Below are 57,671 nucleotides of genomic sequence, written 5' to 3'. Positions count from 1 at the left end.
ACCGCTCTCGCCTCAGCCCTTTATTGGCAGCTCCGTCGTCACGGTATTACTCTGCGGTTGTTGCCCTCCAGCGTAGACATGTTGCACCGTCGGGGTCTGCCCGAAATTTTTGCTGGCTTGCCAACGCTGCGAGTAGAACCACGTTTCTTAAGTAGCCTGGACTATGGCTTAAAGCGATCGATGGATGTTTTCGGAGCTATGGTGGGAGTGATCGTGCTATCACCTCTATTCCTAACTGTGGCGATCGCGATCAAGCTGTCTTCTCGAGGTCCCATCTTTTTCCAGCAAGAGCGCATGGGGTTGCATGGCAAAGTCTTTCATATGTGGAAGTTCCGCACGATGGTGACTGATGCTGAAGCATTACAAGCTCAATTGGAAGCGTGCAATGAAATCAATGACGGAGTCATGTTCAAAATTAGGCATGACCCTCGGATTACTCGCATTGGTTGCTTCTTGAGATCCACGAGTATCGATGAATTGCCCCAACTCTTTAACGTTTTGCTGGGCCAGATGAGCTTGGTTGGTCCTCGTCCCTTACCCCTCCGAGACGTGCAGCGCTTTGACACCTGGCATCACATCCGACATCAAGTTTTGCCTGGGATTACGGGATTGTGGCAAGTTTCGGGACGCTCTGACATTGCTGATTTTGGCGATGCGGTGCGTCTAGATCTTTACTACATTGATAACTGGTCGCTCAACCTCGACCTCGACATTTTGGTTGAAACTTGCCGCATTGTTTTGTTTGGTAAAGGTGCCTACTAAACTCTCTATACAAGCCCATGACTGGCGATCGCCCTCTGACTAAAAAAGCCCCGTCTGCAACCCCCAATTCTAAAGGTTCACTTTTAGGATTGCTAGTCGCCTGTTTCTACGTACTCTTCACATTGCTTCCTGACAGCAATACCTTGGTGGTTTCGTGGCCTTGGGTGTTTCTTTGGCAAGTGGGTCTAGCTTGTCTGCCACTATGGCTCTTGTGGATGGTCTGGCATCGGCAGGAGTGTCTCGGGTTGGGTAACGGCCTAGATGCGATCGCGGGTCTCACTGTGGTTGGACTAGTCGCCTCAGCTACGGTCGCTGAATTTCCTGTCCAAGCTCGTTGGTACGCTTGGGCTGCTTTGTGCTTTTTGGCTGGCTTGTATGCGCTCAACTATAAAGTTCAGACTCCTCGCGATCGCTACCATCTATTAGTGGGGCAGGGATACTTAAATCTAACCTTCATCATTGTGAGTTTAGGCTTATGGCTGACTCAAACCATCCTGCCAGAGCTAAATCGGCTACAAACACTCCGTCAGTCAGGGGCTGATCTTTCGCTGAACCTCTCAACATTAGAGTTGCGAAATTGGGCTCCTATCGGTCATCCCAACTATGTAGCAGGCTATCTCCTTCTTGAATTACCCCTTTTAGTAGCCCTGAGCATTCTGCAAACTGGAAGACAACGCTGGCTTTGGTTAGTAGGAGTAGGGCTGGGATTGGTTATGCTTTACACCACAGGTTCGCGCGGTGGTTGGTTAGGACTCACAGCGCTTTGCGTAGTCGGCTTTGTTTTACTACTATTCCGTAGTTCTTTACCCCGTCTTTGGCTAGGCTTGGGAAGTCTTTTGATGCTGACTTTTTTGAGCCTCTCAGCACTCACCAATGAACGTCTCAAAACTGCAATGATTGCAATCCTCAGCGGTCAACTCAGTGGCGATTTTGCCTACCGGATGATTACTGCTGTGACAGGTTGGCGGATGGGAATCGCTCACCCGGTCTTGGGCTCTGGTCCTGGCAGCGTCCCAATTGTTTATCAGCAATATCGCCCGGGCTGGGCAGGCAGAGAAGCAGAGCTAACCTATCAACTCCACAGTACTCCAGTTCAAATTTGGGCTGAGTTAGGTCTATGGGGTATGGGCACAAGTTTAATAGCGCTCGTCCTCCTTGCTTACTTAAGCATTCGTTGGGTGGGTAAAATCTCATCTCACTCCACTGTTAGTCAACACACAGATCAAGTTTTTGTTTGGAGTATTCTCGCAAGTCTTTTTGGCTATGGGATCAGTAGCTTGACTGACTACCAGCTAGATAATGTTTGTATCAGTGGCACTCTAATTCTTTTTATCGCTATCCTTGCCGCTGTTTTTTGCGAGACTTTTGCTGAAAAACCAGTTATCAACCTGCCTAGATTTCGAGTTACGAGACGAATGCCTCAAGGAGCTAGTTATATGGGGTTAGGGCTACTTCTCGTGATCAGTATTTGGCTAATTCCAATTCATCGAGCTTGGCAGTTGTCAAGCCAAGGCTTTATCGCTCTTAGCCGAGAAAACATACCTGGTTTTGTTCAACGCCTCAGTCAAGCAGCTGCTTTGGCACCTTGGGAATCGTATTATTCTTATCAGTTGGGGTGGAACTTAGGGAATTTGAGTCTGCAAACCAATGATCTCCAGCAGCAAAGCCAACTTCAAAGAGATGGGATTGCTTGGTTTCAGAAAGGAATTCAGGCTTCTCCATACCAAGAATTTGGGCATACCAATCTGGCTTGGCTTTTGTTGAATCAAGACCCTCAAGCAGCAACCCAGGAGTTTGTTCGCTCTGCTCAGCTTGTGCCTGCTAAACGAGGAGTGTTTTATGGATTGGGGCTGAGTTTATTAGCACAAGGCAAAGTTGATTTGGCGACAGAAGCAGTAGCCTTGGAAGCACTGCGCGATCCGTTACTCATTACTAGCCCGCTTTGGCGCTCGCCTACCCTCCAACCTCTCTACGTGCCTATGCTGGATCGGGTCACAGCAAAATGTACAGAGCTATTACAAACTCCTACTCAGCTAGAAACAATTCGCGCCTACTGCCATCAACTGCGCGGCGGTCTGAATTGGTGGCGAGGTAACCTGAGAGCAGCGCATACAGATTGGGATACCCACGGCACTCTTCTCAGTCAAGTTATCCTGCAAATAGCGGAAGGCAAAACCGTAGACGCACAATTACAAGTCTTGCCTAATTCACCAGGTAAATTGGCGATCGCTGCTTGGCTTGCTCCTGATAAACGTCAATCTCTCCTAAACCAAGCTTGGCTCAATGTAGAACAATCTGCTCCTCCCTCAACCTTAATACAAACTTTATCCTCAGACATGAATCAACTAAATACGTTTGATCAGTGGCTGAAGCAAAATACTGCAACTCGTCAATACCGTCGTACTCGCACAGGATTTGGCATTCTGATCCGACATGTTGATGGTCCTGCGCCTACAGATTTCCTCACTGTTGCTGAAAACGCTGTGATGACGAATTTCTTCCCTGATGTACTATCTGTACCACCTTACATACCTGCATGGGATTTGGTTCTGCAAGCATCACGTTATGCTCTCCTTCAAACTCTCTAATATTTCGTTTCTAAGCCGAGGGTGTAGTGGTGCTTCTACAGACCTAACTTCTTTGGGCAAACACTGACAACTGGTAGAAACCTGATCCCAGATCTCTTTAAATGGGTAATCTAAAAGGTGAGGCTCTAATATTGCTCAATCTCTTTGCTAACAGTTAATCATGACTAGTTTTAACGATTACATAGAATCCCGCCAATCTCAAATTAAGCGCAGACAACGGATGGTTGCGCTTGTATCAGCAGCATGCTTCATGGGTTCCACTGTTTTTGCAATTGCCAACTTTATCACTAAAGATCTGCAACAACTCAGCCAACAACCTTCAACCTCTCAAGAATCTATAAATTCTCAGTTAGAACTTCAAGAGAATGGATATGAGCTTGTTCTACAACGAGAACCCCAAAATCAAGTTGCTCTAGATGGTTTAGTACAAGTTCGCTTACAAATGAAGGACTTTCAAGGAACGAAAAAACCCTTAGAACGACTCATAGAACTGAATCCTGCAAGACTAGAGTACCAAGCCTTATTGAAGCAAGTTGAGCACAAAATAGGCGATCGCAACTAATGATCAAAATTGTTGAGTTCATAAAGTATTTTTAAGGTGAAAAGCTAAGGATAGAAATTCTATTTTTGCTAGCAAAAAGCATGAGTTTTAACAAAACTTAGCTTTGTGTTTCACAAATAAAATTTTTGTTTCCAGTTACTTGAAGAATCAAAACCTCACCTTTGTATTTGTAGCCTACTGAAAAAACTATGAATAACATGAACAATAATGAAATGATGCTTAATTCTGAATTAGATCGTCTAATTCCTCCAGAAGTAAAAGATGATGATTTTTATGAAGCTATTCAAAATTTAGCAAAAGAAGCAAGTATCAAAACTGTTTTGGAAATTGGCTCATCATCAGGGGGAGGAAGTACCGAGGCATTTGTAAAAGGGTTACGCCATAACCCTAGTCACCCAATTCTATTTTGCATAGAAATATCAAAACCACGATTTCTAGAGCTTCAAAGCGCATACAGTAGCGAAGGATTTGTCAAATGCTATAATGCTTCCTCCGTTCCGGCAGAAAGCTTTCCAAGTGCCAGCGAAGTTGTTGACTTCTATACAACTATTAAAACTAATTTAAATCTTTATCCTAATGTTATAGATCAAGTTTTACTATGGCTGAATCAAGATTTAGAATATGTTAAAAAATTTGGTATTGAGCAAAGAGGAATCAAGAAAATAAAGAAAGAAAATAATATAGATTTTTTCGATCTCGTTCTTATTGATGGCTCTGACTTTACAGGTGAGGCAGAACTCCAAGAAGTCTATGGAGCAAAGTTTATTTTATTGGATGATGTTAAGGCATTTAAGAATTTCAATAATTATAAGAAATTGATATTGGACGAGAAATATACGCTAATTTCTCAGAACCTTAAACTTCGTAATGGGTATGCAATCTTTAAAAGAATTAGTGATGTGGATCAAACCGGGCTCAAGGAGGAACAGGCAGAACAGTATCTTGCTAAACGTTTGGTAAATCTTGGCATGACTGTCTTTGATATTGGTGCTAATGTAGGTGACTATTCATTACTACTCAGTGAGTTAGTAGGCCATAGCGGAAAAGTTTATGCTTTTGAACCAACATCTAATACTTTTCAAAAATTACAGCAGAGAGTTAGCCAGCATTCTCTTGAAAATATAACTATCCTCAAAACAGCTGTCTTCTGTAGAAATACGTCCATCGAACTCAATGAGTTTCCAGAAGAGTATTCAGCATGGAATAGTATTGGCAAGCCTTCCATGCTGAATCCAAAGAATGGAATTGATTATGTACCTATTGTTGCAACTGAAATGGTTGAGGCTATTACTCTTGATTCCTTTTGTCAAAAGCAAAGTATTGAGAAGATTGATTATTTGAAAGTTGATGTGGAAGGTGCTGAGAGTAATGTGTTTCAAGGAGCCCAAGACCTTCTTCGAAAGCAAGCAATTCATTTCATTCAGTTTGAAATTTCTCAAAAAATGCTGGAGGGTTTGAATAGAACAGCAGAAGGTACTTTTCAAATACTAATTCAAAATGGTTATGAATGTCATCGTATTACACCTTTGGGAGAAATTGGAGAACAGGTTAATAATTCAACTTCATTTTATGAAAACTATCTTGCATTCCCCAGTCTTCCAATTCACTTTTTCACTATTGTTTTAAATGGTGACCCTTTTATTAAATATCATATCGATATCTTTAATCAACTACCCTTTGAATGGCACTGGCATATTGTTGAAGGAGTTGCTGATCTTAAGAATGACACAGCTTGGAGTGTGAGACTAGGGGGTCATATTACTGAGGAAATTCATCAGAACGGTCTAAGTAAGGATGGTACAACAAAATACTTAGATGAGTTAGCAGAGCTATATCCAGATCGGGTGACCATTTACCGCAAGCCCGAAAGAACCTTCTGGGATGGCAAACTAGAAATGGTAAATGCACCTCTAGCAAACATTGATGAAGAGTGTCTACTTTGGCAAATAGATGTTGATGAGCTATGGACTGTGGAGCAGATTCACGCAGCTCGTCGCTTATTTATTCAAACTCCTAATAAGACGGCGGCTTTTTATTGGTGCTACTACTTTGTAGGAGAGCAGTTATTAATTAGTTCACGTTACTGTTATGCTCAAAATCCACAGCAAGAGTGGCTAAGAACTTGGCGCTATCAGCCAGGGTGCTACTGGGCAGCTCATGAGCCACCTATTTTGGTACAACCTAATGGCGATGGATGGAAAGATGTTGCTTCAATTAATCCTTTTTTACATCAGGAAACTGAAGCTAAAGGATTGGTTTTTCAACACTTCGCATATGTAACGCTAGAGCAATTGGAATTTAAAGAAAAATATTACGGTTATGTCGATGCTTGTACGCAATGGCAGTCTCTACAAGCTGAAACCCGTTTTCCATTGCTTCTACGCGATTACTTTGCTTGGGTGCATGATGAGACAGTGATTACTACTGCCGAATCTCTCGGAATTGTACCAATCGCTCAAAAGGAAAAAACTACAAATGCTTGGAAGTTTTTAAGCCTGGAAGACTTACAACAGCAGGTGGCTTCATTGAGTCGGCCCCAACCCACTATCGTGATTGATGGTGTATTTTTTCAGCTATACAAAACTGGCATTGCTCGGGTTTGGCGATCCCTTTTAGAAGAATGGGTGAACACCGGCTTTGCCAAACATCTGCTGGTATTGGACCGAGCTAGAACGGCTCCAGATATTCCTGGAGTGCGATATCGATTGATTCCTCCTTACGACTACAACCATACAGAGAACGATCGCCAACTATTACAACAAATTTGTGATGAGGAAGGTGCTGATCTATTGATCTCTACATACTACACTACTCCTGTTTCGACTCCCTCTGTCTTAATGGTTTATGACATGATTCCTGAGGTTGTTGGGGCAGATCTTACTCAACCTATGTGGCGTGAAAAGCACAACAGCATTAATTATGCTTCTGCATACATTGCGATTTCACAAAATACAGCTCACGACTTAGTTAAATTTTTTCCTAAGGTTAATTCAGCTGCAATTACAGTGGCGCACAGTGGTGTTGCTCCTTCCTTCGCTCCTGCAAACTCTGAGGCTATTAACGCTTTCAAGTACAGATATGGCATCTTTAAACCTTACTTTTTGCTCTCCGGAGCTAGAGGAAGTTACAAAAATGCTGCCGTTTTCTTTCAAGCATTTTCTCAGCTTGTTAGCAAGTTAGGGTTTGACATTGTTTGCACAGGTGTTGCTACATCTTTGGAGGCTGAATTTAGACTGTATGCTGCGGGCAGCACAGTTCATATGCTGCATTTGGAAGACGATGAGTTGTCACTTGCCTACGCTGGAGCGATCGCTTTAGTTTATCCCTCCATATATGAAGGATTTGGATTACCTATTGTTGAGGCTATGGCTTGTGGCTGCCCAGTCATTGCTTGTCCTAATGCTTCAATTCCAGAGGTTGCTGGTCCAGCAGCTGTGTATGTGCAACCTGGTGATGTTAGCGGTTTAACAAGTGCACTGTGTGAAATTCAAAAGCCAGAGGTTCGCCAGTCCTTAATTCAGGCTGGTCTAGAGCAGGCCAAGCAGTTTTCTTGGCAAAAAATGGCTCAACAGGTAAGTGAGGCTCTAATTAATGCTACGCTAGCATCTCTTAACCTAAGCATTATTAATCTCATAGTCTTTCCGGATTGGAATCAATCAGAAGAAGTTTTTTGTACAGAGTTAGCGGATTTAATTCGAGCGATCGCAACTCATCCTGATAGAAATCGCATGACCTTGTTGATCTACAGCAATAACATTTCAACTGAGGATGCTAACCTAGCACTTTCGAGCATTACGATGAATTTGCTGCTCGAAGAAGAACTTGAGGTTGATGATGGACCTGAAATTTCATTGATTTCTGACTTAAGTAGTAGCCAGTGGCAAGTACTCCTTAGTCGCACTCAAAGCCGTGTCACTCTACCACATGAAGATCACGAATCGATCGATACAGTCAGTGCTAGACAACTACCTATTTTAGAAGTTCAACAGTTACTAACTCTTTCGACCAGCTAACTGACTACAAAGACAGAAATTAGGATCGGTTTAGAGTGTGAGAGGTATTCAATCTTCAGGCTTCTCTCGTACTCTGATAGTTTTTTTATTTTGTGTCTAAGTAGTTCGCCCACATTTGCAGATACGCATTCTCCATATTGCGTGTAAATTGTTTAGCATTCCATAAGGGAGATGTTTGTCGGGAGGCACGCATTTTCCAAGCAACTTGTTGTCTTAAAGCTGGATCTTGACCGAAACGAACTCCCCACTCCACGTACTCCTCAGCAGTGGAAGCGATACCCTCTGTGACACCGATATTCATCAGCATCGCGTAACTGTTACGGCTGACGAATTGTTCTCCCACTCGTGTCACTAACGGAATTCCCATCCATAGTGTTTCTAATGTAGTTGTAGCTCCGTTGTAGGGAAAGGTGTCTAACACAACATCAGCGATGCCTAAATTAGCTCGGTGAACTGCCTCTGATGGAACTCCCGGCAAAAACTTCAACCGATCGCTGCTGATTCCTTCCGCTTCCGCAAGCTGAATAAACGCTTCTTTCATCATCTCTTCATTCGTCAAACCCTTCAGCAAAAAATAACTATTAGGCACTTCCTTCAAAATTTTCATTTGAAGCTGTGCCAAATCTGGGTGTCGTTTATGCCCCTTCTGAGCGCTCAAATAAACCACTGCATCACTTGGAATGTCTAGGTGATCACGTCTTAGGGTTGGCACCCCAATCTCAAAGCCATCTACAGCGATATAAGTTTCAGGTAAGCGCCAGATTTTCTCTGTATAGTAGTTCTGTGCAGATACTGGCAAAACATGGGGATCGGCGATATAGTAATCGACAGCTGGAATTCCGGAAGCATCCCAACCAAGCCATGTTGCCTGAATTGGTGCTGGCTTTAAAGCCATAACTTCACAAGTAGTATCTAGCGTAATACTATCGAGATCTATCAAAATATCAATTTGATCTCGATAAATCTCGTCGGCAATTTTCAATCCGTCCATATCCAAAAATTTAGCCTGCTCAGTATTATTCACAAACCAGTAGTTTGTAAATGTTTCTTCCTGGGGTTGATTTACAAAGTAGGTATGGATCTGAAAGCGCTTATGATCGTGATGTTGAAATAACCAACGGGCTAGCCACCCAACGGAGTGCTGTCTTAAAAAGCCAGAAACGTAACCAATTTTCAATGGTTTAGTAGATGCAGTCGCAATCTGCAGAACTGTTGAATGATGCTGCTGATAGTGCTCTGCCTGTCCCTTTGAGTAGTTGTGAATGCTAGCTTGGCAAACCGCAGTAATGTGATTGAAAAAGTAACGATTAATTTCTGGCTCATCTTCCATGTAAGGCAGGAAGAAGGTCGATGTAAACATTGACAATGCTGCACCACGATCTAGATCAGTAGGATTTTGTGCAATCAGCGCTCGCAATAAATTCTTATGATGCTGCATCGCCTCATCGGCTTCCTCCCAGGCACCACCAGAGATCGTCAGTGATTTTAGTAACAGGAAGTTGCCATAGACTTTCCCAGGCAGTGTTTGAGCAATGCCGTAATATCGTTTGGCAACTTCAATACCTTTTTCATAGTCACCAGCTTTATAGTAAAACGCAGATAAATGTCCTAAAGCTCCCAAATGATTTGAGTTAAGATTCAGACACAGCTCTGCCAAATAGATGGCTACTCCAACTTTTCCTAAAGAATAAGCAATTTTGATTGCTGGAATGATTAATGTTCGAATCCCCGCTTCTATATCCTCCATATATGGTAGGCAAGCTTTCGCAAACTCCAAAGCTGCTGGGTGTAAGGGATCATTTTCTAGAACATTTTGCAAAACACTCATCAATAAGGGGGAACTAACGCCTTGAGTGTTACCCCTTTGCAGTAATGTATTTAAGTTTAAGGGGTCGAGATCATCTCCAGAAAGTATTTCGAGTTGAGCAGATACTTGTAGAATCCTTAGAAGATTGTTGATATCTGTGGGCAAGATTTCTCGGAGGTGGTGCCGAATTGCTAAAGCGATCGAATAGCTTTCTTGAGAAGATAAACTCTCCTGCCGTTCTGCTTCTGACTGCAACACTTCAACCAATTCAGCACTACATATTTGTAATTGCTCTTCATCTACATCTGCCAGTGCTAAAAACCAAGTAGTTTGCGCTTCAGCTTCTTGCCCTTGCAAAAGTAGTACTAAACCTAAATACCAGTAGTTCCGTTTAATGCTGGGGGTAACTTCAATCGCTTGCTCGTAGAGGTTGGCAGCCTTGCTATGTTGTCCTTGTGCTAAACACTGGTCAGCTTGCTGCTGTAGCTTATGTAAGTTGTCGGCACTAAACTCAGAAGTCATAGCCTAGCTCAATATATTGTTAGTTGTTGCATCTTAGATGGCAGCAAATCTTAAAAAGATAGGGTGGACAATGCTTGCCCACCCCAATATTAGAAATATTTCAAACTGGACAGCTAGCTTAATATTCTAGACTGCCAATGCTATAAGCTTACTTAGCGTCTACCACTTTACCGGTATCGGTGCATCCCTTATCGACGCTAACACTAACGGGGGTAAGGTTGGCAGCGATTGGGTTTCCAGCAACAGCCTTGGTTTCACATAGGATCGCTAGGGTGGTTGCTTCGCTAGTCGCGATCACAGTGCCCAACTCTACCCGACCTGCATACTGTCTTAGAGGTGCCTTTAGAGAGCTGCCTCGGTTGATCACAGCAGTGGAGATGCCGACTGTTTCTTTCGCATCAGTTGTATAGGTGTAGTTAGTAGTTTGGGTTTGAATACCAAGACCTAGGTTCTCAACAGTGCTGCCGAAGGTAGAGTTTTCGAGGTAGTAAGCTTGTTGGGCACGGTTCATGGAACCCACGTTTTGCTTCGCTTCGGATTGCTTCGCTTTGTTAGCCTGGTTCAGGAAGGAAGGCAATGCGATCGCAGACAAAATACCGATAATGATGATAACAACGAGAAGCTCAATTAGGGTGAAGCCCTGTTCTTGCTTTTTCTGAGTCAAGTGCTGAAGGAATTTGGCTTGAAATTCGGTCTTCATTAAAGTTTCTCCTTGAGGTGCGGGGTGCTTGGTTTCTAACTCCTGAATGTAATTTACCCACTTCAATAGGCTTTCATATCACCTGCCGAGGAAAACTTTTGCATGCAGTTTTCCTCGGTAACATCACTGTGCCACTTCTGCCAAAATGTATAGATAGATCTCTAAGTCACTTAGAAGTTGCTTGACTTCCTCAAGAGCTGTTTGCTCACTAACGGGTTCTAAGGTGACGGGGTTGACTAGCTTTACCATCTGCCACCGCCTCACCAGAGACATAAAAGACTGACTCTCCTCCCAAAGAGGTAGTAGGCAAGCAGCGATTTGGCTGTCTACTACGACAGGGGTTTTGGCTGGTTCCGGAATAAACTGACTAATTTCGAAAGGCTGACGGGCAGCGATGCAGTTAATCAGCTTTTCTTTGACTGTTGGCGATTTTAATTGAGGATGTAACTGAACTTGGGCACGCTGCCACTCTGCCAGCTCCCAGTCAGAAGCAGAGCTAAAGCTTGTTGTCTCATTAGGGTGAGTACACCAAAAGTCTAATAATCGATTAACCGGTTGTAAAAGCTCAAATAGATGGAGACGCTCTTCTACAGAGATCTCTGGTAAGCTCATCGCTAGGAAAGAAGGTAAATCATTAGGGTCTTGAAAGAGATCCATGATTTCCCATTGTCGCCACTTCACCATACTGACAAATTCCAGATTGGCAGCCTTGAGGGCGGCAAAGAGTTCTTTAACTGTATAGCCCTTGTCACCCTGGAGTAGCAAATTTGCCCGTACTCGCTCTACATCAGTCTCGAAGTCGGGCTTCCAAGCCACTAACTTTAAATAAACATCCGATTTGAGCGATCGCATAATCTCTCGGACTATTTCGATCTCTAATTCTTCAGGTGGGCCATCCATTAAACCCATCATTCTAAAGATCTTTTGAGCTCTGAAATAGAATTCTCGCTGTAGAGAGCTATGCAGGTTCGCTCGAATAATACCATCAGGTTTGAGTACTGCCTTCATAGCTTGAAGACCAGTCACGGGGTCAGGAAGCAAGTACAAAACTTCATCGCAGTTGATGTAATCAAACTGGAGGTTTAGACTAGGAAGTTCTTCCGCAGTCAAAGTATAAAATTCAGAGTTATCAAACCCGTGATAGCGCAATCGCTGACGGGCTAATTCCACAGACTTCTCGGAAATGTCCATACCCACAATTTTGGCTCCTGGATTAGCTTCTGCCAAAATTAATGAGGTATAGCCACTACCACAACCTACATCTAGAATTACTTTATCTTTAGTGTCAATAATCTTGTGGTCTTTTAAGTAAAATGCAGTTGTCAAGTTATGAAAATAAAGAAGATTAGTGCTCTCCTTAGGAGAATTCTCTAATGGGATTGTTGGGTAGGGAGCCATTTCAAATTGCTGACGAATCTTCTCAATTTCAGATGCTTGATTATTCATGTGAAGTCTTCCTTGAAACTCTAAATGATGTACTTCAGGTGAGGCATATTAGTTATTCATTTCCATTGTTCCCAGTTTACTTGCGTTACTCTTGCAATCACTAGGGAATTCTAATGTTTGGTTTGTATGGATCACTAGTATGAGCCGCCCTGTTTCCGTTTCTATGCCTCAGCCTTGGATATCCTTCTGCATAATTGTTAAGAACGAACAGCAGAACCTGCCCCGTTGTTTAAGCAGTGTGCGATCGCATGTAGACGAGATGATTGTGGTCGATACGGGTTCGGACGACAATACAATCGAGATTGCTCAGCAGTATGGAGCTCAGGTTAAGTCGTTTGAATGGTGTGATGATTTTGCTGCTGCCCGAAATTTTGCGATCGCTCAAGCTTCTGGAAACTGGATTTTAACGCTGGATGCTGATGAAGAGCTACTTGTTAAATCAGAGGCTTGGCGCGAGCAATTAATGAATAGTAGTGCCGAATCTCTTGCTTATTGGATTCCCTTACTCGATGCTCATCAACCAATAACCGCCTTGCCAACGATAAGGCTCTTCCGAAATTTGGCTGAACTACAGTATTCTGGGCGCTATCACGAACAAATCACTTATCAAAACCAATATATCCCCACCAACTTTATCCAGAGCCTAAGTTGTCTCGAAATTCGGCACTACGGCTATAGCGATGCCTTACTTCTACACAAAAATTTGACTCGAAATATTCCCCTGCTGGAAAGACTTCGCCAGCAGGGGCCTCTCAGCTTACTACTACTTTTAACTTTAGGTAATGCTTACTTAAGAACTGAGCAAATAGATAAAGCTAGAAACTGCTGGTCAGAAGCTTTTGAGCGTCTTTCTCCCCATTTACTGCTAGGCGAGTTACCGAGTGAGACGGTACGCTTGCCAGCCTTGCTGTTCATTTTGGGTCTCGACCTTCTCCACGAGCAACAAGATTATGAAACAGCCATGCTGGTTTGTCGTCGTGGGTTGGAATGGTTTCCTGATTACCCTCCGCTCAATCATCTGACTGGCTCGCTTATGCAAGAGTTGGGCTTTCCGCTGGCCGCCGCTACTTACTTTGAGCAATGTCTTGCAATGGGTCGTCAAGGTCGCTATTTTCAGCGAGAACCTTTCGATCTCAACTTTTTAACTGTTTGGCCTGCTTGCGACCTGGGTTATAGCTATATGGCACTCAAGCGTTTCCCAGAGTCAGTACAAGCTTTTGAATTAGCGCTCTCCTTTCAATCAGATTACGAACCAGCGCAAGCAGGATTAGAAAGCGCCAAGCAGCAGTTGTATCAGATTCGGCTTTAAACTCATTTTCACATTGTTTTCGTTCAACCTAAACATCATCTAGCCCTTAGTCCAACCGATGAATGTTTCCAGACTAGCTAATGAAGCCCAAGATCTTTTATCTCAAGCGCAATATAACCAGGCGATCGCGCTACTCAATCAGGCACTCCAGCAACTTCATGACCACCCTGAGCTATATAACCTACTGGCTAGCGCTTATGTGCAGCAGGACCAGTTGCCTGAGGCGATCGCATGCTATCACAAAGCCTTAGAACTAAATCCACTATCACCTGAAACTCATAAAAATCTTGGTAACGCATGGCTCAAGCAACGTGATTTTGTAAATGCGATCGCTTGTTACCAAAAAGCTATAGAACTAGATCCAGACTACGCAACTGCTTATTACAACTTAGGTTTAATTTTTCAACGACAAAACCAGCTTGAAGGTGCGATCGCTCATTATCGACGTGCCATTGAGCTTAATCCAACCGATGCAGCAGCGCATAACAATCTAGGCTTAGCTCTTCAAAGCAACAATCAGCCGGAAGCTGCGATCGCCTGCTACACAAAGCTTTTAACTATAGAATCTGATAACAGCATTACTTACTACAACTTAGGATATATTTCTCAGGCGCAAGGCAAGCTAGAAGCAGCACGTTATTACTATCAAAAAGCGCTTAATCTAAATTCCTGTGATATCACAACACTTAATAACTTAGGCTTCATCTTAAATGAGCTAGGCCAGTATGAAGAAGCCATTTCAGTTCTTCAGCAGGCTTTACAACTAAACCCTGACTATACAAATGCTCTAACGAACTTAGGAATTGCCTATATCCAACTTGGTAAACTGGAAGAAGGGGTGCTTGTACTTCAGAAAAGTTTAACCCTTGATTCTAGCCAGGTTGAAGCTTATGTCAACTTGGGGATCGCATACGAAAGGCAAGATCATTTTGAAGAAGCAATTACCTTTCAGCAGCAAGCGTTGGCATTAAATCCTAACCATGCCTCTGCTCACAACAATTTAGGAGTTGCCCTTGAGCAACAGGGGGAATTTTCTGAGGCACTCGTCTGTTATGAGCAGGCGATTCAATTAGAGCCTAAACGTGCTAGTCAACATTGGAACCGAAGTCTACTGTTGTTGAGAACAGGTCATTTAGAAGTCGGTTTTGCAGAGTTTGAGGCTCGTTGGCAAATGAAGGCGATCGCGCCTCGTTCCTTTCCTCAACCTTTGTGGGATGGTACCAACCTTGAAGGTCGCAGTATTCTCCTCCACTCCGAAGGAGGTTTCGGTGATACGTTGCAATTTGTCCGCTATGCGCCCTTAGTTGCTGAGCGCGGCGGTTCTGTTAAGATCGTCTGCCCTCAACCCTTAGTTCGTCTGCTCAGCAGTTTACCAAATATTGAGCAAGTAGTTTCTTGGGAATCAGGTTTGCCTGATTTTGATGTTCATGCACCTCTACTTAGCCTTCCGCACCTGTTTGGTACCTCGCTAGGTAATATTCCTGCCAATATTCCTTATTTGTCCCCTCCTGAGATTTTTCCTTTTACTTTGCAATCAACTGCCAATACGTCTCTTAAAGTAGGACTGACTTGGGGAGGAAATCCTGAATATGGACGCGATCGCAGTCGCTCTTGTTCGCTAGACCAATTTCTACCACTGCTTGAGATTGTTAAGATTGCTTTTTACAGCCTACAGAAGGGGCCGAAAGCGACTGAACTAATTGAGTTTCCTAGGGAAATAGCTATACAGAACTTGGGCGATCGCATTCACGACTTTAGTGATACAGCGGCTGCAATAGCACAGTTGGATCTCGTTATTACAACCGATACATCAGTAGCTCATCTGGCCGGTGCCTTAGGATGTCCAGTTTGGGTTTTACTCAACTTTGTACCTGACTGGCGCTGGTTCACTGATAGCGATCGCAGCCCCTGGTATCCAAGTATGCGGTTGTTCCGCCAAACAACACTGGGTAATTGGTCAGACGTATTCGTGCGAGTCAATCAAGCTCTACAAGATTTTGTCAAGAAATAACTACGCTATACTGAGTTATGTGTAGTCGTTATGAGTTTGTCTAGACCCTATGACAAATCCAACTGTTGAAAATTTGGTCATTATTGGCTCTGGCCCTGCGGGATATACGGCTGCTATTTATGCTGCAAGAGCGAATCTGAAGCCGTTTGTGTTTGAAGGCTTCCAGGCAGGGGGGCTACCAGGTGGGCAGTTGATGACAACCACTGAGGTGGAAAACTTCCCTGGCTTTCCGGAAGGCATTACAGGACCGCAGTTGATGGACCGGATGAAGGCCCAATCTGTGCGTTGGGGAGCGGAATTGGTGACTGAGGACGTAGTATCGGTTGATTTCAGCCAGCGTCCTTTTGTGGTGCGCTCTGAAGAGCGGGAAGTGAAGGCGCACAGTATTGTAATTGCCACAGGTGCGACAGCGAAACGGTTGGGATTACCTTGCGAACATCAGTTTTGGAGCCGTGGTATTTCTGCTTGTGCCATCTGCGATGGAGCAACGCCAATTTTCCGGTCGGCAGAGTTGGCTGTTGTGGGTGGTGGTGATTCGGCGGCAGAAGAGGCTGTGTATTTGACCAAGTATGGGTCGCATGTGCATTTATTAGTACGCGGTGAAAAGATGCGTGCTAGTAAGGCTATGCAAGATCGCGTGCTGAAAAATTCCAAGATTACGGTTCACTGGAACACGGATATTCTGGATGTGTTTGGCGAAGAAAACCACATGAAAGGGGTGCACCTACGCAACAAAAAGACAGGTGAAGCCAGTGAACTGCATGTGCGTGGTTTGTTCTACGCGATCGGTCATACCCCAAATACGTCTTTGTTTAAGGGGCAGCTAGAACTTGATGATATTGGTTACGTTGTGACGAAGCCTGGTTCTGTAGAAACGAGCATTGAAGGTGTGTTTGCGGCGGGTGATGTCCAGGATCATGAGTATCGACAAGCGATCACGGCAGCGGGCACGGGTTGTATGGCAGCTATGCTGGCGGAGCGTTGGCTATCGACTCAGGGCTTGGTGCAAGAATTTCACCAAACAGAAGCATCGGAAAAACCGGAAGCTGAGCAAGCTACTAAAAAGTCGGAAGCTGAGCAAGAGTCTGAATTTAGCGTGGATGCAACTCGGCACGAAGGGGGGTATGCGCTACGGAAGCTTTACCACGAGAGCGATCGCCTAATTGTTGTAAAATACGCTTCCCCTAATTGTGGACCTTGCCACACCTTGAAACCCATCTTGAACAAACTGGTGGATGAGTTTGAGGAAAAAATCCACTTTGTCGAGATTGATGTGGAGCAAGACCCAGATATTGCTGAGGCAGCGGGCGTCATGGGTACGCCAACGATTCAGTTCTTTAAGGACAAGGAGAAGGTTGCTGAGCTGAAGGGCGTGAAACAGAAGAGCGAATATCGCCAATTGATTAGCAGCAATCTGTAGTAGCAACTTCTAACTAATCCGGATCAGCAAGAGGGAACTGAGCTTGGTAGATTAGATCAGCCTATCGCGATCGCTGGCTTCACTAATTTTATGGCCTCTACTAAGCTCTGGTTACCTCGTTTCCGATTTGCCGAACGACCCAGCCTTTCTATGCGAATGATGGGGGTTGGGCTTGTAATTACGATTCTCTTTATTCTGGTGGCGCTGCTTTCGCCTATGTTTCAGGCTTGGGGCTGGCTCCAGAATCCCACAGACTCTTTAATTAACCCGATTCACGAACCGCCTGGCCTGAGTCATTGGTTTGGCACGACTCGCCAAGGCTATGATGTTTTTTCTCGAACCTTATTTGGCAGTCAAGCGGCATTGCAAGTGGTGATCTTAGCGACTGCTTTGAGCTTAGTCATAGGAGTGCCGCTAGGTCTAGTAAGCGGATATCTAGGCGGTAGGCTCGATCGCATCCTGCTGTTTTTAATGGATACGATCTATACGCTGCCAGGGCTTTTGCTTTCAGTAACGTTGGCGTTTGCGGTGGGACGAGGGGTTCTCAATGCGGCGATCGCTCTGAGTATTTCTTATGTGCCGCAATACTATCGGGTGGTGCGAAACCATACGGTTTCTGTGAAAACGGAATTATTTATTGAAGCGGCTCAAGCAATGGGCGCTTCCACTTGGACAGTGCTCTCGCGTTATTTGTTGCTAAATGTGATTCAAAGTGTGCCAGTGCTATTTACGCTGAATGCGGCAGACGCAATCTTAACCCTAGGCGGTTTGGGGTTTTTGGGGTTAGGACTGCCCGAAGAGGTGCCAGAGTGGGGGCATGACTTGCGCCAAGCTTTAGACGCGCTGCCTACCGGAATTTGGTGGACTGCTTTTTTCCCTGGCATGGCAATGACTTTAATGGTGGTGGGGTTGTCTTTGCTAGGAGAAGGGTTGAATGAGTTTGTCAACCCGTTACTACGGCGAGAAAACTGGAACCGGAAAGCGGCTGAGTAAGCGCGTATTGATTAACTAGTCAGCTCGCTGAATATGCCAGATGCCACTCAAGACTTCATTGTTTATAACCGCTATTTGCTTCACGCTGGTTGCAGCGGTGAGTGGTAGTTTGCGAGCAAACTCTGGTCCACTCTGGCGTTCGTCTGGTGTTGCAGCGAGTGTTGCGACTGGCTCTGGTCCTGCTGCTCAGGCTGAGGTATCTAGCGATCGCTCCCTGAATCGCGCTGCTCATTCTGATGAATCTGTTCAGGAGACCCTCAATCAAAAATTCTCGGTCGAGAACTCACGAGTAAGAATGCAGCAAATCGACGCAGCTTTGACGAGTTTTCGGCAACTAACAGAAACTAGTCAGAAAAACTTGGGACAAGCAGAGGTTGCTGGGGTTGGCAATACCGATTGGGAAACTCAGAATTTAGGCTTTCACAATTGGGTGGGTGCGGTAGAAGGAACTATTCTGAAGCAGAATGCTCGGATTGCTCAATTAGAACTAGAGCTGGCGCAGCAGCAACACGCTGATAAGAAGATTACCAAAGTCGAACTGACGCAGAAAGCTGTGAATGCTCAAAAAGCGGCACAAGAGTTTGATCAATTCTGGAAGTCCTTTAGCATTGCTGACTAGGGACGCTGTACGATCGTAGACCTTCACCTCGTCAGTTACCGCAGCATTAGTTAGAAGTATGGGGACAACACCCGATGTTTCAGCCCAGCCCCTAGCACCTCAGGTCTTAGGCATTGACTTAGGTGGTTCGGCGATTAAACTAGGTCGCTTTAGCCATGATGGTACTTGTTTGCAAGCCATGACTGTGCCGACTCCTCAACCTGCTCATCCAGAGGCTGTTTTAGCGGCAATGGTTGAGGCGATCGCTCAGCTTGATCCAGATGAGACTTGTTTGGCAATTGGCGTCGGAACCCCAGGGCCTGCCGATCGCCGAGGCCGCATTGCCAGGATTGCAATTAATTTACCCGGTTGGCAAGATATTCCGGTAGCAGATTGGCTAGAAGCAAAAACCGGGCGACCAACGGTAATTGCCAATGATGCCAATTGCGCTGGGCTGGGAGAAGCTTGGTTGGGAGCAGGTCAGCAGTTTCAGAACTTAATTTTACTAACCCTGGGCACAGGCGTTGGGGGGGCAATTATTTTCAATGGTCAACTCTTTACAGGCCCAGAGGGGGCTGCGGGTGAGTTGGGCCTGATTACTCTAAGGCCAGACGGTCCAGCTTGTAACAGTGGCAATCACGGTTCCTTGGAGCAATATGCCTCAGTGCAAGCGGTTCGGCGGCGAACTGGTCTAGAACCTATTGAGCTGGGATTGAAAGCGCAGGCAGGCGATCGCGATGCTTTGGCGTTTTGGCAAGAATATGGCCGAGATTTGGGAGCGGGCTTAACCAGCCTGATCTACGTTCTAGCGCCCGAAGCTGTAGTGATTGGTGGCGGAATTAGCGCCAGCGCTGAGTTTTTCTTACCAGCAGTCCAAGCGGAAATTCAGCGACGAGTTTTGCCGAGTTCTCGGGGGAACTTGCAGTTATTAAAAGCTCAACTAGGCAATCGCGCTGGGATGGTAGGAGCGGCGAAACTAGCGTGGCAGTTAATTGGTGCTTTTAGCAGTTAGCAATTCTGGATCAATTGAGCGACAGCATTTTTGTAGGGGTAGGTCTTGTACCTGCTCACCGTACGAAGGGCACCCACAAGAGATGCCCCTACCAGTGATACCCATTCATAAAAGCTAAGTGTCAACGACTACTTAAGGTAAGGTGTGCCCAGTGGATTTTTCCACGTAATCCATGACTTGCTGAAAAGCTTCGGGATGACCTTGCTGGTTCAAAATCATGTGCGTTCCCCCTTCTGGCAAGTAAAAGGACAACCTACCATTAGGGGTAAAAGCAAAGGCACTGACACGTTCGAGGTCAACTACATAAACGTTCCTCTCGTAATTAATTTTGACCCAATACCCCACAGCACTCCTCACTAAGATTGAAAGGGTTTTAGTCTGGAGCTTACGGTTGACTTAGGCTAGGCTCTAGCGATCGCGTAGCTTCACCTGCGTAGGTAGTTGCAGCTTGAATGAATCCCTTAAATAAAGGGTGAGGGGTACTGGGGCGCGACTGAAATTCGGGATGGAATTGAGTTGCCAAGAAGAACGGATGACCTGGCAGTTCCACAATTTCTACCAAGCGTCCGTCGGGTGAGGCACCACTGATGATATAGCCAGTCTCTAAGAACAAGTTACGGTAGGCGTTATTGAATTCATAGCGATGGCGATGCCGCTCGTAAATCACTTCTTCGCCATAGAGACTAAATGCGATCGTATTAGGCACAATGCGGCAAGGATATAAACCTAGCCGCATTGTGCCGCCTAAATCGACCACATCTTGCTGTTCTGGCAACAAGTTAATCACGGGGTTTTTAGCGTTGGGAGCAAACTCAGCACTATTCGCATCCTCAAGGCCAGCCGTGTGTCGCGCCCACTCGATCACAGAACACTGCATCCCTAGACACAAGCCAAAGAAGGGAATTTTCTTTTCGCGGGCGTACTGAATGGCACTGATTTTGCCGTCTACACCCCGTACTCCAAAGCCACCGGGGACAATGATGCCGTCAATATCTTGCAGATAGCTTTCGGCTCCGTAAGCTTCGATGTCCTCGGAGTTAATCCAGCGTAGATTCAGGTCTGCTCCTTGGGCGATCGCGCCATGCCGCAGCGCTTCAACAACAGAGAGATAGGCGTCGGTAAGCCGAACATATTTACCCACGATCGCAATGTTGACCGATTGACTTGGACGATACAAGCGATCGACTAGGGTTTGCCATTGAGTTAAGTCAGGTTGCCGCTGTTCTAGATGCAAAAGATCTAGCGCCTGCTGAGCTAAGCCTTCTCGCTCCAAAATCAGTGGGACTTCGTAGATGCTTCTGGCATCTGGCGAGGTAATGACACATTCAACAGGAACGTCACAGAACTCAGATAACTTGTCCTTAAGACCAGGATGTAAGGGGCGATCGCAGCGACAAACCAAAATATCCGGTTGAATCCCAATCGAGCGGAGTTCTTTCACCGAATGTTGCGTCGGTTTGGTTTTCATCTCCCCAGCTGCTGGAATCCAAGGCATCAGCGTGACGTGCATGTACAACACATTCTGCCGTCCCACGGCTTTCCGAAATTGCCGAATTGCTTCTAGAAAGGGCAGCGACTCAATATCCCCAACGGTGCCACCAATCTCCGTGATCACCACATCCGGATTCGTATTTTTTGCAACTCGTAAGATGCGCTCTTTGATCTCGTTCGTAATGTGCGGAATGACTTGGACCGTGCCGCCCATGTAGTCACCCCGGCGCTCTTTATTCAGCACGGCTTGGTAAATAGAACCAGTGGTGACACTATTGAGGCGAGACATGGAAGTGTCTGTGAAGCGCTCGTAGTGTCCCAAGTCTAAGTCGGTTTCCGCACCATCTTCGGTCACAAACACCTCACCATGCTGGAAAGGGCTCATGGTGCCAGGGTCAACGTTAATATAAGGGTCTAACTTGAGGATGGAAACGGAGTAGTCGCGAGACTTCAGCAATCGACCCAGGCTCGCTGCCACGATGCCTTTGCCAATACTAGAGACTACACCACCCGTCACGAATACAAACTTAGTCATAAAATTCTAGGAGCACAGCCTTCTGGAGAGCCACCCGTCAATTGTGCCACAGGCATGGCAGACCGCGTGGGAAGGGGAGTATTTTTTTGTACATCAATCTAGCTTTCGCGCTAAAGCTGAAAGGAGCGATCGCAGCGCCCGAACCGCTCATCCTGTAATTCGACCCTCGATAAAATCTCCACACCCCAATGAGTTGCCGTTAGGCTTGCTATGGAACGAACTAGTTAAACCGTATCCAGCAGTACTGACGTTAAGTAGTAAGCCATGAAATTCTATTTCTTGGGCATAGCTTTTTCAGAGCTTACTGTTACTACGAACATTTATGAGAACAGCACTTAAAGGGCATTGGAACCTAACTTCTGAGTGGCTGAAATTATTTCTCATAACTTTATTAATACTCGGCATCTTCTTCAGATTGGTTAATCTTGGCCAAAAAGTCTACTGGTATGATGAGACTTTTACTTCTTTGCGAATTTCTGGATATACAGAGGCTGAAATCGTCCAGCAATTTGCTGATGGCCGTGAAGTTAGCGCTGAAGATTTACAAAAGTATCAGCGCCCCAACTCTGAAAAAGGCTTATTCGACACGATTAAATCTTTAGCAATAGAAGACCCTCAACATGTGCCACTGTACTATGTGATGGCACGATTCTGGATGCAGTTATTTGGGGACTCATTGGCAGTAGCACGAAGTTTGCCAGCCCTGGTTAGTCTACTGGCTTTTCCTACAATCTATTGGTTGTGTCTAGAACTATTTAAGTCACCCTTAACAGGCTGGATGGCGGTTGCATTAATTGCTGTCTCACCTTTTCACTTATTGTTTGCTCAAGAGTCGAGAGAGTATAGTCTATGGACAGTGGCCACATTACTCTCAAGCGCAGTTTTGTTATGGGCGAATCGAGTTGGCACTAGGAGAAGTTGGGGAGCTTATGCAGCGACAGTAGCGTTTGGGTTTTATTCACATTTATCTTTTGCGTTAGTGGCGATCGCGCATGGACTCTACATATTTATAGTTGGAAGATTTCGGTTCAGCAAAAATTTAATTGGTTATGTGCTGGCCTCTTTATTAGGGTTTTCGGCTTTTTTGCCTTGGCTACCTGTCGTTATTAACAGTGCCGATCGCCTACCCCAGTTACTAGCGAAAAACGGAGCAAAACCCTTATCATTTTTCCTGGAACGCTGGACGATTAATATTAGTTCTGTTTTTGTGGACATCAACTTTCCTCATCGAGGAAAACGCTTGCTGATGGCAGCAATTTTGATTTTAATTTTATATTCAATCTACTTTCTAGGACAAAAAGCTACAAGGAAAGCTTTCTTATTTGTGCTTCTACTCATCGGTGTGACAGCGGTATTTCTAATAGCACCAGATTTTATCAATCAATCTTTTAGATCGATTACTAGTCGTTACATGATTCCTTGTTATTTGGGGATTCAAATAGCAGTTGCTCATCTATTTGCGACTCAAATTACTTCTGTCTCTAGTTCTATGACTGGTTCAATGCAGAGGCAGAAATTATGGCGATTAGGGCTGGCCGCGTTGCTGTCAGGTGGGGTTCTATCTTGTATCCTGATTGCTCAGTCGGAAACTTGGTGGAATAAGGGATCTAGCTATCATAATCCGCAGATTGCCAGAATTCTAAATCAAGCTAGTCAACCCCTGGTCATTAGCAACGCTAGAACTGGGGAAATTCTGTCGTTGAGCCATTTACTGGCTCCAGAAGTGCGACTCAGAATCCAACCTGCTTGCCACACTTGTAGCTCCAATTCTCTGGTATCCGACCCCAACCGTCTACTGAGTATTCCTGAAGGCTTTAGAAGTGTGTTCCTGTTCAAACCTTCGAAAAAGTTACGGAATATTTTTGAGGAAAAGTACAAGCTGGAGTCTATTCATAAAAGTAACGATCTGTGGCGATTGGAAAAAATTTGAACTCAGGTGGAGCGATACTGCTCTGCCTTCGTACAATTTGTCGTTATTCCAACAAAAAGAGCGGGAGTGGTAACTGTTTCTAGGACAGCCTTTCACTCCCGCTCTCCTCACCCTGGTAATAAGGGTGAACCGAATTACATCCCAATCGCTGTAGGGAATTTGTGATTCAGGCTCAGCTCTTTAACTTGAGTAAGCGTCCATTGGTAAGCAAGAGCAAACCAAGTTGCGATCGCCGTAGGCATTATCAATTCGGGCGACAGCGGGCCAGAACTTGTTTTCGCGGGTCCAAGTGGTGGGGTAAGCGCCTTGTTCGCGAGGATAAGGTTTGTCCCATTCTGCCGTCATTAGGGCAGCCGCCGTGTGAGGGGCATTCTTGAGCAGGTTGTTTTGTCGATCGACTTGACCCGCCTCAATTTCGGCAATTTCAGCTCGGATGGCAATCATGGCATCACAGAAGCGATCGAGTTCTTGCTTCGACTCACTCTCGGTTGGCTCCACCATGATTGTGCCTGGGACTGGCCAAGAGACAGTCGGTGGGTGGAAGCCATAATCAATCAAGCGTTTGGCAATGTCATCAACTTCAATGTCAGCCGTTCTCTTGAACTGCCGCAAATCCAAAATGCACTCGTGAGCCACCAAGCCGTTTTTGCCTTTGTACAGTCCTGGGTAGTAAGGCTCTAAGCGTTTGGCAATGTAGTTGGCATTGAGAATGGCAACTTGAGTCGCTTTGGTAAGACCAGTGCCGCCCATCAAGGCAATGTACATCCAAGAAATTGGCAGAATACTGGGGCTTCCCCAGGGCGCTGAGGCGATCGCCCCAATGCCTTGCTCGCTGCCAATCGGGACGATCGCATGTCCTGGCAAGAAGGGAACTAAATGCGGCATCACACCAATTGGTCCCATGCCAGGTCCGCCGCCGCCGTGGGGAATACAGAAGGTTTTGTGCAAGTTTAGGTGACAAACATCGGCCCCATAGTCACCCGGACGACACAGGCCAACTTGAGCGTTCATGTTGGCTCCATCCAAATAAACCTGCCCGCCGCTGGCATGGACGATCGCGCAGATTTCTCGAATCGATTCTTCAAATACTCCGTGAGTGGAGGGGTAAGTGACCATGAGCGCAGCTAAGTTTTCTTGATGCTGCTCTGCCTTGGCTTTGAGGTCAGCTACATCAATGTTGCCATCGCGATCGCAAGCCACCGGAACCACTTTCATCCCTGCCATCACCGCACTGGCGGGGTTGGTGCCATGCGCCGACTGCGGAATCAAGCAAATATGACGGTGAAAATCGCCGCGTTGCTCGTGATATTGGCGAATTACCAGTAACCCCGCATATTCTCCTTGCGAGCCCGCATTGGGTTGCAGCGAAATGCGTGCGAAGCCTGTAATTTCGGCTAACCATTGCTCCAACTGTTGGAAAAGAGTTTGATAGCCCTGGGTTTGCTCTAGCGGCGCGAAGGGATGAATCTGACCAAACTCAGGCCAAGTCACGGGGATCATTTCTGCCGTGGCATTCAGCTTCATCGTGCAGGAACCGAGAGGGATCATGGCTGTGGTCAGCGACAAATCCTTGGCTTGCAAGCGATAGATGTAGCGCAGCAGCTCAGTTTCGGAATGGTATTGGCTGAAAACTGGGTGGGCGAGATAGGTGCTAGTACGAGCAAAGCGATCGCTGAATTCAACCTTGGCTTCTATGGCCAACTCTTCCGGGGTGAAGTGAGGAGTTTGGTCGCCTGCAAAAACTTTGAATAGCGCCAGCAAATCATCGGCTGATGTTGTCTCATCTAGAGAAACACCGATGGTATGAACATCAATCAGACGTAAATTGATTCGATGGGCGCTGGCCCGTTCCACAATGTCTAAGGCTCGTTTTTCGGCTATATCCACACGTAAGGTATCGAAATAGGGTGCTGAACCCAGTTGATACCCTAACCGACTCAATCCTTCTGCCAGAGTCACGGTTAAGTGATGAATGCGTTGAGCAATGCGCTGCAAGCCACTAGGACCATGATAAACAGCGTACATACTAGCAATGACTGCCAGCAGCACCTGGGCCGTACAGATGTTGCTGGTGGCTTTATCTCGCCGGATGTGCTGCTCTCGTGTTTGTAGCGCTAAGCGTAAAGCAGGCTGACCTTGAGCATCCTTGGAAACCCCTACCAATCGCCCAGGAATTTGCCGCTTATAAGTGTCTTTGGTAGCGAAGTAAGCAGCGTGCGGCCCGCCGTAACCCAGAGGTACGCCAAAGCGTTGGGTACTCCCCACCACAATGTCTGCCCCAAATTCTCCTGGTGGCTTGAGGAGCGTCAAGCTGAGGAGATCCGCTGCGACAGTTACTAAGGCTTTAGCTTGGTGGGCGCGCTGAACAAAGTCCTGGTAATCGTAAATTGCGCCATCGGTGGCAGGGTATTGCAGGAGTGCCCCAAAAATCGGCTGGTCGAAGGCGAAGGTTTGATGGTTGCCTACCAAAATTTCAATGCCTAGCGCCCGCGCCCTTGTCTTCACGACTTCGATAGTTTGGGGATGGCAAGCCTCTGACACCCAAAATGCCTGCTCATCTCCCTTCGCTAGCCCGTAGCTCATCGTCATTGCTTCTGCGGCTGCCGTGCCTTCATCCAGCAGTGAAGCGTTAGCAATCTCCATACCTGTTAGGTCAATCACCATCGTTTGGAAGTTGAGCAGAGCTTCCAGGCGACCTTGAGCAATTTCCGGTTGGTAAGGAGTGTACTGGGTATACCAGCCGGGATTTTCGAGAATGTTGCGCTGAATTACAGGCGGGGTAATGCAGCCGTAGTAGCCCATGCCAATAAACGAGCGAAATACTTGATTTTCTGAGGCGATCGCTTTTAGCTCTTGCAGCAATTCATATTCACTGCGTCCCTCCTCGAGTTGCAGCGGTTGCTGGAGTCGAATTCCTGGGGGTACAGCTTTGTCAATCAGGGCTTCTAAGCTAGAAAAACCCAATTCAGAAAGCATTTGATCCACTTCCGCCGCGCTGGGGCCAAGATGGCGATCGACAAATTCGTCTGTTAGGGGTAGTCCCCCCTGAATTTGGGTAGGCTGAGCCGCGTGAGCACCACCATTGGTTCTTGGCATCTGAGATCCATTTACGGTTGCTTTAGAAACGGTCACGGGGTCGATCGCGGCTAGGGGGTCAGATTTAGAATGGCTCAATCCAGTTGCACCTTGCTCGTAGGTAGAAGGCTCGGACATGAAAGACTCTGGCATGGAACGTAGGGACACAAGAAGGTCATTTCTGACCATTTTGCAATAGTTTGCAATGGATAGTTGACCCTGATTTCACCAGAGTGAGCTTGTGTCTCTTCTATTCTTGCTCAGCAAACTTGACTATGCAGCGTCCAGAAGCGATCGCTTCTGCCAAGCCTTCAGAAGTCTTCCAATAAATTATGCGCCTTCGACTTGTTGGCGATATTCTTCAGCCGTTAGGACTTCATCTAGTTCTTCCGACTCATCAATCCGAATCTTCAGCAGCCAACCTTCACCGTAGGGATCTTCTGCAACTTGTTCCGGCGCATCCACCATTGTTGTGTTGCGCTCAATTACAGTCCCTGTCACCGGCGCATTGAGATCTTCAACAGCCTTGACTGACTCAACCGTACCAAAGGTCTCTCCCTTGACTAGCTTGTCACCAATCTCAGGTAGTTCTAGAAATACAATGTCACCCAGTTGATCGACGGCAAAGGCGCTAATCCCAATCGTAGCGATATCGCCATCTAAACGCACGTACTCATGGCTGTCTAGGTACTTTAGATCATCAGGATATTCAAAGGCCATACCAATTCCTCACCGGATACGTCACTACACTTCCAATAAGCTTGCAAGATTTAGTCGGTTCTGACAATGTCTTGGAGTCTATTTGGGCATAGTAGGAATTATTCTGCGGGTCTTATCGTCTTGCATCTCTTCACGTTAGTCCTCAATGAAGTCAAAAACACTCAAACGGCTGGTATTGGGTGAGTTTTCAGTTAAGCGCTTCGTCCGCTCCACCCTGTTGATCTATGCGGTTCTATGCTTTTACGCCTTCTTTTTGACCGATCGCCAAATTTTTCAACCGCAACCCACTAGCTACCAGGATACTCAAACGACTCTGAAGCTGAAAACCGCCGATAGTGCCTTAATTTCAGCGATTTATCTGCCCAATCCTCAGGCCCAGTACACCATTCTCTACAGTCATGGCAACGCCGAAGATTTAGGGGATATTGAGGCAACGCTGACCACGATTCACGAAGCTGGTTTTGCCGTGTTTGCTTACGATTACCGAGGCTATGGCACCAGCCAAGGTCAGCCTTCCGAGCAACATGCTTACCAAGATGCCGATGCTGCCTATACCTATCTGACCCAAAAGCTCAAAGTCCCAGCGAATCGGGTTATTGCTTTAGGTCGCTCAGTTGGAGGTGGTGTTGCCGTTGATTTAGCGGCTCGTAAACCTGTGGCTGGCTTGATTGTGGAAAGTTCTTTTGTCACTGCTTTCCGCGTGGTTACTCGCGTTCCAATTGTCCCGTTCGACAAACTTGCCAATATTGCCAAAATTCGCCGCATCCAATGCCCAATTTTGATTGTGCATGGCACTGCCGATGAAATCATCCCGTTTCAGCATGGAGAGCAGCTATTTCAGGCAGCGCGCCCTCCTAAGCAAAGTTTTTGGGTCGAGGATGCTAACCATGACGACCTAGTAGAGGTGGCTGGCCCGAGATATGCCCAGCAGTTACAAGCATTTTCTCAACTAGTAAAAAATTCGGAGGCAACATCCAAGTAGGAGAAAGCGATCGCTCCCCAGTCCTGAGTTAAGAGAAGCGATCGCCCTGATTCTTAAATGTTTGGGGCCAGTTAGACCGTAATCGCTGAGTCAGTCTGAGCGGCTCCCACGGCACCGGAGTAAACCAAACCTCGATGGGTATCAAGAGTCAGGATGGCACCATCCCGAATAATTTCGGTCGCATTCTTAACTCCGACAATTACGGGTACACCTAAGCGTAAACCAATCACTGCGGCGTGGCTGGTCAAACTATCGTCTTCAGTGATGATCCCAGCGGCTTTGCGAATCATTTCAACATAATCAACACTGGTGCAGGAAGTAACTAAAATGTCGCCCGGATTGAAGTTGCTGACTTCATTACTCGCGTGAGCTACTCGTGCCCGCCCACTAACTGAGCCTTGACCAATACCGATCCCTTTGCCCAAGACAGCCGTTACCACTTCCACCTTAATTAGGTCGGTGGAACCAGATACCCCTTGCAGGGTACCAGCAGTCATAACTACCAAATTACCTTCAGAGAGCAGCTCTTTCTCTTGAGCGACGTTGAGCGCGGCCTGGAAGGTTTGCCCAGTAGAAGGCAAATCCAGAACTAGCAGGGGTTTGACGCCCCAAACTAGTTGCAACTGTCGTGCCACATCGACATGAGGGGTAACGGCCAAAATGGGGGTATGAGGCCGAAATTTAGAAACGTTGCGAGCTGTGGCTCCCGTTTTGGTCAGCGTCATAATCGCAGAGGCATTTAGCTGTTCGGCAATGCGAGCAACTGCTTGGCTAATCGCATTGGGGATCGATCGCCCGTCACTGTCGAGGTTGCGGCGAATCTGCTCTTGCTCGGTACGAATCGCAATCCGGGCCATCGTTGCCACTGCTTCAATGGCATACTTACCAACTGCGGTTTCGTTCGACAACATAACGGCATCTGTACCATCCAGAATGGCGTTGGCTACGTCCGAAATCTCAGCGCGAGTGGGACGTGGATTGTTCACCATGCTGTCTAGCATCTGGGTAGCGGTGATCACCGGAATACCCAACCGATTCGCTGTGGCAATCAGCCGCTTTTGCAAAATGGGGACATCTTCGGCAGGTAGCTCTACGCCCAAATCACCCCGCGCCACCATCACGCCATCACAGAGGCAAAGAACATCTTCCATCTGCTCAATGGCTTCGTGCTTCTCAATCTTGGCGATTACCGGGACTTGCTTACCTGCGTTGGAAATTAATTCTTTGATCTCCAACACATCCTGGGGATTGCGGACAAAACTGAGGGCGATCCAATCAACTCCTTGATCAAGCCCAAACATCAAATCTTTCCGGTCTTTATCGGTCAATGCCTTGATCGACAGATAAACTCCTGGAAAATTAACGCCCTTGTTGTTGGAAAGGACGCCACCGACTACAACTTCGCAATGCAATTCTTTGCGATCGCGGTCTACTTTCTCGACTCGCATTTCCACTTTGCCGTCGTCGAGCAAAATAGTAGCCCCTTCAGGCACTTCCTCGGCTAGCGGCTCATACGTCACAGAGCTGATTTCATGGGTGCCAGGAACAGCGTGACTAGTCAATGTGAAGCGATCGCCACGCTTGAGAGTAATAGAACCGTCTTCAAAGCGGCCTAAACGAATTTTGGGTCCTTGGAGATCTTGCAAAATTCCGACAGGTTGATTCAGCTCAAAAGAAATCTGCCGAATCAGCCGAATGCTGCGTTGATGATCTTCATGCGTCCCATGAGAAAAGTTAAGACGCAGAGTGGTTGCACCCGCTTCAATCAGGGCGCGTAGAACTTCTGGGCTACTAGTGGCGGGGCCAATCGTTGCGACGATTTTTGTCCGACGCGGAGAGTTACGCAGTTGCATGGATTCCAAGAAGGTAAAAATAGACTGAAGGAGACCCTACCGCTGATGTCCTCAGGATACTGGCTTAGCGGTGACTTGCTGCACTTTCCAGCCTAGGCATGGAATGAAATCCCGAAGTGAGGTGCAACAAGAAAATAACTCTAAACTATCAATAGTCGCATGCGTTGATAGCAAAGAGTTAACGGTTGAGAAAAATGCTGTTGCCTCTTGGCAAGGCGGCAACAGGGATACTACCACGTTTGGCTAGTCCCTTTTGCAAAACCTGCAAGGGCAAGCGACAGAATCTTTAGGTGCCTTCAGTCTTTATGGTGCGTTCCATCGGGTTTAGTAGGTTAGCTGTTCGGTGCGCTAAAAATACTAATTTGCAAAACCCACCCTGTTTTAATTTTTACCTAACGAAAATTGGCTGGATTGAGGCGAGGATTGTTGCGAGTAGACATACCTTGACCTAGCTTGCTGCCTGTTCCACCATCAGCGGGATCAAGGAAGGGCCGCAAGTTGATGTTGCTAGAGCGCTCCTGCCGCCTGCCTAGAAGCGAGACACCTAAGTTCGCCAATTCGTCCAGCTTGTCACCCCCTCGGCTACTGCCGCTTATAGAACTATTGCCTACACGACTACTACCTACAAACGTATTAGCTGCTTGAGTTTGTTGGCCGCTGTCAGCAATCGTCAAGTTTTGGAAGACGCGATCGCGAGTCGTCAGCGGGTCTTGATTTGGCGGGACTGTCAGAACGATGCGACAAGTTGAATTTTTCTCGGTGGTAACACAAACTGTGTTGTAGTTATTTTCCACCGCTGTTCGCATTTCCTGTAGGCCATCAGGACGGTAGAGCTCTAAGCGACGGCTGATTTCTTGACAACGAGCTTGAGGAGTCCAACCACCGCCTAGTTGGCTGGGTGTCGCCCAGGGATAAGATTCGCTAGGACGGCTCTCTGGGTGATAAACCACCGTGTACTGGCCGTTGAGCATTTCACAAGTAAAGCGGGGTCTATTTGCCACGCTAGTTTGAGTAGAGCCGCTACTTGGGTTTGTCGTAGGTGTGGACTCCGAATTTTCAGGCTCTGTTTGTACTTGAATATCCTTTGATGCTGATCCGGAACTGGTAGGTGTGGCAGCGATCGCACTACCAGTCATCCCTGCGAACAACCCACCACCTAAGAACACCACAGCTCCTGTAGCCAAACTTGTAGCCTTAAAAGTAAGAAACGTTAGCTTGAAACGACCTTGAGAATTACCTTGAGATTGCAATAACACCATAATCAAAGCCTCTTCAGAGTGAATGACAACTAATCACCGCAACACCACCCCTGATGTAACAAAGTCCTGATGCACCTGATGCGACAGAGCACTCCTACAACCCTGATAACATTCAGACCTAGCATTTACATCGGAAGATCCGCCGACCTAGGAGGGTGATTTCACCGAGGCTTCATTGAAGTTGGGTTTCTGCTGAAGTGTTTAAAGCTGAGGTTGTCAGGCAACGTCCGTGAACTTCTGAGGTTAAATTGCTCTTGTTACTCTAAAATTGGCTCAAATTATTTAATTTGACGCTACTGTTAGCGCAGCTCTGATTAGATGAGCTAGTTTCACAAAACTTTATTATTAGGCATTCGTATCGTATACTACGCGAGGATGACCAACAAGGAGTATTGATAACGATGTCGGAGGCAGTAAAGCCCCTGACAGTGCCGAAGGAGTTAATGGGTCCTCCGGGTCAATTTAACCCGACGCTGCTAATGTTCCTGGCAGCGGTAGCCATAGAAATCCTGTCGATACTGGGTTACTGGTGTTGGGAATGGCTTGACTGGTGCTGCTTTAGCATGACTGTCATTGCTCTACATATGGTGGGAACTGTGATTCATGATGCATCCCACAATGTGGCACATCGCAATCGCATCATCAATGCCGTCATGGGACATGGCAGTGCCTTAATGCTGGGTTTTTCTTTCCCAGTCTTCACGCGCGTGCACATGCAGCACCATGCCAATGTGAATGATCCAGACAACGACCCCGATCACTTTGTTTCGACCGGGGGGCCGCTCTGGTTTATTGCGGCTCGTTTCATGTACCACGAAATTTTCTTTTTCCGCCGTCGGCTATGGCGGAAGTCCGAGTTATTGGAGTGGTTTCTCGCTCGCCTAGCCGTCGGTGCTCTAATTTACACAGCCTGCCAGCACGACTTTCTGGGCTACATTTTCAATTTTTGGTTTGTGCCTCTGGCAGTTGTAGGCTTAGCTCTGGGCTTATTCTTTGACTATTTGCCCCACCGACCTTTTCAGGAGCGCGATCGCTGGAAGAACGCTAGAGTCTACCCCAACCGGATTCTGAACCTGCTGATTATGGGTCAGAACTACCATCTGATCCATCATCTGTGGCCTTCTATTCCCTGGTACAACTATCAGCCTGCTTACTATGCCACTCAGCCTTTGTTAGACGCTAAGGGTTGCCACCAATCGCTGGGTTTATCAGAGACTAAAGACTTTTGGCACTTTGTGTACGATGTCTTCCTAGGCATTCGTTTTCATCGCCCGCGATCGCTGGAGTCTTCAGAGGTAAACACTCCTATAAGCCAAGCTAGCCCAGCCAACAGTAGCTTAGAGGTAGCTCAGGGCTTGGAAGTTCACAGTTAACCAGTCCAGTTAAACCCGGCTTAAACCACTAAAAAAGGGAGCAAGACTTAACTCTGCTCCCTTTTTTAGTGATTGAACTTAGTTAACGATGAGACTTAACGACGGGCGCTGCCAAGCCTGTTTGAGCCAAGATCCAATCGGGTCTTAAGCTCTTGGCTTGACGCAGATAGGGGTGATAGATTTCGACGTGTGGATTCGGAGTGTTGAAATGAATCAGGAAGCGAATGCAACGCTCTAAACTGCCTTCAACGTGCATTTGTTGCACATCTAGCAAAGGAACGTTCTGCCAACGGGGACGATCACGCGCTACTGAAGCCGGAAAGATGGCGTCCAAGTCGCGGGTAACTGAGAACGTCGCACTGATAATTTCTTCTGGATCGAGTTGATTATGAGCTTCTAGCTCATCTAACAGCTCAGCGACTGCTTCTCGAATTGCCTCAGCCGTATTTTCTGAGGCAGTTGTTGCACCACGAATTGCCCGAACTCTCCATTCCACGCCATCATCCTCCGTCATGTGATTAAACTAAGGTTCATCAAGTTGAATTTTTATGGCTCAGATTATCTAACCTGAGCGATCGCAACGATAACTGAAAATCTTGACAATGCGAGCCAATGTTAACAAAATCTAGGATTTTCAAGGCTTTAAATTGTCAATTGTGGGCAAGTGGTTCGCTAAGGTCGGTAAAGCCACAGAGGTAGACCACTGGTAGACAATTCAAACTCCATCCAATCGAGACCAGTCCTGACTCCTGAGCGAGTTTGACTAGTACTAGGAACAACACGACTCCAGAAGGGTTTGCGTTCTTCCAAGTTATAACAGCGGGTTTTTTCTGGATCGAGACCTGCAAGTTCTGCCGCCCAGCGACGAGCATCTTCTTCGGTGCCTAAGCGATCTACAAGCCCTAGTTCTTGGGCTTGCTCACCTGTGAAAACTCTCCCATCTGCAAAGCTTTTAACTGTATCCACCGCTAATTTGCGGGCATCAGCAACAGTCTGCACAAACTGTAGGTAGCTTGTGTCAATCAACGATTGCAAAATATGGGCTTCCGGCTCTGTCAGCTCTCGGTCAAAAGCCAAAATATCTTTGTAGGGACCAGATTTAATTACTTTGAAGGAAACGCCTACTTTTTCTAGAAGACGTTCTAAGTTATTGCCCCGCAGAATTACCCCAATGCTGCCAGTGATGGTACCCGGATTGGCGACAATGTAATTTGCGCCCATGCCGATGTAAACGCCACCTGATGCAGAAATATTGCCGAAGCTGGCAACAATTTTGATTTTTTCGCTCAGGCGTTTGAGGGCGCTGTAGATTTCTTGGGAGTCTCCGACAGTGCCACCAGGGCTATCAATTCGTAGGAGCAGAGCGGGAAATTCTCTTTCTTCTACGGTTTTGAGAGCTTCTAAAACTCGCTTGCGTGTCGCTCCTGCGATCGCCCCTGAGACTTCAATGCGAGCAATTTGTTTTCGAGACCGAGGCTTGAAAGGCCAAATCATGAGTAATTGAGAACCAGTACGAAATGATGTCAGTCAATTTTGAGGCGGAGACCGACTCAGACTGGTATGACAGCCCAAGTTTTCAGCTTTCCTCAAGGAGCTGAAGCTGACCAGCAGGTTAAAAGTATTGCACTGTTAGCTGGAGCGGTCTGACTCCTAGTGTGCCTTAATTCTTAGACGATTGGATTGAAAGTATTGGGGTTGCTACTGCTGAGACACTAGGGCTCTGCTGGATACAGAAACCTGATCGGTTGCCCAGAATCAGCCGTTTGCTCAAACTTCGGCACCACACTTATAAAACGAGACAGTAGTAAAACGAGTATGTTTAAATTAAGTTACTTAACATAACTATACGACTCAGTACAATTAATAAGGCAGTACTGCAAGCTGTAGCTCAGTTTTCTCAATCACTCAGCATCCTAGATGAGATTAGGATGCGGGCCTAAGGTTTAGTATTTGGCACCGCCCAGTCCTTCCCGGAGTTATTGCATGCACCTAAGACTCTCTGAATCAAAGTTACCCGTAGCACCACTCCTCTTGATTGCGCCCTTTTTTCTCTGGGGCACGGCGATGGTAGCGATGAAAGGAGTCATTCCGCAGACTACCCCTATGTTTTTAGCAGGGGTGCGCTTGGTGCCTGCGGGGATGATGATTTTAGTGGTCGCAGCGATGATGCGACGACCGCAACCACGGGGTTGGGCGGCTTGGCTAGGAATTCTGAGTTTTGCCTTGGTGGATGGCGCTTTATTTCAAGGCTTTTTAGCAGAAGGATTGACCCGAACCAGTGCGGGTTTAGGGTCAGTCATGATTGACTCTCAACCGTTGGCTGTGGCTCTGCTGGCCTGTTGGCTGTTTGGCGAACACATTGGCTTGTGGGGTTGGCTCGGTTTAGGCTTAGGCGTGCTGGGTATTAGCTTGCTAGGGCTACCCGATGAATGGATTTGGGGGTTACTGCAAGGGCATTTTGCGATCGCATCCTTACCTTCAGCCTCAGAACTATTACACCAGCTGTTTCAGAATGGCGAATGGTTGATGCTTTTAGCGGCTCTGTCTATGGCCGTAGGCACCGTCATGGCTCGCTTAGTCTTTCGCTATGCTGATCCAGTCACAGCTACTGGGTGGCATATGATATTGGGAGGTCTGCCACTTTTTGCGTTTTCATCGCTGTGGGAGTCCGAGCAGTGGGTGCATCTTGACTTTTCTGGGTGGATGGCATTGAGCTACTCCACTGTCTTTGGTAGTGCGATCGCTTATGGCTTGTTCTTTTACTTTGCCTCTAGCGGTAGCCTAACTAGCTTGAGCGCTTTGACATTTCTGACACCTGTGTTTGCCTTACTGTTTGGTAATTTATTTCTGGCAGAAGTCCTCAGCCCTTTGCAGTGGTTTGGGGTGGGTCTGACCTTGGTTAGCATTTATCTGATCAATCAGCGTGAGGCGATCGCCCGGAAGCTTCAGGGTACTACTGCATCAGAACCGATGTCTCTTCTTGAGGAAACTGCCGCTCCAACTGTAGAACTATTACCTCAATCTGGCGGTAATATCAGCAATGTTACGAGGGTGCCTCTACAAAGGAACGACGCAGAATCTAAAATTTTGCAGTAATAGTGCGACTAACCCAGGTTATTTATAGATCATGTTCTGTTTTTAGAAGGCTTTTTGATTCCGTAAAACTAAGGAATCTTTTGAAGGCCTATGAGAGTCAAAGCCGCTATGTTAATTTGCAACGATCGCACTCTCGCCGCTTGCCCTGGTTGTAGTCTTTAAGCCTTGGGTTTATTTATGACGCTCTACCGCTCCACTTTACTCCTGCTTACCTGTGTCACTTTCCTCGGTGTCATCCCTGAGCCAGCAAGGAGTTACACGGGAGTCCGCTCTAGGGCATCTGCACCTGAGGCTCCTAGCCCTCTCTTACTCGCCAGCTCACTTAACTTAGCCCAATCCCCACCTATCGAGGGTGCTTCAGCCAGTGCATCCACAACTGCTAGCTCGTCGCCTAGCAGCATTACGCCTGGCACAACGCTGCAACCTGGTGCTCAAGGACCAGCGGTGAAACAGTTGCAAACCACCCTGAAGCTTTTAGGCTACTTTGATGGCGCTGCCGATGGAACTTACAGCCCGAGTACTGAGACTGCTGTTTTAAATTTTCAAAAAGCAATTGGTCTCAGTCCAGATGGGGTTGCAGGTCCAAGCACGCTCTCTCGCCTACAAGAGTTACAGAGCGCTAAAACTGAGGCTCCGAAACCAACTCCAACCCCCGCTCAAGAGGCTAAATCTGCTGGACCGCAACGGAGTTGGTTAGGTTGGTTGGTGGGTGTAATCGCGATCGCAGCCATTGGAACTGGAATTTTATATTCACTGCTAAGGGCGAGCGGCCAGTCGAAACAACCGAAGACTTTAGCAAGTCGTAATTCTTCCACTCCTAGCTTACCTGGAGCAGACACTAATCCTGTAGAGCCGTCAGTTTCTAATCCTCATACTCCTGCCGTGGAGGTGAGCAGCAATGGCCACAGTGTTCCAGCGATCGCGGTTGATGGCAAGCAGTCAGAGGCATTTAGTGAAACCTCTAATTCCGAGTCGTTGCCTGTCCGAGAAACTACACGACTAGCCAAAATCAATATTGTTGATGAACTAGTTAAGGATCTACGCAGCCCAGATCCTGCTAAGCGGCGGAAGGCCATTTGGGAACTGGGGCAACGGGGTGATACTCAGGCAGTACAGCCGTTAGTCGACTTAATGATTGACTCTGACTCTAAGCAACGCAGCTTAATTTTGGCTTCCTTGTCGGAGATTGGCGTACGGACCCTGAAGCCGATGAATCGAGCTTTAGCGATTTCCTTGCAAGATGAAAATCCAGAAGTACGGAAAAATGCGATCCGCGACATCACCCGGATTTATGATCTGGTCGGCCAAATTAGCCAACTGCTGCGTCATGCGACAGAAGATCCGGATACAGAAGTACAAGAGACAGCACGTTGGGCACTCAATCAAGTGAACCGGATTAAGACGATTGCGAATGTGGAGAACGTCCCAGCGCTGAAAAATTCTGTGAGTCCACCAGAAAGCTTACCTGAGAGTCTCTCCGATCCCTAAAAACTTTCTTGACCCTGTGGTTGGTCAGGATTAATTTGTTCTTCTCATCAATACTCAATGGGTGCAATTACTTCCCTAGATAGTCCACTCAAACTTTTGTTTGTTTCTACTTCCGTGGGGCCTTTAGGGTCTGGCTTAGGCGGTGGGGTTGAGCTAACGTTGCACAACATTGCTCAAGAACTGATGAGCCGGGGCCACTCGTTGCAGATTCTTGCCCCTACAGGTTCTAGCTTGCGGACGCTGCCAATCATCGAAATTGCCGGAGAGTGGCAGACCACTGCTCAAACTCAGTTGAGAACTGACCCCATCGTGATGCCAGGTGCAGCAGTGCTGGCCAATATGTGGGATTATGCTCGTCGAGTTGCGCCAGATTACGACTTGTTGGTGAATTTTGCCTACGATTGGCTGCCCTTTTACTTAACTCCGTTTTTTCCACGTCCGATCGCGCATTTGGTGAGTATGGGTTCGCTTACTGATGCGATGGACCAAATTATTGAACAAATAGCAAGGCAATTTCCTCGCACGATCGGAGTACACAGCCAAGCTCAAGCAGCCACGTTTTCCTTTGCAAGCCACTGTCGTTGTTTGGGTAATGGATTTGATTTGTCTCTGTATCAATTCTGTGGAGAACCCCAGCCTTGGCTAGGGTGGGTTGGGCGAATTGCCCCCGAAAAAGGTTTGGAAGATGCGATCGCGGCGGCTCAGGAGACAGGTATGCCACTGAAAATATTGGGTGCGATGCAAGATGCTGCTTATTGGCAACAACTTTGTCAAAGCTATCCCAAGGCTCCAGTTGAGTACTTGGGTTTCCTCCCCACTATTGAGTTGCAGCAAGTATTACGGCAATGTCGTGCCTTGTTAGTCACACCCCGCTGGGTAGAGGCATTTGGCAATGTGGCGATCGAGGCTTTAGCCTGTGGCGTTCCGGTGATTGCCTATCGACGGGGTGGGCCAGCGGAAATCGTGAAAGATGGCAAGACGGGTTGGCTAGTAGAACCCGATAGTGTGCCTGGTTTAGTGGCGGCGATCGCCAAAATTGACCAAATCGATCGGGCGGCTTGTCGCCAACAAGCTGAGGCAGAGTTTTCACAAGCAGCAATGGGCGATCGCATGGAAGAATGGTTTGCAGACATTCTGGGAATAACACTGAGGCCAGCATGAACTGCCAACTTCCACCGTTCCTCAAACCGGGCGATCGCTTGCGGGTGATTGCCCCTAGCGGCACCCTGCGAGAATTGAATGCCTTTCAGCAAGGGCTAGAAATTTGGCGATCGCGTGGCTATGAGGTAGAACTCACCCCTGGTTTTGATGCTCGGTGGGGATATTTGGCAGGGGATGATCTGAGCCGTCGCCAGCAGCTAGAAACGGCGCTGAAAGATTTGGATTGTAAAGGAATTCTCTGCGCCAGAGGGGGGTATGGGGGAGCGCGCCTGTTAGAAGATTGGCATTGGCCACCAACGCCACCTAAATGGCTGATTGGCTTCTCCGACATCACTAGCTTGCTCTGGAGTCTAAGCCAGCAAGAAGTTTCTGGGGTTCATGGCCCTTTGTTGACCACTTTAGCCGCTGAGCCAGATTGGTCTATTGAGCGTTTGTTTAGCTGGGTGGAGGGACGTAATTCCCTCGCTCCTTTATCAGGGCGAGGCTGGGGAGGCGGACAAGCCAGAGGCATTCTGCTGCCTGCCAATTTAACGGTTGCAACTCACTTGCTGCACACACCGCATCAACCGCAGTTGGCAGGTGTCATCTTAGCCTTTGAGGATGTTTCGGAAGCGCCCTACCGAATTGATCGGATGCTAACGCAATGGCGTTTAAGCGGGGCGTTTCAAGCAGTGCGGGCAATCGCGTTGGGGCGATTTAGTCAATGCCAACCCCCTGCTAATGTGCCCAGCTTTAGCGTCGAAGAGGTGTTGCGCGATCGCCTCAGCGACCTTAACATTCCCATTGTTTCTGACCTGCCCTTTGGTCACGATGGCCCTAATGCGGCATTGCCAGTCGGTAGACTCGTCACCTTAGACGGTGATCAAGGACAGTTAGAGTTTGAGTAAAGTTAGGGTTTGAGTCAAGACTGAGGCTAGCTGGACCGTCTAGAAGCTGGACATTAAGTGATTCACTACTCTAGTTTGCTGAGTGTCACTTTGTTGTTTAAGGGTGCTGCGGGCTTGACTTAGCACTACCTTGGCTTCCATGAACTTGCCCTGCTGAATCAACACTTGGCTCCAGCCTAGATAAGGAGCGGCTAACTGCGGATCAGCTTCAATTGCTTGACCAAAGGCAGCGATCGCTTCGGAATTTTTGCCTTGTTTTGCTAGTAAAGCTCCTTTGGCTGTGTAGGCTTCAGCGTAGTTCGGCTTGGTCTCAATGGCTTGCTCAAAAGCTGCTAGAGCTTCTGGCAATTGACCTGCGGCTCGTAACGAAAAGCCCTGCTCTAGCAGATCAGCTGCTTGAAGTTTGCTGGCAGGCGCTTTGTTGGCAATCCCAAAGCCGTAAGCAGAGGCGGCGATCGCTGCGGTTAAACCAATGGCGATCGGAAACTTAAACCACCATGAATTAGAAACTGGCATTGCTTTTACTCAGTGTTTTTGCGCTTAGTTATGTTAAAAAAATTACTTAAGATGCCCCTTGGCCGTAATTTGACTCTATCAAAGCCAGAAACACTGAAGAGACCCAAGAACCAATCTTTTTGGAGTCTTTATAGACAGAGGAGTAAAAGCATTAAAAGCATCAAGGAAGTGTAATCTAACCAAGATTCGGCCTCTGTACACTGAGCTGATAAGTTATCTATAACCCGGTTTTGGCACTGGGTAAACCCAAGACCCGCTTTCGCGAAATAGTTGGGTTAACGAATCGAAAATTGTTGTAAACCTACAAGTAACAAAAAACCTGCCTGATACTAGAACCAGACAGGTTATTGAGTTGGTTAACGAATCGATTAACGAGTTCTATTCGGCGGTTTCGGTTTGCTCAGATAAACGTTGCAGCGAGATCCTAGCCGACTCGGAAACGTGAGGATGGCTGTCTTTCTCTAGAAACTTCAAAGCTGAGACACTTTTAGGACTTGGGAGATGACCTAACGCTTCAGCGAGGCGTTGGCGAACTAGCCAGTCTTCGGATTGAGCAAACCGCAGAATCTTGTCTACTGCCTCTACGGCTTTAATTTCACCTAGGGCCGCGATCGCCGCTTGTTGCACCACAATCTCATGGCTATCTAGCGCCTGAACCAACACATCATAAGCTCGGTGATCCTTCAAATTGCCTAGAGAGACCGCTGCACTGAAACGCACGAGCCAATCTGTATCTTCATAAAAAGCACGAGACAGCGGCTCCAATGCCCGAGGATCGGCTAAATAACCTAAGGCTCCAGCCGCATCAGCCCGAATGCCATAATCTGGGTCGTTTTCTAGCAGGCGGATCAAGATGGGGTAGCACTCTTCAGTGGGCTTGATGCCTAAGGCAAACACGGCCATTGAGCGAATTTGTAAGTTTTCATCGTCCAGCACTTTTTTAATCAGGGGTACTGCGTCAGCCGCTGAAACTCCCCGCAAAGAAGCCAAAGCCAACATGCGATCGCGTGAGTTTTCGCTTTCTAGCTGGCTGGCAATTTGTTCTAGATGAGAATGAGTCATATACTTTAATCTTGCTATATTACAAATTTTTACACTTTCTCCCTTGCTTAAGGGAGTGTTGATTTCACTCCATCCAGTTAAACAAAAGTAGAAAATGCTGAAAAGCTTCTGAGGTAGTAGTTCGCAGAAACTTTAGAGGCCAACCATGACAATATTATCCGTATTAAGTTTTATAAAAAATATAAAAAATTGACTATAAAAACTTAAAAATTTCTTCAGTAATCAAAAAACTTGAGGCCACTAATAAAGATTGCCTCGCTTTTCCCAACTGCTGGAATTGGAAAGGCGAGGCAACGACATGAGCGGAGAGGGAACCAATATCGCTAGGGTCTTTGAGTTGCGATCGCTAAACGTGCTCCCGGAACGCGACGCAAGCTATCCATCACCTGCACAACTTGGCCATGCCTGACGTTTTCGTCTGCGTTCAAAACTACGATCGACTCTTGGCCAGAGGGAATCAGGTTGCGTACCCCTACCTCTAAAGCATCTAGTGGAATCGCTTGGCGGTTGAGGGCAATTTGGCCTTGCGGATCAATCGTGATTGTGATGCGAGTTGAGCTTTGGGCCTGAGCAGTTGCCGCTTTGGGAAGATTGACAGGTAACCCTTGAGAACTGGTCAGATAGAGCGATGAGAGGATGAAAAAGGTCAAAATGGCAAAGATTACATCGATCATCGGCACGATGTTAATCTGTGGCGGCACATCCGGTTCAGAGGGTAGACGCATCAGTTCCTCTCGCTGGTAACGACGTTAGAGCCATTGTAGCGGTGCTACCACGGTCTACGAGGCTTCGACTGCATCCGGGACTGCCTCTACAGTATGTCGGGGTTGGCCTGGTAAGGCGGCGATCATCGCATCTAACACTTTGGCCACTGGAATAATTTCTAGATCAATATCAGGAACGGTTTGCCCTTTAGGAATGATGGCGCGTTTAAATCCCAGTTTGGCGGCTTCCTTCAGGCGCAGCTCAATTTGCGAGACTGGGCGAATTTGCCCGCCTAAGCCTACTTCCCCAATTAAGACAGTTTTGGCATCGACGACGCGATCGCGGAAACTGGCAGCGACGGCAACAGCTACACCCAAATCAGCCGCAGGTTCACCGACATTGAGGCCACCCGATGAAGCCACATAAGCATCCAACTTAGAGAGGGGAATGCCGACCCGCTTTTCTAAAACTGCCAGAATTTGTAACAAGCGGTTGTACTCAATCCCTGTGGTGGAGCGGCGAGGAGAGCTATAGCTGGTGGGGCTAACCAGCGCTTGGAGTTCTACGACGATGGGACGGGTGCCTTCACACGCCACAATCGTAGCCGTGCCAGGCGCAACCTCTTCTCGATTGCCTAAAAACAGCTCGGATGGATTAGAAACTTCTGCTAATCCCCGATCGGCCATTTCAAAGACACCTAGCTCATGAGTTGCCCCAAAACGGTTTTTTACCGAGCGCAATAGGCGGTGGCTAGCAAAGCGATCGCCCTCAAAATACAGCACCGTATCAACTAAGTGCTCCAATACCTTAGGTCCCGCGATCGCCCCTTCTTTCGTGACGTGCCCCACAATAAACAGCGTAATGTGCTCGCGCTTAGCCACATGCATCAAAGCTGAGGTACATTCGCGCACCTGGGATACAGACCCAGGAGCAGAGCCTAAAGCTGAATAGTAGAGCGCTTGAATGCTATCAATCACTGCCACTGTCGGTTTTAAGGATTCCAACTCTGCCAGAACGGTTTCTAAATCTGTTTCTGGCAAAACATATAAGTTTGGCCCCGGATCTCCCGTCGCTGCAGCAGCTTCTTCCGCTGAACGTTGCTGCAACTGCACAGGAGGCTGCTTGCCAATGCCTAATCGGTGCGATCGCAGCTTCACTTGCTGCCCAGACTCCTCTGCACAAACATAGAGCACTCGATGCTGAGAACCGAGCTGATTAGCGACCTGTAGTAACAAGGTGGATTTACCAATCCCGGGATCTCCACCAATTAAGACCAGAGAGCCAGGTACAATCCCGCCCCCTAACACGCGATCTAACTCTGTATAGCCAGAAGAAACACGCGCTTGCGGATGATCAGAAATTTGTTCAAAGGTGAGAGATGAGCGAGCCTGCACAGATGTAGTTGAGGAGGCACGTTTTTTACCATTGAGGCGAGCGGTAGCAGTCAAACCAATCGGAGTGGCAGCAGCAGGGTTAGATTTAACGATCTGCTCTTCTAAAGAGTTCCAAGCATGACACGATGGGCACTTCCCAAAATACTGCGGGGATTCGGCAGCACATTGGTTGCAAACATAGTGGGATCGAGTTTTGGGCATTACTTAACTATTCTTAAATACTCTCAAAGACGGATTAATTGTTAAGAAAAACCGAAAGGCAATAATGATGAGAGTTTCAGCGGCATTCAACCGTCTAAATAGGGTACTATCTTAATGATAAAGTACTAAAAATTAACTATCAGAAATCCTACTTACAGGAGCGTTGGATAAGTTGGAAAATCACAAAGAAAAGATACTAGTAGTTGATGACGAAGCCAGTATCCGCCGCATCTTAGAAACTCGGCTTTCGATGATTGGCTATGATGTCGTCACGGCTGCTGATGGTGAAGAAGCTTTAGACACATTTCGCAATGCTTCACCTGATCTGGTTGTTTTAGATGTAATGATGCCGAAGCTAGATGGCTACGGTGTATGTCAGGAGCTTCGTAAGGAGTCCGATGTGCCGATCATTATGCTAACAGCCTTAGGTGATGTCGCCGATCGCATTACTGGGCTAGAGCTGGGCGCGGATGATTATGTGGTGAAGCCTTTCTCACCCAAAGAGTTAGAAGCTCGAATCCGCTCGGTGCTGCGTCGGGTAGAGAAGACAGGCACTTCAGGGATTCCTAGCTCTGGCGTGATCCACGTCAATGCTCTGCGCATTGATACCAACAAGCGCCAAGTTTACAAAGGTGACGAACGGATTCGGCTGACTGGGATGGAATTCAGTCTCTTGGAACTACTGGTGAGTCGTTCTGGAGAACCCTTCTCTCGCTCAGAAATTTTGCAGGAAGTTTGGGGCTACACACCTGAGCGCCACGTAGATACCAGGGTTGTAGATGTTCACATTTCTCGCCTGCGGGCCAAGTTGGAAGATGATCCCAGCAATCCTGAATTGATCCTGACTGCACGCGGTACTGGCTATCTATTCCAGCGGATTGTTGAGCCTGGTGCAGATGAGTAAGGCTCAGTTCATCGCTGTTGATCAGATCTAACTACGCCCGCTTACTTTTCTACTCTTTCCTGCTGCATCGGTTTCACTCACTGTGGCTGATTGGATGCGTACCAACTACTTTTCGGCTAGGCTCCAAGCAAGGGCTTAGCCGCCTGGTAAAGCAGTAAAGCGATCGCTCAGCCTTGACAGCTACAGCTTGAGTGGCATAATTTTGGCGAATCTTTGCACTTCCGCAAAATTTGTTGAAGTGACTGAGTAGACTGTTAGTAATTGAAGATGGCGTAGAAGCCATCTGATAAAATTTGTAAGGTTTCTATAACTTTGATCAATGGGACCAACTCGGGCACGGATCGCAATCGATGCTATGGGCGGGGACCACGCCCCTGCTGAAATAGTCGCTGGAGCGCTGCGAGCGCAAGAAGAACTCGGTATTGAAGCTTTGCTAGTGGGAGACCCTGACCAAATCCAGGCTTACCTCAAGCAACATAATAGCTCTGCTCATCTGGAAATCATTCCATCCGAAGGCACAATCGAGATGAATGAGGAGCCCCTAGGTGCCCTAAAGCGGAAGCCTAAGGCATCTATTAATGTGGCAATGGATTTGGTTAAGCAGAAGCGAGCTGACGCAGTGGTTTCTGCGGGGCACTCAGGAGCAGCAATGGCGGCAGCATTACTGCGCTTGGGGCGGTTGCGTGGCATTGATCGACCTGCGATCGGAGCTGTGTTGCCAACCCTAGTGGCTGGAAAGCCAGTGCTAATTCTGGATGTTGGTGCCAATGTTGATTGTCGCCCGAAGTTCTTAGAGCAGTTTGCTCAGATGGGTACTATCTACAGTCAGTATGTTCTGGGTGTTTCAACTCCCAAAGTTGGCTTGCTCAATATTGGTGAAGAACCTTGCAAGGGCAATGACCAAGCTGTTCGCACCCATCAAATGTTGCAAGATAACCCCAAAATCCCCTTTGTCGGCAACGCTGAGGGCCGCGATGTTCTATCAGGTCAGTTTGATGTGATCGTCTGCGATGGCTTCGTCGGTAATATTCTGCTGAAATTTGCTGAGGCAGTGGGTGAAGTTGCTTTGCAAATTCTGCGAGAGGAATTGCCGCAAGGTCTGAATGGCAAGTTGGGCGTCACGCTATTAAAGCCGAATCTGAAGCGCATTAAGCAGCGGATGGACCACGCAGAGCATGGGGGCGGTCTGCTTCTGGGTGTAGATGGTGTTTGCATTATCAGTCATGGTAGCTCTCAAGCGCCTTCTATCTTTAATGCGGTGCGACTAGCGAAGGAAGCTGTTGATCATCAAGTTTTAGATCGGATTCAGTCGTGTTATGGAAGAAAGACTGCCCCTGCAAGTGAGGGAGAGTAGTCGTGTTGCCATCTGGAATTGCGATTACTGGGAGTGGGTCAGCGGCTCCCAAAACTGTTTTAGATAATGCAGGGTTGAGCCAGGTCGTAGAAACCTCAGATGAGTGGATTGCCACTCGGACGGGAATTCGGGAACGAAAACTGGCTAGTCCACAAGTTTCTCTGGCGGCGATCGCGACTGAGGCGGCTCAAAACGCGATCGCCATGGCAGGAATTACAACGGCTGACCTCGACCTGATCATTCTGGCGACTTCGACTCCAGACGACTTGTTTGGCACCGCTAGCAAAATTCAAGCGGAACTGGGCGCTACCAAAGCAGTCGCTTTTGATTTGACTGCGGCTTGCTCTGGTTTCGTGTTTGGCTTGGTAACTGCGGCCCAATTTATTCGTACAGGCGTATACAAAAACGTCTTGTTGATTGGGGCCGATATGTTGTCCCGCTGGGTCGATTGGTCCGATCGCCGCACTTGTGTGCTGTTTGGGGATGGTGCGGGTGCGGTAGTCATTCAAGCCAATGAGAGCGATCGCCTGCTGGGATTTGAAATTTGCAGCGATGGCACCCAGAACAGTTCGCTCAATTTGAGTTGCCAACCTCAGCCTCAAGAACTCTTGCCTGGGGTGACAGTGGGTCTAGGCTCCTATCAACCTGTGACCATGAACGGGCAGGAAGTGTACCGCTTTGCAGTCAAGCGAGTTCCAGAAGTGATTGAAAAAGCGCTATATCGCTCAGAACTCAGCATTGATCGAATTGATTGGTTGCTATTGCATCAGGCGAATCAACGCATTCTTGATGCCGTGTCCCAACGGTTAAAGGTGCCTGCCGAGAAAGTGATTAGCAACTTGGCTCGGTATGGGAATACTTCTGCTGCTTCTATTCCCATTGCCCTAGATGAAGTAGTACGGCAAGGTCAAATTAAACCTGGAGATGTAATTGCAGCTTCTGGCTTTGGGGCTGGGCTGACCTGGGGAGCGGCAATTTTCCAGTGGGGCCGATAAGTGATAAAGTTTGAATCTTGATCCGCTGATATCAACTAGACATGACAAAGACGGCATGGGTGTTTCCTGGACAGGGGTCTCAGGCAATTGGGATGGGGGTAGATCTGCTAGAGCTACCCGAAGCAAAAACCAAGTTTGAGCAAGCAGAACAGATCTTGGGTTGGTCGGTTTCGGCAGTCTGTCAAAGCGAAGAAGACAAGCTATCGCGCACCCTCTATACCCAGCCTTGTCTTTATGTTGTGGAAAGCATTTTAGTTGACTTGATGCAAGCGAGAGGTCAACAAGCTGATTTGGTGGCAGGGCATAGCTTAGGCGAGTATGTCGCACTTTACGCAGCTAAAGCTTTTGATTTTGAGTCTGGACTGCGCTTGGTGAAGCGTCGAGCCGAGCTGATGGATAGTGCCTCTGATGGCATGATGGCGGCTGTGATCGGCTTCGATCGCGAGCAACTAGAGCAACAAATTGCTCAAACTGCTGACGTGGTCTTAGCCAATGACAACAATGCAGGCCAAGTGGTGATTTCTGGCACTCCGGCTGGGGTTGAAGCTGTTCTATCTCAAATTAAAGCGAAACGCATGGTTCGCCTCAATGTGTCAGGCGCATTTCACTCGCCCTTGATGGCCGACGCGGCGGCAGAATTCCAGCAAGTCTTAGAAACTGTGAGTTTTGCTGATGCTCAGATCCCGGTCTTGTCGAATGTAGAACCTACTCCAGCGATCGCGGCTGCCGAACTCAAGCAGCGTTTAGTGCGGCAAATGACCGGATCGGTACGTTGGCGAGAAATTTCTCTGCGTTTACCAGAAGAAGGAATTGGCCGAGTTGTAGAAATTGGACCCGGTAAAGTCCTAACTGGTTTAATTAAACGCACCGCTCCTGATTTAGCCCTAGAGAACGTCAGCACTGTTGCGGATCTCCCCAGCTAAGTGAGTAGCAAACCAACACTGATGGGCAAAAGCCGCGAACCTCGAATTAGCCTCTTCCTCTACCACCTATTCAAGTGGTCGGTGGTCAGCCCTATGCTGCATAGCTATTTCCGAGGACGAATTTATGGGGCAGAGCATGTACCCCACCAAGGACCACTCGTGATCGTCAGCAATCATGCTAGCGACTTCGACCCGCCCATTGTTTCCTGCTGTGTCCGCCGACCCGTGGCTTACATGGCGAAAGAGGAACTATTTCAGGTGCCCGTGCTTAAGCAAGCGATTCGGCTCTACGGAGCTTACCCAGTCAAACGCGGCTCGGCAGATCGGAGTGCCATTCGAGAGGCTATGGCTGCTTTAGATCAGGGATGGGCCGCAGGTATTTTTCTGCAAGGTACGCGCACCGTGGACGGTCGTATCCCTGGTCCTAAACTGGGAGCGGCATTGATTGCGGCTAAAACTCAAGCTCCATTGCTGCCCGTAAGCTTATGGGGCACCCAAGCTATTATCCGTAAAGGCTCAGCAACACCTCGACCTGTGCCGTTGACAATTCGGATTGGACAGCCAATTCCACCGCCGCGATCGACAGAGCGAGAAGAACTAGAAGCTGTGACTCAGCAGTGTGTTGAGGTGATTCATGCCATGCACGATTTAGGGCGATAAATCCCAATACCCTTTAGAGCAACGAACTACCACCAAAGAGAGTTTGCGAGTAGCTAAGGACACCATGAAAATAGGCATGGTTCTGAGCTTCCTCACCGAATAACACCTATCACAAACTCTTGGCTTGTTGCCTGTTGTAAATATGAATGAACGACCTGCCAGAGATTTCTGGGACCGACTGAATAATGTGGCACTCGTTCGCTTTTTATTACTATTTGCATCTGGCTGGGCTTTGGTACAGCTACTAGCGTATTTCGAGACTGTAATTGTCACATTTACCCTAGCAGCAGTTTTGGCATTGTTACTTAACTATCCAGTGCGGTGGTTACAACGGTTTTTGCCGCGCGGTTTAGCTATTGGTTTAGTGTTTATTTCTAGTTTGGTTCTGTTTAGCGGGCTGGCAGTAACGGTAGGTTTTACTTTAGCGTCTCAGGCTCAAGAGTTAGTTGACAGAATTTCGGAAGTCCTCAACTCTTTAATTCCCTTGACTGAACGCATCGAACGGTTTCTGCGCGATCGCAATATTCCAATTCAGCTCAATGAGATTCAAAGACAGTTTCAAACCCAGTTCTTGTCGGAAGTTGGGACAAGTATTGGTTTGGGACTGGCGGCATTAGGCGTATTTTTTTCTAATTTTATTAATTTCATTCTAATTACAGTCGTTGCCTTTTTCATGTTGCTAGATGGCAGGCGGCTTTGGCAATTGTTAATGAAACTGGTGCCTGTTCATCTGCGCTCTCGGTTCACGCTAGTTGTGCAACGTAAGTTCTTAGGTTTTTTTCGTGGCCAGTTTTTGCTCACTGTATTTCTGACCACCACTAGCTTTTTAGTATTTTTAATTTTACAGGTCCCGTTTGCCTTGCTCTTAGCCATGATGGTCGGGATTCTGGATACGATTCCGGGGATTGGAGCGACCTTAGGCGTGGCGTTGGTTTCGCTAATTGTTTTGTCTCAGAGTGCCTGGTTGGCGCTACAAGTCTTAGTGGCTTCAGTTGTTTTGCAACAAGTCCAAGATAACTTTATTGCCCCACGAGTGATGCAAGAATCACTCAATATCAATCCTGTGATCGTCTTTTTTGCATTGCTAGTAGGAGCAAGAGTGGCAGGTCTGTTAGGAATTTTTTTGGCGATTCCTGTTGCTGCTGTCTTAGTGAGCTTATTTGAAATTGATGAAATGAAAGCGGAACCCGCTGAAAAAGTGTTACAGGAGCAAGTGCGTCAAGAAGACACGTTACAAGAAGACACGCTAAAATGAGCCGAGTTTAAGAGGTCGTGGTCAATGTCAGGTTTGGAGAGTGTTAGAGCAGATTTAGCAGAGATGCTGGATGAGGCAGAGTGGAACTGGTTGATGCCTCATGCTCAGCGAGATGTGCTGCTGGTTGTAGCTCCAGGATTGAGCTTGTTAGATGTAGGAGTGGCGATCGCCAGTGATAATGTAGCCGAAGTGCAGAACTGGATTCAGCAGAACTTATTAGCTAAGCCGACTGCAACTCAATTGTCTAACTGGAACAGCGACCAAGAGAAACGCTTTAGCGCCTTGATTGTGCGGCCCTACGTTTTAGTTCAAGAGCTATCTGTCCCTTCTGATACTCCTGAAGTTAAGGGAAGTTGTTAACCGCTGGCTCAGGAGCCTCAGATGTATTGAGGAGCTGACTGAGACGCGAGCCTGTCCGACCTGTCGCAACCCAAAGTATGGCTCTAGCCCCATCTCGCACCGCTTTTTCCAGCGATTCTGGCGATCGCCCAGAAGGGACAGATACTGGCTTAAAATCAATTCCCCGACTACCTAAAACAATTTCACCAATCACTTGGGCTCGGCGCATATGGTAGTCAGAGGTAATCAGGTAAACGCTGTCAATCCCTTCCGCCTTGAATTTATCGACCAAGGTTGTGAAGTTGGTGACAGTATCAACGGCTTCGCGATCGATAATTACGCGATCGGGTGCAATTCCTGCCTCAGCGAAGGCCCACTCTGTATATTCTGGATTGCTCCCACTTGAAATCCAGACTGATATTTGAGGATGTTCTCGCGCAAATTCAGCCGCAAATACTTCCCGCTCCGGAGCACCACCTAGGACTAGCACCGCTTGGGGCTGCCGGAAGTAACTTCTAATTTCTCGGTACCCTAACCACAAGACAGCAGGAAGTAACAGCATCAACCACGGAAATGACTTGCGGCGAGACTGAGACTTTTTTGAGCGTTTACCTTGCTGTGCTCTAGGATAGATAGCTTCCCTCGACTGCATACTTAAAATCGTAAATAGTGTAACCTGGAGCCCCTAGGTCGTTCCTAGCACGACAGCGAGTGATTCCCCAGTAAAAGAGTACCCTCAAATTTAAGCAAACTTGTGGAGAATCGCTCTTTTATGGTGAAATTCTATGCTTTCTGCTAACCTTGACGCACCACTCCTTAGCATGGTTCACCCCCACTAACGAATAGTCAGGAAAAGTGGCTCAATTTCATGGGCGATCGCTGGCTGAGACTAGTACCCTGAAGAGACAGTACCCTACAGATTCAGTGGCAGGAATTTAGCCGCATTGGAGGTTCTATGGCCAGCTACTCATTCCCAGATGATTTTACTTGGGGCGTAGCCACTGCCTCTTACCAAATTGAGGGGGCAGTTGCAGAAGATGGCCGAAAGCCCAGTGTTTGGGATACCTTCAGTGCGACTCCGGGACGCGTTCTAAACGGAGATACAGGCGAAAGTGCCTGTGAGCATTACCATCGTTACAAAGCAGATATTGCCTTAATGGCCCAATTGGGAATTAAGCATTACCGCTTCAGCATTGCTTGGCCCAGGATTGTGCCGACTGGTATAGGTCCAGTGAACGAAGCAGGGCTCGATTTTTACAAGCGTTTAGTTGATTGTCTCCAGGAACATGGCATCACACCTCACGCCACCCTGTTTCATTGGGATAGCCCCCAAGCTTTAGAAGACCGCTTTGGATCTTGGCAAAGCCGAGAAATGGCCCACGCCTATGCTGACTATGTGAGCGCAGTAGTCAGTCGTTTAGGCGATCGCATTACCCACTGGATGACGATCAACGAGATTTCTTGCTTTACCCATATGGGGTACGCAGTTGACCAAATCCCGGTTCATGCCCCAGGAACTACCGTTAAGACGCTGAAAGAAGTGTGGCAAACCTCTCACCATGCCATCTTGGCTCATGGGTTGGGTTGTCAAGCGATTCGGGCAGCTTCTCCTGGGCCTTGCTCCGTGGCTTTGGTAGATAACTTTACTACTACAGTGCCATTGATCGAGTCGTCAGAGCACATTGCTGCTGCCCAAAAAGCCTTTGGCTCTCTCATGTCCAACGGTGGAATTATTTTTCCAGTTTTAACCGGAGCCTACAACCCAGATTTATTAGAGAAACTGGGTGCTAATGCCCCAGACATTCAAGATGGCGACCTAGAAAATATTCACCAACCTTTAGATGCGATCGGCCTCAATATCTACTTCGGTAGCTACGTCCAAGCGTCTGACAATCAACAGGGGTATGAAGTCCTCGACTTCCCTGCTGGTTATCCTCGGATGCACATGCCTTGGCTACATATCGTACCGGAAAGTATTTATTGGAGCATTCGCCACATCAGCGAAACTCTAGGCAGACCTGACTTGCCCGTTTTCATTACCGAGAATGGATGCGCGGCTCAAGATGAATTGCGACCCGATGGCACTGTGATGGATAGCGATCGCATTATGTATCTGCGGCAACACCTCAAGTCGTCTCAGAGAGCGATTAGTGAAGGCTACCCACTTAAAGGGTACTTTCTATGGACCTTCATGGATAACTTTGAGTGGGCTTGGGGCTACGATCGCCGCTTCGGGATTATTTACACCGACTACCCCACCCAAGCCCGGATTCCTAAGGCTAGCTACCATTGGTATAGCGAGTGTATTCGGCAAAACCGCGTTGTGTAGTCTTCAACCAGGGAAGCAAAACTTCAATGCATGTGACTATTAACAGCAACAGACTTTGCATTGAACTTAACTTCTGGGAAAAACTCTGGGCTTTGCAGTTCAATTACACTTGGCAAATCCCTCTTGATCACATCGAGCGAGTTACCACAACCGCGCCTTCAAGTAATTGGAAAAAACTCATCTGGAAAGAAGTAAAGCTACCTGGAACCTTTGTGCCAGGTGTAATTAAAGCTGGGACTTATTACACAGATCAGGGTCGGGAGTTTTGGTATGTCACAGATGACAAAAACTATTTAATTCTCGACCTAAAAAATGAGTTTTACCAAAAGTTGATTTTGACTGTGGAACAAAATCAACTTTTGGCAGAGCAATTGAATTCAGAGCGCTAACGGTTGAGCTTATTTCTCCTAAGTCTTTGATGAGTTCGTTGGCATCGAGCAAGGCAGTAATAGTACAGAGATGACCAATCGTACCTTGGTAACATTTAGCGCATAAAAGCTTTAGAGCTTGTTCTAGCTTGAGGTTGGTTCTCAATCTCTGGCAGTTTTTGCTTTACACAAACTTCATCAAATATCGCTAAAAATACATCGTTAGTTTAAATAGAGATTAAGGAAGTCAAGCCAAATTAAGTAGAGATTAAATTAAAATTAACCTTTGCTTAACCGTTTCTAAGGCTGGAATTTCTGATTAAAGGTTGCTTCTTACCATGATTTTTCCTGTATTAGCCTCTATCTAAATCAGGAAAAATATACCTGTTTTGTCCTTATCTCATTAGGGTGGATAACTTTTTCTGCTAACTTGCTGAGTCCACGCTTCGAAGGTACCGAGCAACCATGATTTCTATCTCCTCTAAAAAAGTTGTTAAATTTCTAGCGTTTGTTGTCCTAGGCTTGCTTTCCTTCAGTCTGTTAGGGCAACTTTCCAAGGTTCTGTGGGGTAGCGATCGCCAGTGGATTACGTCGTTGGCTCATATCTTTGATCTAGATCGAGAAAAAAATCTGCCTAGTTTGTATTCGGCGGCAACGCTATTCATTTGCGCTTTTCTGCTAGCGTTCATTACTTGGGTTAAGCGTCAAAATCGCGATCGCTATGTTTGGCATTGGGGATTTCTGTCTTGTATTTTTCTCTTCCTCGGTGCTGACGAATGGACTAGTATTCATGAAAAAACCATTGAACCGCTTAGAGCTTTGCTCGGCAGCAATGGCGGTGGGGTTCTACACTTTGCTTGGGTCGTTCCCGGTGCCCTTTTTGTAGGCGTTGTCGCGATCGCCTATCTCAAGTTTTTGACTGATTTGCCTCCCCGCACCAAGCGACTGGTTGTGCTCGCAGGCACGCTCTACGTTGCTGGGACTTTAGGCATGGAAATGATAGACGGGGCCTATGCCAACCAGTATGGGACGCGCATTTGGGGGACGCAAGGCTTAAGACTTAGCCTGGAGGCAGGAGTCTATACGCTAATGATGACCTGCGAAGAAGCTCTAGAGATGGTGGGGGTACTAATTTTTATCTATACACTGCTCTCTTACCTGGGGGATTGCATTCAGGAAGTCCGCATTCGGATCGATGCTGACAGAAATCCAGTTTTGTCTGATGTGGTTGTTGGTGCAGCAATGCCGAATAGAGGACGGGCTTAAAGAATCTAGAGGCTTTGTAGGTATCGGTATAGCAACCCAATCACAATTGCGGGTTGTTCCAACTGTGGCAATACGCCTGCGTCTGGAATCACTTGAAAAGCTTGCACTGCCTTGGGGTTCAGTTGAGCCAAACGCTGCCCTAGACTAACACTTGTAAATTGGGCTTGCTCCCCCCACACCATACAAGTTGGTACAGTGAGCTGTCCCAAATATTGAGCTAAGTCAAAGTAGAGATCACCACGTAAAAAAGCCAGTGCCGCATATTCAGCATTGGGTTGCTGAGCGGAAGCTAAGTAAGCAGCCACCATTTCTGTAGAAACCCGCTCTGGCCGAGCGAAAAGAAATCGCTCCAGAAAGTTCCGTACTGCCACTTCATTTGTCGCTCCTACTGTGTAAATGAGGCTATCCAGTAGGGGCGTGCGGATTAATTGCAGAGGGAGGCGACGGCCTGCGCTTTGCCCAAAGTCATCAAATCCAGCGGGGCAGACCAGAAAGAGCGATCGCAAGAGATGGGGCTGTTGAATGGCTAAGCGAATCCCGATCGCCCCTGTAAGAGAAGCCGCAACGACACAGACAGGTTGCTCAGATACCTGTTGCAGAAACTCCCCTAAAGTTGTTAAATAATCAGCCACTTGGTAATCTCGCACCGGATGGGCGGATTGTCCCCAACCTATTAAATCTGGCGCAATAATTCGGTGAGTAGTAGCAAAAGCGGCATAAACCTTAGACCACTCATAAGCGGAAGCTCCACCTCCAAAGCTGTGTAAAAAAACGAGTGGAGGTAACTCATCGCTATTGGCTGGAAACCAAGATTCTGGCCTGTGGGATTGAGTGTAGTAGGCGATCGAACCTAAAGAGGTTTGAACTACACTTTGCCGAAAACCCGGAGGTTGAAACTGGAGCATATCTTGTCATGCTTAGTATCTTCACTCCTAAGGATATGAAACAAACTCTCACTCTGATAACGGCGATCGCGCTTTCTCTAGCTAGCATTGTTCCTGTTCGTGCTGCTTTGCCCGATCAAGAAACCTACGATTTTGTTACCGAGCGCTACAGCTTATTGCTAGAAGACACAAGAAGCGGTTGTAGCAACTATGCCAATCCTGCCACTCTGTCTCAAGCATCAGACAACTCACCCCTGCTGACTGTGAGAGTTCTTCAAATGCGCGGAGAAGTTGGCGGTTCCCTGTGTAACGGGGTCTTTGAGTTCAAGCAGTTGAATGTGAATTGCCAAACAGCAGAGGTCATGTACCGTGACCTAATCGGCTCACCTGCCAATTGGACCGAGCAACCCTACCAAAATGAAGATCTGGCGAATAAGGTTTGTTCGCTACTTTAATGAGTGGAGACAAAATTGCTCCATACACTTGAGAGAATTGTTGAAAAAGCAGTATGGCCCCTAGAAACTCCACGTCATGGGATGCAAGCCGATTTCTAAAAACGTTGGCCTACTTTGATGTCATTCCTCTTTTTAGTTGCTTACAACGACTGTTCAAAGGCCAGACTCAGCATCCGATCAATTCCCCAACTGGAGCAAAGCGCATGGGTGTGGTTTTAGTGGCAGGAGCAACCAGCGCTCTGGGGCAGCAAGTTGTTCAGCGGTTACTCGCGCAAGGGTATCAAGTGCGATCGCTCGTACCCAATTTATCGCAAGGGCAAGAAATTTTGGGCGGGGAGGCAGACTTGATCGTGGCAGACGTCACCCAACCCGACACGCTAACTTCGAAGACTTTGGGTAGTATTGACGCGATCGTTTATTGTCCTAACGTTGCCCTATTATCTGCTGGCATCAATGCCCACAGCCCAACCGCATTTTTCGATGTGCAAAATTTGGCACAAGCTGCTGCCCTTGTCCTGAGCCAGCCTGGAGAAAATACCCTTTTTGATTTCACCTACCCCTCCGCGAATCTAAAAGAGCTTTGGGGCGCGGTTGATGATGTGGTGATGGGCGGAGTGAGCCAAAGCGAGATGCGCCTCAGCGACAGCAGTGCCTTATTTGTAGGCAATGTCTCAACTGCCAACTCCGGCGGCTTTGCCTCCATCCGCACTCGTAACTTCTCATCCGCGATCGCTCTAGGCAATTACCAAGGCATCAAGCTACGAGTCAAGGGCGACGGCAACCGCTATAAGTTTCTGCTGCGAACTGAAGAAAAATGGGATGGTGTCGCTTATTCCCATTCCTTTGACACTGTTTCTGATCAATGGATAAATATCGAAATTCCTTTCAGTGCTTTAGTGCCAGTCTTTCGGGCTAAAACTGTACCTAACGATGGCCCGCTCGACCCCAACCGTATCTGCTCCTGCCAGTTCATGCTGAGCAAGTTTGAGTATGACGGAGCCTTGAACCCTCAATTTACCCCTGGCCCCTTTCAGCTCGAAATTGCCTCTGTCAAAGCTTACGGCGGACCTACCCTACCTCAGTTTGTCTTGCTTAGCGTCGCCACCTCTCCCCAACTCCAGAGTGATTCAACGTCCCTTTCACAAGACGAAGAACGGGTGCGATCGAGTGGGATTCCACACACGATCATTCGTCTCCACCAATCAACAGAAATAACAGGCGATCGCTCTCAAGAGACAGCCAATCCAAAAGATATTGCTGAGTTGTGCGTACAGGTTTTAGCACAACCCGAAGCTTGCAATCGTACTTTTGAAAAAGCGGTGAATTGAGGGTGATATTGAGAAGGCGATCGCACTAACAGGTAAGGTAAGGATCAGAATCCGTTGATTAAAGCATCCTGAACCCTAATGCAACCCCTGCCAGAGCTGACAGTTGAAGCAGCGCACAAAATCCTTCAAACCTTTACTTGTATCGAGCAAGGCGCTACCGAGTCTCTACCCTCAAATACTCTAGTTCGGCAAGCACTCCTATTCGTGACGAATCTTTGCGACTATCAGATGTTCGGTATTTGTGCTGATACCCTGACTCAGGGTTTAGCCGCTCTCAAGAGTTATTTGCCAGCCTTGGGTTACAACGCAGACGAAGTAACAGTGGACTCGATCGAGGGGCCAATCTACATCAAATTCAACTCTAAAACAGGCTTATGCTATGCCAGCCCTTACCCAGGCTCTCATCGCGGAGTTTTGGTTTCCTGCCAGTCGGCTCTGAGTAATGGCATCAATGAAACCTATGGGCACTTACCCCTAGATTTATTCCTAGAAGCTGCGTGAGTTTTTAAAGCATCGCTTTGCGCAAAGCCCGACGCTGCTCCATTGAAAGCGCTGCTACCACCTGCCCAGGGTCAGAAGATTCAAACAACTTCACTAGATCCCAGAGTTCTTCATCTTCACCTTGAGAACTAAGGGGAGCTAAGACTTCATCAGCTTCAGGATGCCGACACACCCCTCCATCACAGTTAAGCCCCAGTTGATGCCAGTAATGAGTCGGAACGCCCCAACCCCGCTGACCAAAATGCTCGTGATTCAACAATTGAGATTCTAAATATGCCTTGGGAGACGCATAATACTTCTGCTCCCGTGGGTAAGGCACAGTGAAGCAGCCAAAAGCCTTCCGATACTCTTCTGAATCAAGTATGGTGGTCACGAACTGACCCACTCCTTGCTTCATCAAAATATCGCAATAAAGTTGGATTTCTTCTTGATTCATGGGAGCGCGGCCCATGAACTTTTTGAAGCACCAATCTAAGAACTTGAGATTAGAAGCGTGGTGATAAAAAGCTTGCAGAAAAACTTCTGAATGACCTAATTCTTTGAGAAACCGTCTCACTCCAATTTTATCTTTCAAGAAATTTTTCTCAATTTGAGCCAGACTCTGACGCTCGTAGGCATAGGGCTGGCGCTCTAGCACTT

48 protein-coding genes (2 of these 48 only partly in view) are annotated in these 57,671 nt (G+C 47.4%); 30 read left to right on the top strand and 18 right to left on the bottom strand.

Annotated features, from left to right (window positions below):
• From H6F90_RS14235 to H6F90_RS14220, 4 genes are all read left to right on the top strand, one after another.
• Positions 1 to 762, top strand: partial view of a sugar transferase gene (locus H6F90_RS14235; protein WP_190553082.1) — the 3' portion only. Its footprint begins 708 nt before the window's first position; 762 of the gene's 1,470 nt are visible here — the last part of the coding sequence; its start codon lies off the left edge, out of view; its stop codon occupies positions 760 to 762.
• Between the two features lie 17 nt (positions 763 to 779).
• Positions 780 to 3,350 carry an O-antigen ligase family protein gene (locus tag H6F90_RS14230; RefSeq protein WP_190553081.1) on the top strand — a complete coding sequence of 857 codons (2,571 nt, stop codon included), beginning with the start codon at positions 780 to 782 and terminating at the stop codon, positions 3,348 to 3,350.
• Positions 3,351 to 3,600: 250 nt separating this feature from the next.
• Positions 3,601 to 3,912 carry a hypothetical protein gene (locus H6F90_RS14225; RefSeq protein ID WP_199295916.1) on the top strand — a complete coding sequence of 104 codons (312 nt, stop codon included), beginning with the start codon at positions 3,601 to 3,603 and terminating at the stop codon, positions 3,910 to 3,912.
• Positions 3,913 to 4,100: 188 nt separating this feature from the next.
• Positions 4,101 to 7,925, top strand: a complete 3,825-nt coding sequence (locus H6F90_RS14220) for an FkbM family methyltransferase (RefSeq protein ID WP_199295915.1) — start codon at positions 4,101 to 4,103, stop codon at positions 7,923 to 7,925.
• Between the two features lie 85 nt (positions 7,926 to 8,010).
• Here the strand turns inward: H6F90_RS14220 and H6F90_RS14215 are convergent, their stop codons facing one another.
• From H6F90_RS14215 to H6F90_RS14205, 3 genes are all read right to left on the bottom strand, one after another.
• Entirely contained in the window at positions 8,011 to 10,089 is a 2,079-nt protein-coding gene (locus tag H6F90_RS14215) for an O-linked N-acetylglucosamine transferase, SPINDLY family protein (RefSeq protein WP_242024471.1), read from the bottom strand.
• 313 nt (positions 10,090 to 10,402) lie between these two features.
• On the bottom strand, positions 10,403 to 10,954 hold the full coding sequence (locus tag H6F90_RS14210; protein ID WP_190553078.1) for a type IV pilin-like G/H family protein: 552 nt from the start codon (positions 10,952 to 10,954) through the stop codon (positions 10,403 to 10,405).
• A gap of 123 nt (positions 10,955 to 11,077) precedes the next feature.
• The gene (locus H6F90_RS14205) at positions 11,078 to 12,400 is read right to left on the bottom strand and encodes a class I SAM-dependent methyltransferase (protein WP_190553077.1); all 1,323 of its coding nucleotides are present in this window, start codon (positions 12,398 to 12,400) and stop codon (positions 11,078 to 11,080) included.
• A gap of 139 nt (positions 12,401 to 12,539) precedes the next feature.
• Here H6F90_RS14205 and H6F90_RS14200 point away from each other — a divergent pair, with 139 nt between their 5' ends.
• The 6 genes from H6F90_RS14200 to H6F90_RS14175 all read left to right on the top strand — a co-directional run bounded on the left by H6F90_RS14200 (position 12,540) and on the right by H6F90_RS14175 (position 19,743).
• A complete protein-coding gene (locus tag H6F90_RS14200; protein ID WP_190553076.1) occupies positions 12,540 to 13,709 on the top strand; it encodes a glycosyltransferase family 2 protein in 1,170 nt (389 codons plus the stop codon).
• Positions 13,710 to 13,767: 58 nt separating this feature from the next.
• On the top strand, positions 13,768 to 15,720 hold the full coding sequence (locus tag H6F90_RS14195) for a tetratricopeptide repeat protein (RefSeq protein ID WP_190553075.1): 1,953 nt from the start codon (positions 13,768 to 13,770) through the stop codon (positions 15,718 to 15,720).
• 49 nt (positions 15,721 to 15,769) lie between these two features.
• Positions 15,770 to 17,140, top strand: a complete 1,371-nt coding sequence (gene trxB / locus H6F90_RS14190; protein ID WP_190553074.1) for a thioredoxin-disulfide reductase — start codon at positions 15,770 to 15,772, stop codon at positions 17,138 to 17,140.
• A gap of 90 nt (positions 17,141 to 17,230) precedes the next feature.
• The gene (locus H6F90_RS14185) at positions 17,231 to 18,133 is read left to right on the top strand and encodes an ABC transporter permease (RefSeq protein WP_190553073.1); all 903 of its coding nucleotides are present in this window, start codon (positions 17,231 to 17,233) and stop codon (positions 18,131 to 18,133) included.
• A 40-nt stretch (positions 18,134 to 18,173) separates the two neighbouring features.
• Positions 18,174 to 18,752, top strand: coding sequence for a hypothetical protein (locus tag H6F90_RS14180; protein WP_190553072.1), 579 nt, complete (start codon positions 18,174 to 18,176; stop codon positions 18,750 to 18,752).
• Positions 18,753 to 18,810: 58 nt separating this feature from the next.
• The gene (locus H6F90_RS14175; RefSeq protein WP_190553071.1) at positions 18,811 to 19,743 is read left to right on the top strand and encodes an ROK family protein; all 933 of its coding nucleotides are present in this window, start codon (positions 18,811 to 18,813) and stop codon (positions 19,741 to 19,743) included.
• 132 nt (positions 19,744 to 19,875) lie between these two features.
• Here the strand turns inward: H6F90_RS14175 and H6F90_RS14170 are convergent, their stop codons facing one another.
• Together H6F90_RS14170 and H6F90_RS14165 are read right to left on the bottom strand one after the other, a co-directional pair.
• Entirely contained in the window at positions 19,876 to 20,088 is a 213-nt protein-coding gene (locus tag H6F90_RS14170; protein WP_190553070.1) for a hypothetical protein, read from the bottom strand.
• 40 nt (positions 20,089 to 20,128) lie between these two features.
• On the bottom strand, positions 20,129 to 21,769 hold the full coding sequence (locus H6F90_RS14165; protein WP_190553069.1) for a CTP synthase: 1,641 nt from the start codon (positions 21,767 to 21,769) through the stop codon (positions 20,129 to 20,131).
• 322 nt (positions 21,770 to 22,091) lie between these two features.
• On the opposite strand from H6F90_RS14165, the gene H6F90_RS14160 reads away from it, so the two are divergent.
• Positions 22,092 to 23,699: a glycosyltransferase family 39 protein gene (locus H6F90_RS14160; protein WP_190553068.1), complete on the top strand. Its 1,608-nt coding sequence runs from the start codon at positions 22,092 to 22,094 to the stop codon at positions 23,697 to 23,699.
• Positions 23,700 to 23,879: 180 nt separating this feature from the next.
• On the opposite strand, the gene gcvP is transcribed toward H6F90_RS14160, so the two are convergent.
• Positions 23,880 to 26,927, bottom strand: coding sequence for an aminomethyl-transferring glycine dehydrogenase (gene gcvP, locus H6F90_RS14155; RefSeq protein ID WP_370588021.1), 3,048 nt, complete (start codon positions 26,925 to 26,927; stop codon positions 23,880 to 23,882).
• Between the two features lie 177 nt (positions 26,928 to 27,104).
• The gene (gene gcvH / locus H6F90_RS14150) at positions 27,105 to 27,494 is read right to left on the bottom strand and encodes a glycine cleavage system protein GcvH (protein WP_190432818.1); all 390 of its coding nucleotides are present in this window, start codon (positions 27,492 to 27,494) and stop codon (positions 27,105 to 27,107) included.
• Positions 27,495 to 27,639: 145 nt separating this feature from the next.
• Here gcvH and H6F90_RS14145 point away from each other — a divergent pair, with 145 nt between their 5' ends.
• Entirely contained in the window at positions 27,640 to 28,476 is an 837-nt protein-coding gene (locus H6F90_RS14145; RefSeq protein WP_190553067.1) for an alpha/beta hydrolase, read from the top strand.
• Between the two features lie 71 nt (positions 28,477 to 28,547).
• On the opposite strand, the gene pyk is transcribed toward H6F90_RS14145, so the two are convergent.
• Positions 28,548 to 30,329, bottom strand: a complete 1,782-nt coding sequence (gene pyk / locus H6F90_RS14140) for a pyruvate kinase (RefSeq protein ID WP_190432821.1) — start codon at positions 30,327 to 30,329, stop codon at positions 28,548 to 28,550.
• Between the two features lie 392 nt (positions 30,330 to 30,721).
• Positions 30,722 to 31,588 carry a COP23 domain-containing protein gene (locus H6F90_RS14135; RefSeq protein ID WP_242024470.1) on the bottom strand — a complete coding sequence of 289 codons (867 nt, stop codon included), beginning with the start codon at positions 31,586 to 31,588 and terminating at the stop codon, positions 30,722 to 30,724.
• 401 nt (positions 31,589 to 31,989) lie between these two features.
• Here H6F90_RS14135 and crtR point away from each other — a divergent pair, with 401 nt between their 5' ends.
• Positions 31,990 to 32,961 (top strand): beta-carotene hydroxylase, encoded by a 972-nt coding sequence (gene crtR, locus H6F90_RS14130; RefSeq protein WP_190553066.1) that lies wholly within the window; start codon positions 31,990 to 31,992, stop codon positions 32,959 to 32,961.
• Positions 32,962 to 33,043: 82 nt separating this feature from the next.
• Here the strand turns inward: crtR and aroH are convergent, their stop codons facing one another.
• Together aroH and sppA are read right to left on the bottom strand one after the other, a co-directional pair.
• Positions 33,044 to 33,475 (bottom strand): chorismate mutase, encoded by a 432-nt coding sequence (gene aroH, locus H6F90_RS14125; protein WP_190553065.1) that lies wholly within the window; start codon positions 33,473 to 33,475, stop codon positions 33,044 to 33,046.
• Positions 33,476 to 33,633: 158 nt separating this feature from the next.
• Positions 33,634 to 34,455: a signal peptide peptidase SppA gene (gene sppA, locus H6F90_RS14120; protein ID WP_190553064.1), complete on the bottom strand. Its 822-nt coding sequence runs from the start codon at positions 34,453 to 34,455 to the stop codon at positions 33,634 to 33,636.
• 489 nt (positions 34,456 to 34,944) lie between these two features.
• On the opposite strand from sppA, the gene H6F90_RS14115 reads away from it, so the two are divergent.
• The 4 genes from H6F90_RS14115 (at position 34,945) to H6F90_RS14100 (ending at position 39,593) form a co-directional block, all read left to right on the top strand.
• Positions 34,945 to 36,057, top strand: a complete 1,113-nt coding sequence (locus H6F90_RS14115) for a DMT family transporter (RefSeq protein ID WP_190553063.1) — start codon at positions 34,945 to 34,947, stop codon at positions 36,055 to 36,057.
• Positions 36,058 to 36,234: 177 nt separating this feature from the next.
• Positions 36,235 to 37,545, top strand: a complete 1,311-nt coding sequence (locus H6F90_RS14110; RefSeq protein ID WP_190553062.1) for a peptidoglycan-binding protein — start codon at positions 36,235 to 36,237, stop codon at positions 37,543 to 37,545.
• Between the two features lie 57 nt (positions 37,546 to 37,602).
• Positions 37,603 to 38,706, top strand: coding sequence for a glycosyltransferase family 4 protein (locus tag H6F90_RS14105; RefSeq protein WP_190553061.1), 1,104 nt, complete (start codon positions 37,603 to 37,605; stop codon positions 38,704 to 38,706).
• Positions 38,703 to 39,593: an LD-carboxypeptidase gene (locus H6F90_RS14100; RefSeq protein WP_190553060.1), complete on the top strand. Its 891-nt coding sequence runs from the start codon at positions 38,703 to 38,705 to the stop codon at positions 39,591 to 39,593. Before H6F90_RS14105 ends, H6F90_RS14100 begins: the two co-directional genes overlap by 4 nt.
• 39 nt (positions 39,594 to 39,632) lie before the next feature.
• Here H6F90_RS14100 and H6F90_RS14095 read toward each other — a convergent pair whose 3' ends face one another.
• The 4 genes from H6F90_RS14095 to radA form a co-directional block, all read right to left on the bottom strand.
• Positions 39,633 to 40,109, bottom strand: coding sequence for a tetratricopeptide repeat protein (locus H6F90_RS14095; RefSeq protein ID WP_190553059.1), 477 nt, complete (start codon positions 40,107 to 40,109; stop codon positions 39,633 to 39,635).
• Positions 40,110 to 40,487: 378 nt separating this feature from the next.
• The gene (locus tag H6F90_RS14090) at positions 40,488 to 41,171 is read right to left on the bottom strand and encodes a HEAT repeat domain-containing protein (RefSeq protein ID WP_190553058.1); all 684 of its coding nucleotides are present in this window, start codon (positions 41,169 to 41,171) and stop codon (positions 40,488 to 40,490) included.
• A gap of 323 nt (positions 41,172 to 41,494) precedes the next feature.
• Positions 41,495 to 41,896 carry a biopolymer transporter ExbD gene (locus H6F90_RS14085; protein ID WP_190553057.1) on the bottom strand — a complete coding sequence of 134 codons (402 nt, stop codon included), beginning with the start codon at positions 41,894 to 41,896 and terminating at the stop codon, positions 41,495 to 41,497.
• Between the two features lie 54 nt (positions 41,897 to 41,950).
• The gene (gene radA, locus H6F90_RS14080; RefSeq protein WP_190432839.1) at positions 41,951 to 43,471 is read right to left on the bottom strand and encodes a DNA repair protein RadA; all 1,521 of its coding nucleotides are present in this window, start codon (positions 43,469 to 43,471) and stop codon (positions 41,951 to 41,953) included.
• Between the two features lie 172 nt (positions 43,472 to 43,643).
• Between radA and rpaB the strand changes: the two genes are divergently transcribed.
• The 7 genes from rpaB (at position 43,644) to H6F90_RS14045 (ending at position 49,922) form a co-directional block, all read left to right on the top strand.
• A complete protein-coding gene (gene rpaB / locus H6F90_RS14075) occupies positions 43,644 to 44,375 on the top strand; it encodes a response regulator transcription factor RpaB (RefSeq protein WP_190432840.1) in 732 nt (243 codons plus the stop codon).
• 319 nt (positions 44,376 to 44,694) lie between these two features.
• The gene (gene plsX / locus H6F90_RS14070) at positions 44,695 to 45,729 is read left to right on the top strand and encodes a phosphate acyltransferase PlsX (RefSeq protein ID WP_190432843.1); all 1,035 of its coding nucleotides are present in this window, start codon (positions 44,695 to 44,697) and stop codon (positions 45,727 to 45,729) included.
• A 2-nt stretch (positions 45,730 to 45,731) separates the two neighbouring features.
• The gene (locus tag H6F90_RS14065; protein WP_190553056.1) at positions 45,732 to 46,724 is read left to right on the top strand and encodes a beta-ketoacyl-ACP synthase 3; all 993 of its coding nucleotides are present in this window, start codon (positions 45,732 to 45,734) and stop codon (positions 46,722 to 46,724) included.
• Positions 46,725 to 46,765: 41 nt separating this feature from the next.
• Positions 46,766 to 47,647 (top strand): ACP S-malonyltransferase, encoded by an 882-nt coding sequence (gene fabD / locus H6F90_RS14060; RefSeq protein WP_190553055.1) that lies wholly within the window; start codon positions 46,766 to 46,768, stop codon positions 47,645 to 47,647.
• Positions 47,648 to 48,307 (top strand): lysophospholipid acyltransferase family protein, encoded by a 660-nt coding sequence (locus H6F90_RS14055; protein ID WP_370588020.1) that lies wholly within the window; start codon positions 47,648 to 47,650, stop codon positions 48,305 to 48,307. It abuts the gene before it with no gap.
• A 142-nt stretch (positions 48,308 to 48,449) separates the two neighbouring features.
• On the top strand, positions 48,450 to 49,562 hold the full coding sequence (locus H6F90_RS14050; protein WP_190553054.1) for an AI-2E family transporter: 1,113 nt from the start codon (positions 48,450 to 48,452) through the stop codon (positions 49,560 to 49,562).
• Positions 49,563 to 49,586: 24 nt separating this feature from the next.
• Entirely contained in the window at positions 49,587 to 49,922 is a 336-nt protein-coding gene (locus H6F90_RS14045; protein ID WP_190553053.1) for a DUF2288 domain-containing protein, read from the top strand.
• Here the strand turns inward: H6F90_RS14045 and H6F90_RS14040 are convergent.
• Complete coding sequence (locus tag H6F90_RS14040) at positions 49,906 to 50,553, bottom strand: YdcF family protein (protein ID WP_190553052.1); 648 nt, start codon at positions 50,551 to 50,553, stop codon at positions 49,906 to 49,908. The genes H6F90_RS14045 and H6F90_RS14040 overlap by 17 nt on opposite strands.
• Positions 50,554 to 50,856: 303 nt before the next feature.
• On the opposite strand from H6F90_RS14040, the gene H6F90_RS14035 reads away from it, so the two are divergent.
• The 3 genes from H6F90_RS14035 to H6F90_RS14025 all read left to right on the top strand — a co-directional run bounded on the left by H6F90_RS14035 (position 50,857) and on the right by H6F90_RS14025 (position 53,864).
• Positions 50,857 to 52,230, top strand: a complete 1,374-nt coding sequence (locus H6F90_RS14035) for a GH1 family beta-glucosidase (protein ID WP_190553051.1) — start codon at positions 50,857 to 50,859, stop codon at positions 52,228 to 52,230.
• A gap of 26 nt (positions 52,231 to 52,256) precedes the next feature.
• The gene (locus H6F90_RS14030) at positions 52,257 to 52,619 is read left to right on the top strand and encodes a hypothetical protein (RefSeq protein WP_190553050.1); all 363 of its coding nucleotides are present in this window, start codon (positions 52,257 to 52,259) and stop codon (positions 52,617 to 52,619) included.
• A gap of 444 nt (positions 52,620 to 53,063) precedes the next feature.
• Positions 53,064 to 53,864: a hypothetical protein gene (locus H6F90_RS14025; RefSeq protein WP_190553049.1), complete on the top strand. Its 801-nt coding sequence runs from the start codon at positions 53,064 to 53,066 to the stop codon at positions 53,862 to 53,864.
• A gap of 5 nt (positions 53,865 to 53,869) precedes the next feature.
• Here H6F90_RS14025 and H6F90_RS14020 read toward each other — a convergent pair whose 3' ends face one another.
• The gene (locus H6F90_RS14020; protein ID WP_190553048.1) at positions 53,870 to 54,769 is read right to left on the bottom strand and encodes an alpha/beta fold hydrolase; all 900 of its coding nucleotides are present in this window, start codon (positions 54,767 to 54,769) and stop codon (positions 53,870 to 53,872) included.
• Between the two features lie 8 nt (positions 54,770 to 54,777).
• Between H6F90_RS14020 and H6F90_RS14015 the strand changes: the two genes are divergently transcribed.
• The 3 genes from H6F90_RS14015 (at position 54,778) to H6F90_RS14005 (ending at position 57,032) form a co-directional block, all read left to right on the top strand.
• Positions 54,778 to 55,203 (top strand): hypothetical protein, encoded by a 426-nt coding sequence (locus H6F90_RS14015; RefSeq protein WP_190553047.1) that lies wholly within the window; start codon positions 54,778 to 54,780, stop codon positions 55,201 to 55,203.
• 203 nt (positions 55,204 to 55,406) lie between these two features.
• Complete coding sequence (locus H6F90_RS14010) at positions 55,407 to 56,531, top strand: CIA30 family protein (RefSeq protein ID WP_190553046.1); 1,125 nt, start codon at positions 55,407 to 55,409, stop codon at positions 56,529 to 56,531.
• 78 nt (positions 56,532 to 56,609) lie between these two features.
• Complete coding sequence (locus H6F90_RS14005; RefSeq protein WP_190553045.1) at positions 56,610 to 57,032, top strand: DUF1824 family protein; 423 nt, start codon at positions 56,610 to 56,612, stop codon at positions 57,030 to 57,032.
• 4 nt (positions 57,033 to 57,036) lie between these two features.
• Here the strand turns inward: H6F90_RS14005 and H6F90_RS14000 are convergent, their stop codons facing one another.
• Positions 57,037 to 57,671, bottom strand: partial view of a phycobilisome rod-core linker polypeptide gene (locus H6F90_RS14000; protein ID WP_190553044.1) — the 3' portion only. The gene runs 82 nt beyond the window's last position; only the last 635 of its 717 coding nucleotides appear in the window; its start codon lies off the right edge, out of view; its stop codon occupies positions 57,037 to 57,039.

The organism is Trichocoleus sp. FACHB-591 (assembly GCF_014695845.1).
Lineage (GTDB): Bacteria > Cyanobacteriota > Cyanobacteriia > FACHB-46 > FACHB-46 > Trichocoleus.
The sequence above is the reverse complement of the archived record's forward strand: the minus strand, read 5'-3'. Positions and strand labels throughout refer to the sequence as shown.

Bases quoted from the DNA above. Each gene is read 5' to 3' on its own strand.
- H6F90_RS14005 (WP_190553045.1), top strand. From the start codon at position 56,610: ATGCAACCCCTGCCAGAGCTGACAGTTGAAGCAGCGCACAAAATCCTT.
- plsX (WP_190432843.1), top strand. From the start codon at position 44,695: ATGGGACCAACTCGGGCACGGATCGCAATCGATGCTATGGGCGGGGAC.
- H6F90_RS14225 (WP_199295916.1), top strand. From the start codon at position 3,601: ATGGGTTCCACTGTTTTTGCAATTGCCAACTTTATCACTAAAGATCTG.
- H6F90_RS14135 (WP_242024470.1), bottom strand. From the start codon at position 31,588: ATGGTGTTATTGCAATCTCAAGGTAATTCTCAAGGTCGTTTCAAGCTA.
- H6F90_RS14220 (WP_199295915.1), top strand. From the start codon at position 4,101: ATGAATAACATGAACAATAATGAAATGATGCTTAATTCTGAATTAGAT.
- H6F90_RS14035 (WP_190553051.1), top strand. From the start codon at position 50,857: ATGGCCAGCTACTCATTCCCAGATGATTTTACTTGGGGCGTAGCCACT.
- H6F90_RS14030 (WP_190553050.1), top strand. From the start codon at position 52,257: ATGCATGTGACTATTAACAGCAACAGACTTTGCATTGAACTTAACTTC.
- H6F90_RS14105 (WP_190553061.1), top strand. From the start codon at position 37,603: ATGGGTGCAATTACTTCCCTAGATAGTCCACTCAAACTTTTGTTTGTT.
- H6F90_RS14050 (WP_190553054.1), top strand. From the start codon at position 48,450: ATGAATGAACGACCTGCCAGAGATTTCTGGGACCGACTGAATAATGTG.
- H6F90_RS14210 (WP_190553078.1), bottom strand. From the start codon at position 10,954: ATGAAGACCGAATTTCAAGCCAAATTCCTTCAGCACTTGACTCAGAAA.
- H6F90_RS14195 (WP_190553075.1), top strand. From the start codon at position 13,768: ATGAATGTTTCCAGACTAGCTAATGAAGCCCAAGATCTTTTATCTCAA.
- H6F90_RS14110 (WP_190553062.1), top strand. From the start codon at position 36,235: ATGACGCTCTACCGCTCCACTTTACTCCTGCTTACCTGTGTCACTTTC.
- H6F90_RS14205 (WP_190553077.1), bottom strand. From the start codon at position 12,400: ATGAATAATCAAGCATCTGAAATTGAGAAGATTCGTCAGCAATTTGAA.
- H6F90_RS14200 (WP_190553076.1), top strand. From the start codon at position 12,540: ATGAGCCGCCCTGTTTCCGTTTCTATGCCTCAGCCTTGGATATCCTTC.
- H6F90_RS14180 (WP_190553072.1), top strand. From the start codon at position 18,174: ATGCCACTCAAGACTTCATTGTTTATAACCGCTATTTGCTTCACGCTG.
- H6F90_RS14040 (WP_190553052.1), bottom strand. From the start codon at position 50,553: ATGCAGTCGAGGGAAGCTATCTATCCTAGAGCACAGCAAGGTAAACGC.
- H6F90_RS14010 (WP_190553046.1), top strand. From the start codon at position 55,407: ATGGGTGTGGTTTTAGTGGCAGGAGCAACCAGCGCTCTGGGGCAGCAA.
- H6F90_RS14015 (WP_190553047.1), top strand. From the start codon at position 54,778: ATGCTTAGTATCTTCACTCCTAAGGATATGAAACAAACTCTCACTCTG.
- H6F90_RS14090 (WP_190553058.1), bottom strand. From the start codon at position 41,171: ATGACTCATTCTCATCTAGAACAAATTGCCAGCCAGCTAGAAAGCGAA.
- H6F90_RS14025 (WP_190553049.1), top strand. From the start codon at position 53,064: ATGATTTCTATCTCCTCTAAAAAAGTTGTTAAATTTCTAGCGTTTGTT.
- gcvH (WP_190432818.1), bottom strand. From the start codon at position 27,494: ATGGCCTTTGAATATCCTGATGATCTAAAGTACCTAGACAGCCATGAG.
- crtR (WP_190553066.1), top strand. From the start codon at position 31,990: ATGTCGGAGGCAGTAAAGCCCCTGACAGTGCCGAAGGAGTTAATGGGT.
- H6F90_RS14145 (WP_190553067.1), top strand. From the start codon at position 27,640: ATGAAGTCAAAAACACTCAAACGGCTGGTATTGGGTGAGTTTTCAGTT.
- H6F90_RS14085 (WP_190553057.1), bottom strand. From the start codon at position 41,896: ATGCGTCTACCCTCTGAACCGGATGTGCCGCCACAGATTAACATCGTG.
- H6F90_RS14100 (WP_190553060.1), top strand. From the start codon at position 38,703: ATGAACTGCCAACTTCCACCGTTCCTCAAACCGGGCGATCGCTTGCGG.
- H6F90_RS14175 (WP_190553071.1), top strand. From the start codon at position 18,811: ATGGGGACAACACCCGATGTTTCAGCCCAGCCCCTAGCACCTCAGGTC.
- H6F90_RS14045 (WP_190553053.1), top strand. From the start codon at position 49,587: ATGTCAGGTTTGGAGAGTGTTAGAGCAGATTTAGCAGAGATGCTGGAT.
- radA (WP_190432839.1), bottom strand. From the start codon at position 43,471: ATGCCCAAAACTCGATCCCACTATGTTTGCAACCAATGTGCTGCCGAA.
- fabD (WP_190553055.1), top strand. From the start codon at position 46,766: ATGACAAAGACGGCATGGGTGTTTCCTGGACAGGGGTCTCAGGCAATT.
- H6F90_RS14230 (WP_190553081.1), top strand. From the start codon at position 780: ATGACTGGCGATCGCCCTCTGACTAAAAAAGCCCCGTCTGCAACCCCC.
- H6F90_RS14020 (WP_190553048.1), bottom strand. From the start codon at position 54,769: ATGCTCCAGTTTCAACCTCCGGGTTTTCGGCAAAGTGTAGTTCAAACC.
- H6F90_RS14160 (WP_190553068.1), top strand. From the start codon at position 22,092: ATGAGAACAGCACTTAAAGGGCATTGGAACCTAACTTCTGAGTGGCTG.
- gcvP (WP_370588021.1), bottom strand. From the start codon at position 26,927: ATGCCAGAGTCTTTCATGTCCGAGCCTTCTACCTACGAGCAAGGTGCA.
- H6F90_RS14095 (WP_190553059.1), bottom strand. From the start codon at position 40,109: ATGCCAGTTTCTAATTCATGGTGGTTTAAGTTTCCGATCGCCATTGGT.
- H6F90_RS14185 (WP_190553073.1), top strand. From the start codon at position 17,231: ATGGCCTCTACTAAGCTCTGGTTACCTCGTTTCCGATTTGCCGAACGA.
- H6F90_RS14115 (WP_190553063.1), top strand. From the start codon at position 34,945: ATGCACCTAAGACTCTCTGAATCAAAGTTACCCGTAGCACCACTCCTC.
- aroH (WP_190553065.1), bottom strand. From the start codon at position 33,475: ATGACGGAGGATGATGGCGTGGAATGGAGAGTTCGGGCAATTCGTGGT.
- sppA (WP_190553064.1), bottom strand. From the start codon at position 34,455: ATGATTTGGCCTTTCAAGCCTCGGTCTCGAAAACAAATTGCTCGCATT.
- trxB (WP_190553074.1), top strand. From the start codon at position 15,770: ATGACAAATCCAACTGTTGAAAATTTGGTCATTATTGGCTCTGGCCCT.
- H6F90_RS14165 (WP_190553069.1), bottom strand. From the start codon at position 21,769: ATGACTAAGTTTGTATTCGTGACGGGTGGTGTAGTCTCTAGTATTGGC.
- pyk (WP_190432821.1), bottom strand. From the start codon at position 30,329: ATGCAACTGCGTAACTCTCCGCGTCGGACAAAAATCGTCGCAACGATT.